This is a genomic window from Rhizobium sp. 11_C7_N12_5, from assembly GCF_051811145.1.
GTDB classification, from domain to species: Bacteria; Pseudomonadota; Alphaproteobacteria; order Rhizobiales; family Rhizobiaceae; genus Rhizobium; species Rhizobium lusitanum.
Window position 1 is genome coordinate 2945054 of record NZ_JBPWPY010000001.1, and the last position, 55478, is coordinate 3000531.

The following is a 55478-nucleotide window of genomic DNA, read 5'->3' on the forward strand; positions in this document are numbered from 1 at the left end:
CGTCAGCATGGTGCGCGCGACGGCGGCAAGCTGGGAGAGCCAGATTTCCCGCGAGATCACCATCCAGATCAAGCCGGACGACAATCTCGACATGGAGAAGGCGCTGGTCAGCGCCCGCGACATCGCGCTGAGCTTCGTCGGCACCAAGTTCGGCCAGATCGTCGACGAGGCGGCAACTGCGCGTCTTCTCGAGCCATGGCTCGGCGCCGGCCTGGACATCAAGGAATTGCCTGTCCCCCGCCTCGTCATCATCACCATCGACGAGACGCACCCGCCGGATTTCGAGGCGATGCGCGCCCTGCTCAAGGCGCAGATCTCGCAAGCGACGCTGGACGACCACCGCACCTGGGTCGACCGGCTGGTGTCGATGGCGCACACAACAGTCCTCATCGGCACCGGCGTGCTGCTGCTGGTCTTCACGGCCATGGTGCTGACCGTAGTCTTCGCCACCCGCGGCGCGCTCTCGGGCAATCGCCACATCGTCGAGGTATTGCACTTCGTCGGTGCCGAGAGCACCTTCGTCGCAACCGAATTTCAAAAGCACTTCCTGAAGATCAGCCTGAAGGGGTCGGCAGCCGGCAGCGGCCTTGCCGCCCTGTTCTTCGCAAGCGCCGGCATCCTGCAGAGCCGCACGATCGCCACGCCGCAGACCGACCAGGCAACCGCCCTTTTCGGCACTTTTTCCGTGGGCGCACTCGGCTATGTCGGCATTCTCGCAACCATGATCGTCATCGCCCTGCTCACGACTCTCACGGCGCGCTTCACCGTCATGCGCACGATCTACGAGATCGATCTGATCCGTTCCGATCCCGGCAGGGCCGACGGTGTGCAGAATTGACGCCGCGGTGAGTATTTTTTGCTGTCCGTCAGCCCGTTCCTTGCCGCAATTGTCGTATAGTACCGAATCATGAGCATGGATCTGTCGACTCGCAAGACCGTGAGTTCGCAGTCGATGCGGGAGGAATCCCGCAGCGATAGACCTGTGCGTCGTAGCTTGTTCCGGCGCCTCTTGCGCTGGGGCGGCTTCGCCTTCATCTTCCTCGCCGCCATCATTTTCGGCGGCTTCCTGCATTTTGCCGATTCGATCACCACGCTGAAGCCACCGCTCGAGCCCAAGGCAGACGCCATCGTCGTGTTGACGGGCGGCTATCAGCGGATCGACCAGGCCGTCGAATTGCTGCGCTCCGGCGCGGGCCACCGGCTGCTGATATCTGGCGCACATCCCACCACGACGCCGTCGCAGATCCGCAGGCTGACGCAGAGCTCGGTCGGTCTCTTCAATTGCTGCGTCGACATCGGCTATGACGCCATCGATACGATCGGCAATGCACGCGAAGCGGCAAAGTGGATCCACGCCAAGGGCTATAAGAGCGTCCTGGTGGTGACGAACAACTACCACATGCCCCGCAGCCTCGCGGAACTGAAATATGTCGATCCCGCGACGGATTTCATTCCCTATCCGGTTGTCAATTCCGATTTGAAGACCAAGAACTGGTTCACCGACCCGAATGCGCTGCGCACGATGATCTCCGAATATGCCAAGGTTCTCCTCACCGGCGCCCGCAATCTCACTGGCCTGGGGCGTCCGGTCGGTCTGCGCTCGCAGGAACAGAGCGACGATCCGGACTGAGATCTCCGGCCGCACACGCACCGACTTTTTATTGACGCCGTAATCGTGTAGGCAAGCCTTAGGATGCCGGCGCAAGCCGGTGCATTGGGAAAGTCTTGATGATTATCTTGCGTTCGGTCCTGTTCAACACAGCCTTCTATACCAATCTGATCATTCGCATGATCGTGCTGTCGCCGATCTATTTTCTGATGCCGCGCAAGGCTGCATATGCAATCCCCAAGGCATGGGCGAAATCCAGCACCTGGCTGATGGAAAAGATCGTCGGCACCACCTTCGAGATCGAGGGCCTCGAGAATATCCCCAAGGGCAGCTACATCTTCGCGCCCAAGCATCAGTCCTTCTGGGACACCTTCGCGCTGCTGCCCTATCTCGACGATCCGGTCTATATCCTGAAGCGCGAGCTGATGTGGATTCCGTTGTTCGGCTGGTATGCGGGGAAGCAGCGCATGATCCCGGTGGACCGAGGCGCCCGCGGCAAGGTGATGTTCGACGTATTGAAGCGCACGCGGGAAGAGCTCGCCACCGGCCGCCAGCTCATCATCTACCCCGAGGGCACCCGCCGCCCGCCGGGCGCCGAACCGGTCTATAAATACGGCATCGCCCGCATGTATCGCGATCTCGGAATCCCAGTCGTCGCCGTCGCCATGCATCCCGGCCTGTTCTGGCCGCGCCGCACCTTCCGCAAATATCCAGGCCACCTCAAGGTGCGCATCCTGCCGCCGATCCAGCCCGGCATGGATCCCGACGCCTTCTTTGCGCGGCTGATGGAGGAGACGGAAAAGGCGAGCGACGAACTGCTGGTCGAAACGATCGCCAACAATCCGCATCTCCCCGTCCCGCCGACCGCAGCACAGCGTCTGGCGGAAATCGGCAAGGCAAAAGTGACCACTGCGGCGGTTTGAACCGAAGGCGGCCGCATCACGTTGAAGAACGGCCTGTCAGGACGCTTCCCGCATACGCTCGATTTCACCGGCGACATGCTCGAGCCACTGATCGCGAATCCCCATCTCGCGCAAATGCGTCAGCGTGTTGAAGACATAGGCATCGTTCGGGCCGGACTGGCCGCTGGCGGATTCGACGATATGAGCGGCCTCTATGGCGTCCAGCGCGCCGGCATATTGCCTGTGATCGCGATCGACGACATAGGCGACGGAGATCACGCGCCGGCCATCGGCGAGCCGGATCGGCGCTATCCTTTCCAGATAGACATTGGTGACCAGTTCACGCTCACGCAGATAGGCCAATACCTCGTCCCACGCAGCCGTCGAGACGCGAAACGCCATGCCGCGGCAGGAGCCGCCACGATCGAGACCGAGGACCAGGCCGGGACTGGCCTCTGTGCCGCGATGGACCCAGGAACGAACGCAAAGCGAGCGGCGGTAGCCGAAAATAATGGCCTCCGCCTTTTCCTCATAGTCGAAGCCCGGATTCCACATGAGCGATCCGTAGCCAAACACCCAAAATTCGTCCATATCCAACGCCAAATCAGTGTGAAACTTCAGTCCAACCATTGGAGAACAACATGGCAGCGTCAAGCCAGAGCGTAGCGACCGGTCGAGGTAAACGTCTATCGCTCATCCTGATAGGACTGTTGGTGGTCTTGGCCGGGCTCTATACCGGCGGGTGGTATTACGCGACCAATATTGTCAAAACCAATGTGCTGAAGGCGCTCGGTCAGCAGAACAGCGCCGGCATTGCCGGCAAATGCACAAACATGGCCTTCAGCGGCTTCCCCTTCTCCATGGGATTGACCTGCGACACGGTGACCGTCGACAATCAGACCCGAGGTGTCTCTGCCAATTTCCAAACCCTCAATGCCTCGGCGCCGGTCTATCAACCGAACCATGTCAGCTGGAACCTGAAATCACCGGCCGAGTTGCGCACCGCCGAAGGGCTGGCGGTATCGGCCGAATGGACGGATCTGCAATCGAACCTCGTTGCCAAGGGGCGTGGCGTCGCGCGGAGCCAGACAGTAATCGAAGGTCTGAAGGCAGCCATCGTCTCCTCCGCCACCGGCCAGAGCGCCGATGTGACCGCCGCCCGCACCGAGATGCACGCCAGCCAGAACGGCAGCGACCTGGATTTCGCGATCGGCATCGAGAATGCCAATGCCGTCATCAAGGATTTCCCGCAGACGCTACCGACCGCCTCGACAAGCGCCAATGTGACGCTGACCGGCAAGGCCGGCCTGCTCGACGGCACCGACCGGGAAGGCCTTCGCGGTGCCGCAGGCGTGCTGCATCAGGCCGTCATCGATATCGGCGACGGCCGCGTCATGACGTTGTCAGGCCCTTTCAATTTCGACGATCAGGGACTTCTATCCGGCCAGTTCAAGCTGGAGATCAATCAGATCGGGCCATGGGGCGATAGCCTGACGGCAACGCTGCCGGCGGCCAAGAATATCATCAAGACCGCCACCAAGCTGCTGAAGGCGCTTGCAAACGGCGCCGACAAGGTTTCCGTGGACCTGACGGCCGATCGCGGCCACCTCGCGCTCAGCGGCTTCATCCCGCTCGGGAAGATCCCGCCGATCTGAGGATCAACACCTTCGCCCCAGAGGGGAGAAGGAAAAGCCGCTACTTCTTCGCATCCAGAGCATGACGTCCGAAATCCGGTGCATCGACGTCCTGGCCCGCCTCGACGATCGAGCGGCGGATGGCGCGGGTGCGGGTGAAAAGTTCGAAGATCTTGTCGCCCTCGCCCCAGCGGATCGCCCGCTGCAGGGAGGCGAGATCTTCCGAGAAGCGCGACAGCATCTCCAGGATCGCATCGCGATTGTGCAGGCAGACATCGCGCCACATGGTGGGATCAGACGCGGCAAGGCGGGTAAAGTCGCGGAAGCCGGAAGCGGAATATTTGATGACTTCCGATTCGGTCACCGTCTCCAGATCGTCGGCGGTGCCGACGATGTTGTAGGCGATGAGATGCGGCAGGTGCGAGACGATCGCCAGCACCTTGTCGTGATGCTCAGGATCCATTTCGTCGACGCGCGAACCGAGCGTCTCCCAGAAATGCCGGAGTTTCCGGATGGCTGCCTCGTCGGTGCCCGGGATCGGCGTGAAGATGCACCAGCGCCCTTCGAACAGCCCGGCAAAGCCCGCATCCGGCCCGGACTTCTCTGTCCCCGCCAACGGATGGCCGGGAATGAAATGCACGTTGGCGGGCATGTGCGGCTGCATCTGCGCGATGACGGAAGCCTTGGTCGAACCGACGTCGGTGACGATGGCGCCCGGCTTCAGATGCGCCGAGATTTCCTTGGCGACGCTTTCCGAGGCTCCCACAGGCACGGAGACGATGACGAGATCGGCGTCCTTGACCACCTCGGCCGAGGACGGCGTGTAGCGATCGCCGAGTTTCAGCTCCTCGGCGCGCTTCAGCGTCTCGGCGCTGCGCGTCGAGATCACAATTTCCTTGGCAAGGCCCAGCCGCTTGATGTCATGGGCGATGGAAGAGCCGATCAGGCCGATGCCGATCAGCGCGATACGGTCGAACTGAACGCCGCTCATGCCTTGCGCCCCATGAATTCGGTCAGCGTGTCAATGAGGCCGAGATTGGCCTCTTCGGTGCCGATGCTCATGCGCAGCGAATTCGGGAAGCCATAGGCGCGCACGGCCCGGACGATATAGCCGCGGCTGGTGAGGAAATCATCGGCCTCGGCGGCGCGCTTGCCCTCGCCGTCGGGGAAATGAACGAGAATGAAATTCGCGACCGACGGCGTCACCTTGAGGCCGATGGCCTCGAGCGCAGTCGTCATCTTCTCGATCCAGAGCGTGTTGTACGCGACTGCCTTCTCGGTGAAGGCCTGATCGCGAATGGCCGCAGCGCCCGCGGCGATGGCACCGCTGTTCATGTTGAACGGGCTGCGCACACGGTTGACCGCATCGACGATATCGACCGGCGCGTACATCCAGCCGATGCGAAGCGCCGCCAGACCATAGATCTTCGAGAAGGTTCGGGTCATCACGACATTCTGGTTGGCCGAGACGAGCTCGAGACCGGCCTCGTAATCGTTGCGGCGAACATATTCGGCGTAGGCAGCATCCAGCACGAGGATCACATGCTTCGGCAGACGCGCATGCAGGCGGCGAATTTCGCTGACCGCAACATAGGTACCGGTGGGATTGCCAGGATTGGCGATGAAGACCATCTTTGTCTTCTCGGTGACGGCGGCGAGAATGGCGTCGACATCGACGGTGCAATCCTTTTCCCTGACCGTAACCGGCGTCGCGCCGGCAGCCATGATCTGGATCTTGTAGACCAGGAAACCATGCTCGGTGATGATGCCTTCGTCGCCGGTACCGAGATAGGTATGGCAGAGCAGGCTGAGCAGCTCGTCGGAACCGTTGCCGCAGAGAATATTGGCGACGTTCAGCCCATGCACATCGGCGATTGCCTGACGCAATTCCTTGGCCTGCCCGTCCGGATAGCGCTCCAGCTGCTCGGCCGCGCCGCGGAAGGCCTCGATGGCCTTCGGGCTGGCGCCGAGCGGCGTCTCGTTCGAGGAAAGCTTGAACACGCGCGCAACGCCCGGTGCATGCTCCTTGCCCGGCACATAGGCGGCGATATCGAGAATGCCGGAACGCGGGACAGGCTTGCTCATTTCCATGCTCATGGGTTCGACCTTGGGAAGGGCCGGAAACGTCCGGCTTTAGACACCCCGTCGCATTAATGCGGATTGACAAATTTGTCGAGTGTTTGCGCCGCCGGCGGTCCTGTCAGGCGCCGTCGCGCGTCGTCGGTATGCCGCGCGGCGCAAGAACAGGCACGAAGACGCGGCGCGAGGCGCGGACGGCGACGGGCAGGCCCTGATAAAGCCGCTTCTGCGCCTCGACGATGATGACGCCGGAGAAAGCAGGCCACAGCGTGCGCCCTACCCTTTCGAAGGCGCGGCGCAGCCGCAGCACCGTGCGCAGCTTGGAGGGCGGGAAGAACAGCGCTTCGGCCGTCGCTCCCGGCGTGAAGTTGGTTTCCCGCAGCAGCGAGGTGAGCTGGCCGCGCGAATAGGGCCGGCCGGAACCGAACGGCGTGTGCTCCATGCGCGCCCAGACGCCCCGGCGGTTCGGCACGGCGATCACAAGCCGTCCACCGGGCGCCAATACCCGCCACAGTTCCTTCAGCGTCTCGCGCGGGCTCTCGGCGAATTCAAGCGAATGCACCATCAGCACGCGATCGATCGAACTGTCAGGCAGCGGCAGCTCTTCATCGAAGATCAATGCCGTCGACGATGCGGAGCCCATCGGCCAGTTCACCGCGCCCTGCCCCGCCGGCATGAAGGCGAAGGTGCGCTCGGTATCGGTGCGGAAGCGATCAAGATAAGGAACGGCATAGCCCAGGCCGACGAGGCGCTCCTCCGGCATGCGCGCCCAGATGGAGGAAAGCGCCATGGCAATCGACTGCTCCGCCAAGCGTCCGAGCTCGGAATGGTAGAACTGACGGAGATCGACAATATCGGCGTGCATCGAAACAAATGTTATCAGCCGAGCGTTGGACTTCAAGGCCGAACAGCTTACATTCTGTCTCAACGGAAAAGACGAGGACGATTTCGATCATGAAACCATTGGAATTAGAGGTATTTATCTGCCGGTCCGACAATTTTGGCGTGTTGGTCCATGACCCTGAAACCGGATTGACGGCATCGATCGACGCCCCGGAGGCGGATCCCATTCTGAAGGCGGCAGATCGTCGCGGCTGGACGATCAGCCACATCCTGACAACCCATCATCATACCGATCACGTCGAGGGCAATCTGGCGCTGAAGGAGCAATTCGGCTGCGAGATCATCGGCCCGATCAACGAGGCCGTCGCCATTCCCGGCCTCGACCGGGCCGTGGGCGATGGCGATACGTTCGAATTCGCCGGTCACACGGTCAACGTCATCGAGACACCGGGCCACACGGCCGGGCATGTCTGCTATCACTTCGTGGACGACAAGCTGCTCTTTGCCGCCGACACGCTGTTTGCGCTCGGCTGCGGTCGGCTGTTCGAGCGCATAGCGGCCGACATGTGGGCCTCGCTTCAAAAGCTTGCCGTATTGCCGGATGAGACCGCAATCTATTTCGGCCACGAATATACGCTTTCCAACGCCCGCTTCGCGCTTACCATCGATCCCGACAACGAGCGGCTGAAGGCGCGCGCTGCCGATATTGAAGCGCTGAGAGCTGCGGGCAAGTTCACCATTCCGACGACTTTAGCGCTGGAGAAGGAAACCAACCCCTTCCTGCGCGCCGCCGATCCCTCGATCCGCCGTCACCTGCTGATGGAAAGCCGCAGCAACGAAGAGGTTTTCGCGGAGATCCGCAAGCGCAAGGACAATTTTTGATGCAGGTGAAAGAGATCATCGAAACGCTTTCCATGCAGCGGCATCCGGAGGGCGGCTGGTACGTGCAGACCTTCCGTGACGAACAGGGCGGCGCGCGCGGCCACTCCACCGCAATCTACTATCTGCTGGAGGCGGGCGACCGCTCGCATTGGCACCGGGTCCGCGATGCCGCCGAGGTCTGGCACTATTATGCCGGTGCGCCGCTCGCTTTGCATCGATCCGCCGATGGCGAGGCGAGCGAAACGCTGGTGCTCGGCACCGATCTGGCAAGAGGCGAGCGTCCGCAGGCGATCATTCCCGCCAACTGGTGGCAATCTGCCGAAAGCCTGGGCGAATTCACGCTCGTAGGTTGCACGGTTGCTCCTGGTTTCGAATTTTCGAGCTTCGAGATGGCTGCGCCCGACTGGAAGCCCGCCTCCGCCTGAAAACCCTTTACCATTCGTTGACATCGCGCAGGCCCAAAGCGCCGGTGCGATGCCGACCGTCTTGAAAAAGCGTCACGCTGCGTCAGCTTTACACGGGGAGAGAGAATATTGTTTCATCTGGAGGAGGCTTTTTCGTGCGTTTGTTGTTCCCTTTATTCATCGTGGCGGGTTGCGTCATGAGCGTTCCCGCCCTTGCCCTTGACGCGCCCGCCTCACCGCCGGCCGATCGCCCGCTGAAAAACTTCGTCACCTCGGTCGAAAGGGATGGATCAATCACCTTCCGCCTCTATGCGCCGGCGGCAAAAGCGGTCTCCGTCGTCCTTGGATCGTACGATCCGATGGCCATGCAACGGGGTGACGATGGCACCTGGAGCGTGAAGACCGAGGTACTGAAACCCGATCTCTATGAGTATTATTTCAATATCGACGGCTTCCGCAGCATCGACACGGGCACCAATGCACCCAAACCGCAGCGGCAGGTCAATACCAGCCTCATTCTGGTGCCCGGCAGCATTCTCGATACCCGCAATGTGCCGCATGGCGACCTGCGGCTGGTGACCCTGCATTCCAAGGCACTCAAGTCGGAGCGGCAGATGTATGTCTATACGCCGCCCGGCTACACCGATTCATCGAAACCGCTGCCGGTGCTCTATCTCTATCACGGCTTCGGCGACACGGTGGGATCCTGGGTGGCGCAAGGCCGCGCACCGCAAATCCTCGATAACCTTCTTGCCGAAAAGAAAATCGAGCCGATGATCGTGGTCATTCCTGACACGGAAACCGACGTGCCCGAAGCGATTGCCGAGAATTTCCCCGGAGCCGACCGTCGTAAGGATTTCTATCCTGCCAACGCTGAAGCGGCCGATCGGGAGCTTGTCGAAGATCTCATCCCCTACATGAAAAATCACTACCGGGTGCGCAACGATGCGGACGGCCGCGCCGTGGTGGGTCTGTCGCAGGGCGGATACCAGGCGCTCGTCTCCGGCCTGTCGCATCTCGGCACTTTCGGCTGGGTCGCGACCTTCAGCGGCGTCAGCACGACGACCGTGCCGAACAAGGCCGTCGATGCCGCGCTGAACGAACCGGCCAAGATCAACAAGGCGCTGCGCAATTTCACAGTAACGGTTGGAAGCAAGGATCAGGTCGTCGGCAAGGATGTCGCCGGCCTCAAGGCGACGCTCGAGGAAAAGAAGATCGCCCACGAATACCATGAGTATCCGGATCTCCAGCATGAGATGGACGTCTGGCGTCCGTCGCTCGCCGCGTTCCTGGAGAAGGTCTTCAAGAAATAGCCGACACCGGTTGCGGCGAAAATTACTCCGCCGCTTCCGCCTGCGCCGAACCGGCATTGTCTCGGCGCAGGATCATGCGGTGCGCCGCGAGCACAGCCCCGCCGGTCACGAGCAGGCAGGCAAATGCGATGCCCCAGCTCGGTTCCGCGAAGCCGAAAAGGGTGAGGATCAGCGTCGACAGCAATGGCGCGGCATAGCTTGCCGCGCCGAGAATCTGGATGTCACCGTTCTTGATGCCGAAATCCCAGGCATAGAATGCCGCACCGACCGGAAAGAGGCCGAGGCCGAGCACGGCGATCCATTGCGTCGGGCTCTCGGGCCAGAGCGTCTCTTCTAGGCCGAGGTGGCAGAGGAACGAGAGAATTGATGTCACGAGGCAGAATATGGTGACGACATCGGTCGACACCGCCTCGAAACGGCGCGTGATCAGGGAATAGCCGGACCATGTGAAGGCACAGAGCAAAGCCGCGCCGTAACCGATTGCATAGGCGCCTTCGAAATGAAAGCCGTTGCGGCCGACGATCAGAACCGTACCCGCCAACCCCATCAGCGCGCCGAGGATGTGATACCAGCGCAGCCGCTCACCTGGCAGCAGCGCCGAACCGACGACGATCAACAGCGGCCAGAGATAGGCAATGAGGCCCGCTTCCACCGCCGGTGCATGACGCAGCGCAGTGAAATAGAGGAAGTGATAGCCGAACAGCCCTACGATGCCTGTTATCCAGACTTTGGCCGGCTGACGCAGCAGCTGCAGGCGCTCGGGCCTCAGCGCCAAGACGACGATGCCGGGAATGCTGCCGATGGCGAAGCAGATGGCAAGCAGCTGAAACGGCTGCATCTTGCCGGATGCCACCGTCAGCAGCGCCAGAAACGACCACATCACGATGGCCGAGAAACCTGTCAATGTCGCACGAAATTTCAACTCTGCCCCCAGCCTGGTGCCACCGACGTCCCCAGGGCCCGCTAGAGCAATACCAGGAAAAGTGCGCAGCGGTTTTCCGTCCGGAATTGCGTAGAAATAACGGCTGAGGCGGTCAAGCGATTCTGTGAAGCGTTTGACGACCTCAGCTACCGTATTTCACGGCCGTTATCGTCACCGTCCCGTATTGCGTCGGGATGCGGACGTAGACCGGAGCATATACATTCATGGTATCGGCCTTGGCAAACCAGATCTCCATATTGTCGCTCTTGGCAAGATAGAGATAGTCTTTGCGGGTGCTCTTGTAGCCGCTCTTCGGCGTGAAGCGGACACCGCAGGCGATGGTCTTGCCCTTGAATCCGTCGGTAGAGAACGGGTGCGATCCCTTCGGCGACAATTTCAGATCCATGCGCATCTCACCATCGAAGACGGCCAGGGTCTGGTTGCAAAGATTGAGGCTGGGCGTGATCGGAAAGATCATGCCGGAAATGGGATCGAGCACCGACTTCAGATCGCTCACACTCAGCGGGATCCAGCTGTCCGACCGCTTCGGCTCCGGCACGATCGTATTCGATGTCACATTGCCGTTGGTGTAGGCGACATCATAGGTGCGTTCTTTTTTTCCGTTTTTGTAGAAGAGCGAGTAATGCGTGGCCTGCAATTTGTTATCGCTGACGACGCCGGCTACATCAGTCTTCGCATCGATCGAGGTAACGAGATCCGCGAGGCCCGCGGACGTGATATCGCCGCGGATCGTGAATTGGTTGCCTGTAACTTCGGTCTTGAAATCCGCCCTGGCAATCGGCAGGCCGGCGAGTGAAACGCGATACTGTGTTTCATGCCGTAGCATATCGGCCGACGCCAGGGATGGCATCGACGCGACGACGGCCGAAATAATAAGGCACTTCCGAATTTGAACCATGATCAGGGCCTTCAACGAGGATCAAGCAGGATATATAGATACTTTACCTGCTTGGTGCGACCGCAAGAGAACAGCAGCTTTTTGACGGAATTGCGGGAAAACACAAGGTTTGGCTTGACGCGGCCGGTCGCTCTGATTATAGAAACGCAACTTTCCAATTATGGCCTGTTGGATTGCTCGTCGGGTGTTGCCCGGAACGACTATCCGATGGCCAAGAAAAACAAAAGTAGGTGTTTCATGTCCCGCATGTGCGAATTGACCGGCAAGGCCGTCCTCGTGGGCAACAATGTCAGCCACGCCAACAACAAGACCAAGCGTCGGTTCCTGCCGAACCTTTGCCAGGTCACACTGATTTCTGACGTTCTTGGCCAGCGTTACCGTCTGCGCGTTTCCGCTGCAGGGCTTCGTTCGGTCGAGCACCGTGGCGGCCTTGACGCTTTCCTTCTGAAGGCAAACGAAAATGAACTCAGCATGCGCGCCCGCCTGCTGCGTCGTCAGATCATCAAGAAGACCGCTGAAGCCGCAGTCGCTGCCTAAGCTCTAGCGCTTCGAGATTTCATACGGGCTAAAAGGCTTGCACGGATCACATCCGGACAAGCCTTTTTCCATGTCCGGTTTTCTTCAACTGGTGGCATCTCCCAGGATAAAAAAATGCTGACGGCACGTCATACCCTTATCTGCGTTCTGCTGATGACGCTGGTCGTCGTCGCCTCTAATATCCTTGTGCAGTATCCGCTGCAGGCTCAGCTTGCCGGCATCAACCTTGCGGATATCCTCACCTGGGGCGCCTTCACCTATCCCGTCGCCTTTCTCATCACCGATCTGACCAACCGCCAGTTCGGCCCGAAGGCCGCACGCAAGGTAGTGTTCGCCGGTTTCGTCGTCGGCGTCGCCCTGTCGTTCTTCACCGCACAGCCCCGCATCGCGATCGCCTCAGGCTCGGCCTATCTCGCCGGCCAGCTTCTCGACATCTCGGTCTTCAATCGCCTGCGCCGCATGGCCTGGTGGCGCGCGCCCCTGTTCGGCTCGCTGATCGGCTCGATGCTGGACACGCTGATATTCTTCTCCTTTGCCTTCGCGCCCTTCTTCGTCTTCTTCGGACCGAACGATCCCTTCGCGATCGAATGGGCGCCGATCCTCGGCGCGTTCTCCACCTCGGCGCCGCGCTGGATTTCCTGGGCGATCGGCGATTTCTCGGTCAAGGTAACCGTTGGCCTCGTCATGCTGCTGCCCTATGGCGCGCTGATGAACATGCTGAAGCCGATGCCGCAAGCCCCGACCGCGTGAACGGGCGATAATTCACGTCCGAACCGCTTCTAGTTCTGACTGACGACGCTTTCGTCGCTCAGGCGGAATTCCAGCATCAGGCTGCGCTGCAGGATCGAGTGATTGTCGTCCGAAACCAGAATAAGGTGCAGGGTGCCATCGGCCGCGCGGAACACGTCGATCCCTTCCATATTGTCGATCTGTTCTCTGGAATTGGCCTCGAAAATCACCTTGCCGTCCACGACCGCATCCGGCCTGATATCCGCGCCGGCAATACGGCGGATGCGCATACCGAGACCATGGGCCAGTCCGAAGCGCCGCTCCAGCAGCAGCAAATCCCCGTCGGGCAGAAACACGCCGTCGCTGACATCGAAGCTATCGTAATGCCGCACGGTGAAGCGGCCCTGCAGCGGTCCGTCAAGGATGGCCGCAAGCATGTTGCCCTGATCATCCAGGCTATCCTCCGCAACGATGACGGCTGCTCCGGCAAGCGGGCTCGACTGTGGCGCGATCATCAGGGCTTCGAGGCTGCGATTGGCGCGCAGCTGGCGCCTCGGAATGAGGATGGGGATGGTGTCGTCCGGCGGCGAGGTCTCGAAACCCGGGTCGGGATAGGTATCGACGCGATGATGCTGCTCGTAGCTCACGAGGACATGGTCGCCGCGCAAGGCCAGCCCCTCGGCATCCATCGCCCCCTTGCCAGCGTCGGTGTCCCCATAGCGGTCGATCATCGGCATGATGCGCGCCTCGGTGATACCCTTCAGCCGACCCTTGTCGTCGCGCTCGATGGCGCCGGTCAGCCAGTGGCCGGTATCCAGTACCGAGATGAAATGACGTTGATCGGGACGAAAGCGGATGGCTGAGATCGCACCGAGGAGCGCATTGTCCGAACTGAGTTCAAGACCGCCGACGAATTCCAGCGCCCCGAACTGCGTTTCCTGCGAACCCGGCCTCAAGGTGGAGATGACAGTGGCGCGAATATCGGCCGGAGCGCTCTCGTCGCCGGAGCTGCAGCCGACGAGCAGCGCCAGCACGGCTATCAGGCCGACGCATCTCATTGCGACCGGCCGGCCCTTGGAATCGGTATTGTCGAAAGGAAACGGCATCGGCCGCGAGGCCGATGCGACAGAAAGCCTGAGCGGGCTCAGCTTGCGCGGCGCATGCGCGACCGCGGCATGCTTGTCTTATCCTCGAACAGCGATGCGAGCTGCTCGGTCATGGCACCAGCCAGTTCGTCGGCATCGACGATGGTGACGGCGCGGCGATAGTAGCGCGTCACGTCGTGACCGATACCGATCGCCAGCAACTCCACAGGCGAGCGCGTCTCGATCTGGTCGATGACCGCGCGCAGATGCCGCTCCAGATAATTGCCCGGATTGACCGACAGCGTCGAATCGTCGACCGGCGCGCCGTCCGAGATCATCATCAGGATACGACGTTGCTCGCGGCGGCCGAGAAGGCGGTTATGCGCCCAGATCAGCGCCTCGCCGTCAATATTCTCCTTGAGCAGGCCTTCGCGCATCATCAGGCCGAGATTGGCGCGTGACCGCCGATAGGGTTCGTCCGCCGACTTATAGATGATGTGGCGCAGGTCGTTCAGTCGGCCCGGCGTCTGCGGCTTGCCGCCGGCCAGCCATTTCTCACGCGCCTGTCCGCCCTTCCAGGCCTTGGTGGTGAAGCCGAGGATCTCGACCTTGACGCCGCAGCGCTCCAGCGTGCGCGCCAGAATGTCGGCGCAGGAGGCGGCAACCGTGATCGGCCGTCCGCGCATGGAGCCGGAATTGTCGATCAGCAGCGTCACGACAGTATCGCGGAATTGCGTGTCGCGCTCCATCTTGAAGGACAGCGCCTGCATCGGGTCGATGATCAGGCGCGTCAGGCGTGCCGGATCAAGATACCCTTCTTCCAGGTCGAAGTCCCAGGAGCGGTTCTGCTGCGCCATCAGACGGCGCTGCAAACGGTTGGCAAGCCGCCCGACCGCGCCCTGCAGATGAGCAAGCTGCTTGTCGAGGAAGGCGCGCAGGCGCTCGAGCTCGGCCACGTCGCAGAGCTCCTGCGCCGTCGTGGTCTCATCGAACTCTTCCGTGTAGACGTGATAGTCGACTTTCTCGTTGAAGTCGGCGAAGGGCGTGTTCGGACGACGGGTCTCGCCCGGCGTTTCCGAATCCTCCTCGCCTTCCTCGCTCATATCGTCGTCGGAGATCTCACCGCCGTCCTCGGTGGCGCCGTCGTCCATCTGCTCGTCGGAGGCTTCGCTGTCCTCGGCCGGGGCCGCGTCCGAGCCTTCGTCTTCCTTGACGTCGTCGTTATCCTGGTCTTCGCCGTTCGGCTTGTCCTCTTCGCTCTGCTGCTCGTCGCTGTCCGGCTCCGACTGTTCGTCGCCATATTCCTCGGCCATTTCCATGGCCGTCAGAATATTGCGGACGACGCGGGCAAAGCTTTGCTGGTCGTTGATGGTCGAAAGCAGATTGTCGAGCTCGCCGCCGGTCTTGTCCTCGATGAAGGATCGCCAGAGGTCGAGCACCTTGCCGGCGCTCTCCGGCGGCTTCTGGCCGGTCAGCTTCTCGCGCACGATCATCGCCATGGCTTCGCCGATCGGCGCATCCTCACGCCGCTCGATACCCGAGAAATTCGCCTTGGCGTATTTCTCCGAATTCATCGAGCCGATGTTGGCCGCGACACCGCTCATTCGCAGCGAACCGATCGATTCGACGCGCGCCTGCTCCACGGCATCGAAGATAGCGCGCGCATCGGCGCCCTGCGGCGCCATGACGGCGTGGACGCGCGCGTCGTGACAAGCCAGCCGCAGCGCCATCGAATCGCCGAGGCCACGCGTCACCGCCAGCTCATGCATCGTCGGCCGCTTCGAGAGCTCCGGCAGGCGGATGCGCTCGCCGGTCATCCCCGGGCGTTCGTTGGCGAATGCCACCTCGACTTCGGCATCGCCCGCGATCGAGCGTACGCAGCCGGTGATCGCACGGCGCAACGGCTCCATGTCCACCGGAGCACCCGGCTTCGCTTTGGAATTGTCTCCGCGACCTGACATGATGTGTGGGTTCTTCCCTAGGCTTCGAGCACGATGTTGGCAGCACTTTCCTTCAGCTCGATGCCGAAGGCGCGCTGATAATGCTCGGCGACCAACGGCCGCTCCAGCTCATCGCACTTGTTGAGGAAGGTGACACGGAAGGCAAAGGCGACATCGCCGAAGATCTCCGCATTCTCAGCCCAGGTGATAACGGTACGCGGGCTCATGACGGTCGACAGATCGCCGTTCATGAAGGCCGCACGCGTGAGGTCGGCGACGCGCACCATCTTGGAGACCGTGTCGCGGCCCTTGTCGGTGCGGAAGGACTTCACCTTCGCGAGCACGATGGCGACTTCGTTGTTGTGCGGCAGATAGTTCAGCGTCGTTACGATCGACCAGCGGTCCATCTGCGCCTGGTTGATCTGCTGCGTGCCGTGATAGAGGCCGGTCGTATCGCCGAGACCGATGGTGTTGGCGGTCGCGAACAGGCGGAAGGCCGGGTGAGGACGAATGACGCGGCTCTGGTCGAGCAGCGTCAGGCGGCCCGACGATTCCAGCACGCGCTGAATGACGAACATCACGTCCGGGCGGCCGGCATCATATTCGTCGAAGACGAGAGCGACGTTGTGCTGATAGGCCCAGGGCAGGATGCCGTCCTTGAATTCGGTGATCTGCAGCCCGTCCTTGACGACGATCGCGTCCTTGCCGACGAGATCGATACGGCTGACATGGCTGTCGAGGTTGATACGCACGCAAGGCCAGTTGAGACGCGCGGCAACCTGCTCGATGTGCGAGGATTTGCCGGTGCCGTGGTAGCCCGAGATCATCACGCGGCGGTTATGGGCGAAACCGGCGAGGATGGCGAGCGTGGTCTCACGGTCGAAGAGGTAGTCGGTATCCAGATCGGGCACATAGGCGCCGCCCTTGCTGTAGGCGGGAACGCGAATGTCGGAATCAATACCGAAAACGTCACGGACCGAAACGGTGGTGTCGGGAATCTCGGAAATATCAAGGTCAATCTTGCTCATCATGTCTCCAGGGCGGGTGGCTCTCACCCAGCCATATCAATCTCAGCCGCTTTATCCGAAACGCCGCAGCTTTATTGCTCGCATCCGTTCGGTCGGAACAGCGGCGATACTTCTCCGGGACTAAAGCAAAATCTCGGCACGATGAAATGATCGTTTGCGAGCATCCTTGAACAGAGTCCCGGACAAGAAACGCCGCGTCCGGAAAGTTGGCCGAGGTGCAGCCAGCCAAATGCGCACCCTGCCGCGGTTGCCCACGGCTTCAGCCGATTTGGACCATACCTGATTGAAGGCGGAGAGCAAGGACAGGAATTAACAAAAACCGTTCTGTTTCAATAATTGATAGGCCTGTATGACCGCGCGGAAACGCTCCTCGGAGCCACGGTCGCCGCCATTGGCATCCGGGTGGTGCATTTTCACCAGCTCCTTGTACCGGCGCTTGATGTCCGGCGCAGAGGCATTGGCGCCGAGCCCCATCGTATCGAATGCTTTCGCCTCCAGCGTTTTCAGCTTGCGCTGCTCCGGAAAACGCGGACCGCTGCCGCGGCCATCGCCATCTTTGACGAAGCCAAAGGGATCACGAACCCGGGTATAGGCGCCAGAGCGGACTTCCGACTGCAGGGGACTGTGCTTCGCCGCCTTGTTGACGCCGACGGTCCAGGTCGGACGATGGCCGGTAACGGCTTCCTTCTGATAGCGCGCGATCTCCCCGTCCGAGAGGCCGGAGAAATAATTGTAGCCCTTATTGTATTCCTTGACATGCTCGAAGCAGAACAAAAAGAACTGCCCTTCCGCATTGCGCCCGACGGGTGCGCGATGCGTGCCGTGCTTGTCACAGCCGTCCCATTGGCACGTCGGCGGGCCCTGCTCGGGTTCCTGCGGGCGTTTGCGGCGGGTTCGAATGCGATCGAAGTATTTTGAATCAAGTCCCATAGTGCCCTAATTATGGGGCCTGGATTAGCCCACAACAAGAATTGACAAATGGGAATGTTGCAGGCTTTGTGGGAACCTTTTTCGCGAAGAAGGACGAAGCGGGAACATGGAAACGACACTGCAATCCCGCATTGAGAAGAAACTCAATGAAGCCTTCGCGCCAGAGCGCCTTGTCGTCATCAACGAAAGCCACCTGCACGCGGGCCACCAGCCCGACATGACCGGAACCGGCGAGACGCATATAAGAGTTCGCATCGTCTCCGCCAAGTTCGCGGGCATGCCGCGCCTCGCACGCCACAGGGCGATCAACGATCTTCTGAAGCCGGAATTGGATGCCGGATTGCACGCGCTTGCCGTGGAGCCGGCTGCACCCGGAGAGGCGGTGCGCTGGTAATCCCGCAGGAGATGGCTCTTATTCGGGCTTGTTCTCTTCCATCTCCGCGGGGCGAATGCGCAGCTTGGTGATGCGGTTTTTTTCCCGCTTCATGACGATGAAGCGTTTTCCGTAGAAGGTGAAGGCTTGCCGCTCTTCGGGAATGGTCATCGATTCATGGATGACCAGGCCGGCAATCGTCGTTGCTTCCTCGTCAGGCAGGTTCCAGTCAAGCGCGCGGTTGAGGTCGCGGATAGGCACGACGCCATCGACCACAATCGAGCCGTCGGCCTCCTGCCGCACACCCTGGATGTCGATATCGTGCTCGTCGGCGATATCGCCGACGATCTCCTCCAGAATATCCTCCAGCGTCACGATGCCCTGCACCTCGCCATATTCGTCGACGACGACAGCGAAATGCTGCTTGCGGCGCAGGAAGGCGTTGAGCTGATCCTCCAGATTGGTGCTGTCGGGCACGAACCAGGGCTTCTGTGCGATCTTGACGACATCGAGGTTCTCCGGCTCGACATTCCGCTCGGCCAGCGCCCTCAGCAGATCCTTGGCGTGAATGACGCCGATGATGTTGTCGATCGTGCCGCGCCAGAGCGGCATGCGCGTGTACGGGCTGTCGAGGATGGCGCGCACCACGACTTCGGACGGGTCGTCGGCATTGATGGCGCGCATCGCCGTGCGGTGCACCATGATATCGGAGAGTTCGAGTTCGCCGAGGTCGAGCACCCCGCCCAGGCGGTCGCGGTCGGCCTTGACCACCGACCCTTCCCGGTGCAGCAGATCCACCGCGCCGCGCAGCTCGTCATGCGCCGACAGCATCGAAACTTCCTTCGAGAGGTTGATGCCGAAAATGGCAAGGATCCATCGAACGATGGCATTGACGAAGCTCGATACCGGACCGACGACGGCGACGAAGAGCCGCACCGTGCCGGCGACATTGAGCGCAAAGCGATCCGGCGTCGAAATGGCCCAGCTTTTCGGCAGCACTTCGGCGAATATGACGAGGATGACAGTCATGGCGACCGTCGCGAGCGCCACGCCCGAGTTGCCGAACAGGCCGAGGAAGACGCTGGTCGCCAGCGACGACGACAGGATGTTGGCAAGATTGTTGCCGATGAGCAGCGCGCCGATGAGCCGGTCCCGGCGCTCGATCAGCCGACGCACGATCCCGGCGTCCTCGTCGCCGTTTGCCTCCAGCGTATGAATGCGGCTGCGCGAGACGGCGGTAAGCGCCGTTTCCGAACCGGAGAAGAAGGCCGACAGCAGCACAAGCACGAGGATCGAGATGATCTCGGGCCAATATTCGAACAGTACAGCCAGCGTGCCCTCGACCGTCATCAGGGATGCTTTTCCTTCAGGAAACTCAGGACTTCGGAGGACGGCACGTCGTCGGCGACAAAGGACTGGCCGATGCCATGGGTCAAAATGAACGTCAGCTTGCCGCTCTTGACCTTCTTGTCCTGTGCGATCGCATCCATCAGCGTTTCCGCCGGCGGCAGCTCGCCCGGGATATCGCCCATCCGGGTCGGCAGGCCCACGGCCTTCAGATGCGCTTCGACGCGTTTCGCATCGTCGGCGCTCGCTAGGTTGAGACGCGTGGAAAATTCGTGCGCCAGCACCATGCCGATCGCAACGCCTTCGCCATGCACCAGCCGACGGCTGTCGTAAGCGGTAGCTGCTTCCAGCGCGTGACCGAACGTATGACCGAGATTGAGTAGGGCGCGCGGCCCATTTTCGCGCTCGTCGGCAACAACGACATCGGATTTCGCCTGGCAACTCCTGGCGATCGCCTCGATGCGCGCCGCGCCGCCGGCAAAGACATCTTTCCAGCTGGCCTCGAGCCAGGCGAAGAAGTCGGGCTTGTCTATCAGGCCATATTTGGCGACTTCGGCATAGCCGGCGCGGAATTCACGCTCGCTCAGCGTATTCAGCACGTCGATATCGGCAAGCACGAGATCCGGCTGATGGAAGACGCCGATGAGGTTCTTGCCGTGATGGGTATTGATGCCGGTCTTGCCGCCGACGGAAGAATCCACCTGCGACAAAAGCGAGGTCGGAACCTGAACGAAGCGAACGCCGCGACGCACGATGCCGGCTGCAAAACCGGCGAGATCGCCGATGACTCCACCGCCAAGCGCAATCACGGCATCGTTGCGCTCGACACGCGCGGTCAGCACCGCGTCGCAGACCGTCATGAGATGTTCGAAGCTCTTGGTCTTCTCGCCGGCCGGCAACACGAGGCTGGATGCCTGGATGCCCTCAGCCTGCAGGCCCGCGACCAAGGCGTCGAGATAGAGCGGCGCGACGTTTTCGTCCGTGATGATGGCAGCCTTGCGGCCCTTCAGCCGTGCGGCGATCTCGCGCCCTGCTCGGGCGATCAGGCCGGGGCCGATCAGGATGTCATAGGCGCGCTCGCCGAGAGGCACGCGCACGAGGCGTTCTGCGGAAGCCGCCGTGATCGCATTCATGGTGTTTTGCTTTCTGCTTTCTTTCCCTCGGCAATGGCGGCAAGGACTTCCTTGACCATGGTCTCCTTGCCCACATCAAGGGACAGAACCGTGAGATCGGCTTCCGCATAGATCGGATAGCGCGCATTCATCAGGTCCTCGAGGGTCTGTTTTGGATTCTCGGTTTTGAGCAGGGGACGCGTGTCCCGCTTGTTGATCCGTTCCCAGAGCACGTCGAGATCGGCCTTCAGCCAGACGGAAAGACTGCCGCGTTTGACATGAAACCGCGTGCTCTCGTTGATGAAGGCGCCGCCGCCGGTCGAGACGACACGCGGCCCGCCCTTAAGAAGACGCTTGATCACGCGCGTTTCCAGCGCCCGGAACTCCTGTTCGCCATAGGCCGCAAAGAGCTCCGTGATCGTCATGCGCGATACGCGCTCGATCTCTGCATCGGTATCGACGAAGGGGATGCCGAGTTGCTGCGCGACCAGCCGGCCGATCGAGGACTTCCCCGCCCCCATCAATCCCACGAGGACAAGATTGCGCTGACCTAGCGCGGCGCGCGCCCTGTCTTTGAGGCTCTCTGCAAGGGTCAGGACTTGTTCACTCATCGGCCCATTCACAATTTCTTTGGAAACGGTATCGTCAAATGCGCCTGTAGCGTCAAGACGCCGCGGCGTAAACATGTCTGCAATATCCTTCAGCTAACGCTTGGTGGGTATAATTGTTACGTCGCCGGACCTATGACTGGGACGAGGAGAGTTTCCGAATGCCAACCCTGTTTCGCTTCCTTGTCATCTGCGCGGTCATCGGCGGATCGATATATGGGGCAATGTGGGCGCTCGTGCTCTTCGTCGATCCGCAGCCGCGCGAGGTGACGATCCGTATTCCGCCGGAGCGCATCAATCCACCGGCCACCGGTTCGTTGAAGCCATGAATGCGAGGGCTGGGGTGAGAGATCTGAGCCGAGCGCATCTGGAAGCCTTCCTGGAGATGATGAGCGCCGAACGCGGCGCCGCAGTCAACACGCTGCAATCCTATGAACGCGATCTCGAGGATCTCCACGGCTTCCTGTCCGAGCGCAGCGTCCGCCTGACCGAGGCGGGGCCGAACGATCTCGGCGCCTATCTCTCCGGCCTCTCGATCCAGGGCTTCAAGCCTTCGTCACAGGCGCGGCGGCTTTCCGCCATGCGCCAATTCTACAAATTCCTCTATGCGGAAGGCCTGCGCACGGACGACCCCACAGGCATCCTCGACGCGCCGAAAAAGGGCCGTCCCCTTCCGAAAACCATGGGCGTCGACCAGGTGACGCGTCTTCTGACCCAGGCAGAAGTGGAAGCGGCAGCCGAAGGCCCCGACCAGCTGCAGCGCCTGCGCATGCTTGTGCTGCTGGAACTGCTTTACGCCACCGGCATGCGCGTGAGCGAGCTCGTTACATTGCCGGCCAAGGTGCTGGACCACCAAGGGCGCTTCCTCATCATTCGCGGCAAGGGAAACAAGGAACGGCTGGTGCCGCTGTCGCAGTCGGCCATATCAGCGCTGAAGGCCTATGGAAGGCTGCAGGCCGACCTGGCGGCGAATGCCAAGCAGCCTGCGCCTGAAAGCCCGTGGCTCTTTCCCGCGGCGTCCAGGCAGGGCTACTTGCCGCGCCAGGTCTTTGCGCGCGATCTGAAGGATCTCGCCATTCGCGCCGGGCTGACGCCCTCGATGATCTCGCCGCACGTCATGCGCCATGCCTTTGCAAGCCACCTCCTCGCCAACGGCGCGGACCTGCGCGTGGTGCAGGAACTTCTCGGCCATTCGGACATTTCGACCACGCAAATCTATACGCATGTGTTGGAAGAACGCCTTCATCAGCTCGTGCAAACGCATCACCCCCTTGCCAAACAGGCCAAAAAACAGGAATAGGACCGGCACAAGGGTTAAACCTGCCGTCGCTCGTCACGCGCAAAAGGATCGGAAACGCACCTCATGCACAATTATCTGGACTTCGAAAAGCCCATCTCGGATCTCGAAGGCAAGATTCACGAGCTCAAGAAACTGGCGAGCGAAGACGAGAGCATCGACACGTCAGACGAAGTGGGCCGGCTTGAAATCCGAGTCCGCGAGGCGATGGCCGACATTTATTCCAAGCTCAATGCCTGGCAGAAGACGCAGGTCGCCCGTCATCCGCAGCGTCCGCATTTTGTCGACTATGCCGAGGCACTCTTCACGGAATTCACGCCGCTGGCCGGCGACCGCAAATTCTCCGAGGATGCCGCCATCCAGGCGGGCTTCGCCCGCTTTCGCGGCCAGCCGATCGCCATCATCGGCCAGGAAAAGGGCAACGACACCAAGAGCCGCCTGAAGCACAATTTCGGCAGTGCCCGTCCCGAAGGCTACCGCAAGGCGATCCGCATCCTTGAAATGGCCGACCGTTTCCAGCTGCCGGTCATCACCCTGGTCGATACCGCAGGCGCCTATCCCGGCGTCGGAGCGGAAGAGCGCGGCCAGGCCGAGGCGATCGCCCGCTCCACCGAAATGTGTCTTGGCGTCAAAGTGCCGATCATCTCCGTCGTCATCGGCGAAGGCGGCTCAGGCGGCGCCATCGCGATCGCCACCGGCAACCGCGTCTATATGCTCGAGCATTCGATCTACAGCGTGATTTCGCCCGAAGGTGCGGCCTCGATCCTCTGGCGCGATTCCACCCGCGCCAAGGAAGCCGCCACCAACATGAAAATCACCGCCGAAGACCTGAAAAGCCTCGGCGTGATCGACGGCATCATTCCCGAGCCGCTCGGCGGCGCGCATCGCGATCCGCAGACGGTGATCGCCGCTGCGGGAGACGTGATTTCCAACGCGCTTGGCGAACTTTCCAGCCGTTCGGGCGAGCAGCTGCGCAGCGACCGCCGCCAGAAATTCCTCAACATCGGTCGCAATCTCTAAAGCGCATTCTGAAAACGTGATCGCGAAAAACGGGAATGAGGCCAAATCTTGGCCACATTCCTGTTATCGAAGCTTTTATGGCAAAGAAAAGCTTGCGGCGCTTCGCGGGCGCGTCATAGGCTGGTAAGGAATTTTCAAGTATAAGCCATCTATGATTCCGTTTCATGCTTCGAAGGGGAGCGGCGAAACAGATCGAGCTGCCGCTCTTCGCATTTATGGGCCAAGTCAGAATGCGCATTCGTCACCTTGCTTACATCTTCCTAATGACGCTGGCACTCGCCGGCTGCAACGACGCGTTGGATACCGCGTCGATCGACCTGTCGAAGGTGACGAACAAGGTCGAACAGCCGCTACCCAGCCATATCCTTGCCGACATGGCGAAAAAGGGCATGGACCGCAATTCGCCGATCATGATCCGCATCTTCAAGGAAGAAGGCGCGATGGAGATCCTGAAGGCGAACCAGAACAATCGTTTCGAAGTGATCGCCGCTTACAATATCTGCGCCTGGTCCGGCCGCCTGGGCCCGAAGGTCAAGGAAGGCGACCGGCAAGCGCCGGAAGGCTTCTACATGCTGACGCCGGCCAATCTCAATCCGAATTCGAAATACTATCTCGCCATCAATACCGGTTTTCCGAACCGTTATGACGCAGCCAATGGCCGCACCGGCGCCAATCTGATGATCCATGGCGCCTGCTCGTCGTCGGGCTGCTATTCGATGACCGATCAGCAGGTGCTGGAAATCTATGCCTTCGCGCGCGACGCCTTCAAGGGCGGCCAGAAGGCCATTCAGCTCGAGGCTTTCCCCTTCCGCATGACGGCGGAAAACATGTGGAAGCACCGGCTCAGCCCCAATATCGAATTCTGGAAGATGCTGAAGGTCGGCTACGACAACTTCGAAGTCACCAAGCGGCCGCCGGAAGTGGAAGTCTGCGAGAAGAAATACGTCTTCAACCAGCAGGCCAGCGGCCCGTTCAATGCCGGCGGCAAATGCCCCGTGATGACGACGCCGCCTGCCTTGCAGATGGCGCTTGCCACCTACGACAAGCAATATCAGGCCGATTATGCTGCGGCCACGAAGAAATATAGCGACATGGCCTGGTATGACCCGACCGAAGCCGAGCGCAAGGCCGTCGTCGCCAAGCAGCGCAAGGGCCACGATCTTGCCTATGCTCCCACAGGCACCGCGCTTGCCGCCGGCAAGATGATGAAGGTCGCCGATCTCGAGTCGATGATGTCCAATCAATCGGCGCAGCAGATCGCACGCGGCGGCACCGTCGCCAGCCCGACGACGACGGCAAGCATCCGCCTGGCGACATCAGCTCCCGATGCGGCGGCACAACAGACCGGCGGTCCGCTGGTTGCGGCCAACATTCCGGCGAATGTCCCGATCCCGATGGCCAATCCGATGAGCCCGGTCGTCTATCCGTTGGCCTACGCGCAAAATCCGGCTGTCGAAACCGCACAGACCGAGCCGGCAAAGAAGCCGCCGTTCTGGAAGTTCTGGGCGAAGAGTGAATAGTTTCGACGCCGAGATCTACGATCTGCGCGGACTGAAGTGCCCCTATCCGGCGATCAAGACGGAAAAGCGCCTGCGCGGCATGCCGAGCGGCGCCACATTGACGGTCGAAACGACCGATCCCCTCGCCGTCATAGACATTCCGCATCTCTGCAACGAAAAGGGCCATGCCCTGCTGGCGAGCGAGAAGACGGAAAGCGGCCATCGCTTCGTCATCCGCAAGGGGTGATCCGTTGTCGCCGCTGGACCATCCTCGCGGTGCGAGGATGGCTTCGCTCTCGCCTCACCATGAGGATGAGGGTCGTTCGTCCGTGTTTTGGTGACGACGAATTTCGCAACAACGCGAGTGGATCAGCCTCGCCCTGAGGTGGCCCGCAGGGCCCTCGAAGGGCGAGGCAGGTTGCTTGGCACCTAGAGCGGCTGCGCGTTTCACGGAATCGGAATCGCTTAACCGCTCTATGTTATTGTTTTTACGCAATTCCGGATGGAAAACCGCTGCACGCTTTTCCTGGAATTGCTCTAGAACCTCATCCCCGGCACCGCCAGCGGATTGTCCTGAAGTGCGGCCCGATCAGGCATATCGACCTGCGGCTTGCTGAGAAACGCATCGAACAGGCCCTTCACGAAATCCTGCGGCAGATCCTTGGTGATGATCACCATGCGCGTCCGCCGGTCCTGAGGATCGGGCCAGGCAGGCAGGCGCACCGGCGGATGGAAGATATTCTGCACGCCATGCAGCACGACCGGACGCTCCGGCCGGTCGGACACGGCAACGATCGCCTTCATGCGCAGCAGCTTTTCGCCATGCGCCGAACGCAAAAGATCGATGAACATGTCCAGCGCCATCGGATCGATAGGTTGGGTCTCAACGATCGAGAACGACCGGATCGATCCGTCATGGCGGTTCACGTCATGGGCGTGCTGATGCCGATGGCCATGATGGTGGTGGCCGTGCTCACCGTGATGATGGTGGTGATGATCGTGGTCGTCGTGGTGATGGTGGTTATCGTCGGCCTCCAGCTCGTCATGCAGCCAGCGGCCGACATCGGCGATCTTCGACGCCGGGTCGTAGAGACCGTTGATGAGAATGGCGGCGCGTCCGGCCTCGTCGCTGTCGGCGTTCAGGATCTGCGCGCGCGGATTGAGCGCCCTCAGCCGGCCTTCCAGCAGGTTTTCGGGTGTTGCGCCGGCAATCCCGGTCTTCGAGACGATCAGGCGGTCGGCGACCGCCACCTGCTTGCGCGCCTCTTCATGGTTGTCGAGCGTCTGCAGCCCGTTGACAGCATCGACGACGGTAATGACACCATCGAGATCGAAATTGGCCGCGATGATCGGATTGCCCATGATCGACTGCATGACAGGAGCGGGATCGGCAAGACCTGTTGTTTCGATGACGACACGCTTCAGCGGCCGGATACGGCCGGTCTGCATGGCGTCCATGAGGTTCGCGAGCGTATCCACCAGCTCACCGCGCACCGTGCAGCACAGGCAGCCGTCGGACAGCTCGATGATGGAATCGCCGGAGCTCTCGACGAGCAGATGGTCGATGCCGACATCGCCGAACTCGTTGATGATGACCGCCGCATCGCGCATGTCCTCATCCTTGAGGATGCGGTTGAGCAGGGTCGATTTACCCGCCCCGAGAAAGCCGGTCAGGATCGCGACCGGCACTCTTTGCTGCGAAACGCTCATGGTTCCAATCCGATATCAGAAATTGGGACGCGGCATCGGGATCGGCACATTGTCCGCCGCCCGGCCGGAGATGGCAATCTTGTCGCCCTTGATGGCTTTGTCGCCCTTGGCGGTGGCATCGTCCTTGTCGCCCTTGCTGGCGGTCATGACGTCCTGGCCGCCGATCAGACCTGCATAGATGAAATTCGGCTCGTGATCCATTTCATGGATATAGGGCGACTGTACCTTGGTGCGGCCGAACGGATCGCGCGTTTCGCTGCGCGCCTGCGCGCCCTTGGCGCTGCAGATATCGGCGGTAACATCGGCGACCTCGGCCGACTGAGGCGTGTCGGGCCGCAGGCTTGCCAGCGTCTCCTTGCCGGAAAGCTGATTCTGGAAACCCTTCTCCAGAAAATTGGCGGAATCGTCGGCGCGCGCCGCCAGGCTGTCGGTGCCGAGCACGACTGAGATCAGCGTGCGGCCGTTGCGGGTCGCCGATGCGATCTGGTTGAAACCGGCAGCACAGATGAAGCCGGTCTTCATGCCGTCGGCGCCATCGAAGCGGCCGATGAGCATGTTGATGTTCGGCACCTGCTTCACGCCGTTGGTAAAGCCTTCCAGCGCGAAATAACCGGCATATTGCGGAAACTCGCGGCGCAGCGCGACGCTGAGAACGGCAAGGTCACGCGCCGTCGTATATTGCCCCTTGCCCGGAAGGCCGTTCGGATTGATGAAATGCGTGTCACGCATGCCAAGGCGGGCTGCCTCCGCGTTCATCCGCGCCACGAAGGCCTGCTGCGAGCCGCCCACGGTCTCGCTGACCGCCATGGCAAGATCGTTTGCCGATTTGACGAGCATCATCTTCAAGGCATTGTCGAGCGTCATCTTCTGCCCGGGCTTGAAATACATCTTCGCCGGCGGCTGCGCGGCGGCGAGCTTCGACATGACGACGGGCGTATCGAGATTGATCTGGCCGGACTGGATGGCGCGGAAGGTGACGTAACTGGTCATCAGCTTGGTCAGTGACGCGGGATACCAGCGGCGGAACGCCTCCTGCTGGTCAAGCACGCGCCCGGTGCTGACATCGACGAGAATATGCGGGTTGGCTCCGGCCGTTTGCGCGGTCGACAGGAAAAGCATGGATGCGGCTGCGGCCACGGGAACGAGCCGCAGGGCGGCATACAAACGATTCTGCTTCGTCGGCACGATCTATCCTTCAGAGGTCCGGAATTTTCTCGAAAGCTTCGTCTATTTAACCTATATGGCTAGGAGAAGGCAAAGGCGATTGACGACTTTATTTCCCCGTAGGCGAGACGCTTTGGCATCACGACCTTTTGATCGTGCGTGATATTGGAAGATGCGCTGCACCGGCCATGGCTATGCGACGAACCGATGAGTTGAACCAGAACAGATATTGAGCAGCAGGAACATCAGCATGCCGATCTTGAACAGAGCCGCAGAACTTCAGGGCGAAGTGACCGAATGGCGCCGCTATATCCACACGCGGCCGGAGCTTCTCTATGCGGTTGAAAATACCGCCGCTTTCGTGGCTGAAAAACTACGCTCCTTCGGCGTCGACGAAGTGGTGACCGGCATCGGCCGCACCGGCGTCGTCGGCCTGATCCGCGGCAAGGGCGAAGGACGCACGGTTGGCCTGCGCGCCGATATGGACGCGCTGCCGCTCACCGAGATCACCGGCAAGCCCTGGGCTTCCGAAACACCGGGCAAGATGCATGCCTGCGGCCATGACGGCCACACCGCCATGCTTTTGGGTGCCGCGAAATATCTCGCCGAGACCCGCAACTTCAACGGCAATATCGCCGTCATCTTCCAGCCGGCCGAAGAAGGCGGCGCCGGCGGCGACGCCATGGTCAAGGATGGTATGATGGAGCGTTTCCAGATCGCCGAAGTCTACGGCATGCACAACCTGCCGGGCCTGCCCGTCGGCCACTTCGCCATTCGCAAGGGACCGATCATGGCGGCAACCGACGAATTCACCGTTTCCATCAAGGGCGTCGGCGGCCATGCCGCCATGCCGCACAAGACGATCGATCCGATCGCCATCGGCGCGCAGATCGTCTCCAACCTGCAGCTCATCGCCTCGCGCAGCGCCAATCCGCTGAAGTCGGTCGTCGTCTCCGTCACCACCTTCAATGCCGGCAATGCGCACAACGTCATCCCGAGCGAGGCGAGCTTTGGCGGCACGGTGCGCACGCTCGATCACGAGATGCGCGATCTCGCCGAACAGCGCTTCAAGCAGGTCGTCTCCGGCATCGCCGCCAGCCACGGCGCGGAGGTGGCGATCGAGTTCCACCGCAATTATCCCGTCACCTTCAACCATGCCGAAGAGACCGACCACGCCATCGCCATCGCCGAGGAAATCGCCGGCGCGGGCAATGTCGTCCCCGACATCGACCCAATGATGGCCGGCGAGGATTTCTCCTACATGCTGCTCGCCCGCCCCGGCGCCTTCATCTTCGTCGGCAACGGCGATTCGGCCGGCCTCCACAACCCGGCCTACGACTTCAACGACGAAGCCATCGCCCACGGCATTTCCTACTGGGTGCGGCTCGCCGAACAGCGCCTCAACGCCTGAGACACATCAACCATTTCCCGTGCGCCTACCCGGGCGCGCGGCACAGCAAAAGCGAATTGTCCCGAGGACGTAAAAGGGCTTGGCTTCGGGCCTTTGCTTTTGTATGGATCATCTCAAGTGGTCTCGTAGCTCAGCAGGATAGAGCACCAGATTCCTAATCTGGGGGTCACGCGTTCGAATCGCGTCGAGATCACCACTATTTTTCTTCATTTGATCCCTCCCGTTTTGCAGGGCGTTTTGCAAAGTCTGTTTCCAAGACGTTCTCGAACTTTGCGATAGCGTTATCGGCCATGGTGCTTGTCCGGGCCAAATACTTGTCCAGAATGTCTTGCGCTCGCCGCAGCGAATGCCCCGTCACAGAGACGATTTCCCCGAGATTGCATTCTGCTTGAAACAGCATGGTCACCGTAGTGCCGCGCAGATCGTGGAAATGCAGGCCAATGTTTTCGATGCCTTCGATCGATACATTGTTCAGTCCGGCCTCTTTCGTCGTGGTTTCCCACTGGTCAGCCAGATAGCGCTTCTGGAAGGCTCGTCCGGTCTTTGTAGTCAGGATGAGTGGAGAACGTTTCTGTAGGCCGTCCAGCGTCGCTTTGAGAGCCTTCGTGCACTTGATCTTGATGAGACGGCCCTGCTTCTGCCCGCGGCGGGCTTTGCTCTGCCGCAGCGAGATATGGGTGCCGTCGTAGGCGCTCCATGGAAGCGTACGAATGTCGCCTTGCCGTTGGCCGGTATGCAACGCCAGAACCATCGCAAGCTGCATCTCTGATGAGGCAACCGCCATGAAAGCCTCGACATGTTCCGGCAACCAGATGATTTCGGAGCGGTCGCCTTGGTAGGCGCGCTCGAAGCCATCGAGAACGTTGACCTTGAGGTCGCCGTCTTTTGCGGCCCACGACAAGACGCGCGCCAGCACCGTCACCCGATTATCAGCCTCGCGGGGCTTGTCGGCGGAGAATTGATCATGCCACTTAAGCACGTCGCGCCGAAACTCTTTGTCTTCGAGTGCAACAAGTGGGCATGTCCCAAAGCTTTGTTCCCAAAACTTGAAGATGCGGCGGTACTCAGAGTGGGTGGAAGCCGCCAGTTTCCGCCACTGCTTCGTCTCTTCAAACTCCCGCATCAAACCTGCGAGTGTCCCCCTATCACGCTTGCGATATTTTTCGATCGCCGTTGCGATACAGGCGAGAAACTCGGGCGAGCCGGGTTCGCCATGAAGGCGTTGGCCGGTCGCACGATGATAGTAATACATTTTGATTTCGCCGTTCGCCAAAACGCGACGAACCGGATTGATGCCCTCAAGACTTATGCGCATTTGCTGATTTCCATGCCTTGTAGGCTGAGATCGTTTCCCCGGTACCGAGATCGGCAGCGATGATGCGGGCCGAGGTCGCGGGAACAATTGTGATCTTAAGCCCTTCGATTTCGATACGGCCGACAGCCATGCCGGTAGCTTTTGCCGCTTCAATAGCGCGAGTGATCTGTGCTTTTGTCGGGACCTTGGCCATCTGCTATCCTTTGAGCGGGTGGCAGTCCCCGCCTGGACGGGAGAAAGAGCGCAACAGGTTCAATGCATAATCCGAAGCCACGCCGCGCAAATGCTCATTGCTCAGAAACAGATTGGCCTTGCGTTGGATATCTCCCAACGAAGCGCACGGGTGCGAAGCCAGCACCAAAAGCGCCTTTTCTTCCGCGTCCGCTTCAGTCGTATCGGTAGGAACAGCGCCACCCTCTTCGGTATCGATCCATGCGGCGTGCGCGACCTTCCACGCGGCAATGCAATCTTCCAAACCGGACGCGTTATAGACTTTAGCGGCGGCGCGCATTTCGTAAGAGAGTTGCAGGAGCTCCTCGGAAAGCTCGGTTGCGATACGGTCGGCGCGGATTGCACGCTCCACCATGTCGGTCGTCATGAAATCTATATGTCTGCGTTCGCGGGCATCGATCTGGTAATAGTCGTCTGCCCAAACCGCCTTGATATGATCGCTTGCCTTGCGTCCCGGAAAAAGGACGTCAACGATATGGCTTGTCGCAATTTCGGCAGCGCAAAGCGTATCCTGCGTATCCCCGGTCAGGCAGTCTAGGCGGGTGGCAAGTTTGGAAAGTCGGTCGAGAGTAGTTGCATGATCGATGTTTTCTGTAGTACGCTTCAATTGCATAAGCGACCTTTCCTAGGTTAAGAAAAGTCGGCGCGGTTTCTCAGGCCAGTACGCCGACTTTTTCATTTTTGAGATGGTGATTGGGTAGCGCGCGCGTCCAAAGCAAAGCGCGAAGTTCTGCCGCCCTTGGTCCGTTTCGTTTGCCGCGTAAGGCATCAGTTGCCCATACCCGACACACTCCATTTTCGATACACCACTTGCTCAGGGATGTTCCCTGATAGATAAAGCCCGAACGCACTTGCGCGAGAAGGCTTGCGCCTGGTGTCAATTGGGCTTTTTCTGTTGTCACTGACTTCATGTTGAAGTCTATGACTACATAACCTATGAATGTCAAGCGTGATGGAAGAACCTATTCGGGTTTACATAGAGCGTCTAAAAGCTGCGCTGGGCGTCACTACGGATGAAGAGGCCGCCTCTAAGCTTGGCATCTCGAAACAAGCAATCGCGAATTGGCGTAGGCGGGGTAATGTGCCGCTGGAAGTCGAAATTCGTTTGGTAAATTCGTTTGGACCTGATTTTGCTCGAAGTGAAATAGCCAAGGACGTTTCAGTACTTAGAGAAAATGAAGTGGTCTACGCCGCGACCCTTCACGTGTATTTTAAGATCGCTGAACGACCTAGGGGAAAGCCAACCTTCGAAGAGCTAAGATCTTTGGGATATGTCTTTAAGGAGATTGAGGAAAGTATCAGAAGGAAAGTTCGAGAAATTAGTTTTGAGAATGAAAATAGTTCAACTCTTCTTGAGATTATGATCGCATTGATTGACGCGGGGAAGATTCCGGCGGTAAGCGATTTACTAACCCATTTTGGAGCCGAACGCCCGTAGGCCCCTCCATACGAAGGCAGCCAGATACACTCCGCAGCCTGACCATTTCCCCAAACCCACCATCCAATCGGCCAAAATCTAGGTTTGCCAACTTGGCGACTTGAATAATTATAGCGTATGCGCTATATAGCATACATGAGATGGACAGTCGAAACGCACGACGCTGCTGATGCAGAAATTGAGACTCTGCCTCCCGGCCTTCAGGCGCGGTTGATCCGTCTCATGGAAGCGGTCGAGAATGTCGGCCTTGAACAATTGCGCGAACCGCATGTGAAGCATCTCGAAGGCAAGCTTTGGGAATTGCGCGCCAAAGCCGCCGAAGGCATCGCCCGTGGCATCTACGTAACCGTCACGGGTCGTCGTGTGATCGTACTGCATGTTTTCGTCAAGAAATCACAGAAGACGCCACCGGGAGCGCTGGCGATTGCCAGAGAGCGAATGAGCGAGGTGAAGCCATGACCAAGATTGCCGAACTGAAAAAGAAGCTGATGAACAATCCCGAATTCCGGCAGGAATACGAAAAGGCGGATGCAGAGTTTCAGCTTGTCGAAGCATTGATCGGCGCCCGGACGAAGGCGAACCTTTCGCAGGCGGAGCTTGCCCGCCGCATCGGCACAACGCAATCGGCCATCGCACGGCTGGAAGGTGGCGGCGTCTCGCCTTCGCTGAATACCTTGCGGCGCTATGCCGAGGCCACCGGCTCGAAGCTGGAAATCAATCTGGTTCAGCCGTGATCCGAAAATTTACACAGACGTCCCGTCGAAAACATCCGGTCAGCTATTAGGGCCAGTGGCTAAATGGGACTTTGCTGCTGTTCCGGCAAAGGGCAGCAACTGCTACGCCTATCAAATATCGCCATTCGTGAGCGAATTTGTGCGTGAGCGGCCAAGACTGATTGGTGGATGCTTTACAGCTGTGATTTAGTCGAAGCCCTTTTCCGTGACTCTCTCGGCTTCTTCGACTGCGCACTGCGTTTGAACTTTTTCATGATATCCGACAAGCATCGCGGACAAATCGACACGATTAGCTCAGATACTATATAATGATGCGGTATCCAGATATTCATGCCTTCGCTAATAATCCATTCATAAGAAAGCGATCTAATTTCCTGGCCGTTTAGCGTATCCTCGCGGGTCAAAATTTCAGGGAGCGGGAGATCGTCAGGATTGTAAATGCGAACATCTCCCGGCTGACGCGCATAAGCCGCTTCATCTTCTGGCTGACCATACGCAATGTTATACGCCCTGATCCAATTAATTGGAGTCGCTGAGTGGCACCAATTAATCACCTTCTCTAGCTTTTCAGGCTCGATTTTTCGCGCATAATCACCATGTTTTTCGCATTGCGCTGTTTCGACAAATTGCTCCAAATGATAACGATAAGAATATTTTCCGGCGACAAGCGGTAGTCTATAGTATTTCTCCCAATCCGCAGGATATATCTCCGTGCGTCTCAACAGATTTAGCAGTGTTCCATAAAAGCTATACAATACATCGCCCTGACGATCGGGCATTCCATACATTTTTATGTCTTGGATCGCCTCCAAATGACTATTGAATGCGCTCCCCATCTCACTCGAACCATGCAGGAAATATCCGCGACTTAGAACGAAGACGGCATTTGCCCACTCGATATTGGGATGGCTTTTTGAGAAGCTTTCAATTTCATGAAGTATCTCATTCCATTTTAGATCACTGTCGTAGGCGAACAAAATGCCGAAACCGCGACTCTCTTTTGGCGGCCCAAAGACGATCCGGCCGTGACCCTCTATTTTGCGGTCCAGCCGTTTGAACGACGCCAGATTGGCAAGGCCGTCCCTAATTTCCTCACGTGTTAAGCGAGATTTGACCTGGATGACCCCGTAAACACTCTCAACTGGGAGGACCTCAAATACATTCTCCCTGTTCATAAGAGATATAGAATCTTCAGCATCATACAAAGCTATATCAATCTCTTTACTGAGGTGCCCCGTGGGCGATGCTACCCGAATACTACGATCAGAAACCGCATATCGTCTGGGCAAAAAGCCGCTTGTGGTGAGAAATTTTCTTAAAATCTGTTCGCGGACATTCCCGATGTCGCGAGGATGCTTGGCATCGCTGGCTCTAGAGAAATCCACAATCATCTGAGCCTGATGATATCGGAACTCCCGTTCTAATCCGTGAAATGCGCGGTCTTTTGACCGTAGAGCAATTGCGCGCTCCACCTGTTCTTCCAAATTTTTCCGAAGCCTCACTTCCTTGGCTTCGAAATCGTCCCCGTCTTTCGCAGTCCGCCTAGCCATGCTCAGATCCTCTTGCAGCTCTGCCTTATAGCTGAAGTACCCACTTAGTCACAGGCAAGGTCCGCTTTCAGATGTAAACCCAGAAGCTTTGACGACCGATTTTTGGGCACAAAGCGGCCATCAATCTGGGTACGTGCCGGGATCGCCTTTGGACGCCCACAGCCGCAAGGCCAATCCTAGTCCCGCATAACTGACCGGCTTTACGGCCGTCGCTGTCCGAAAAGAAGCCAAAAGGCTTTGAGGAGTGGCTGAAGGGTGGCTTTGTCGACCTGATCGACTACCAGCGCACCCATTGAAGCCCTATCGCGCCAGGCAGGCTTGGAACTGGAGTCGTTACTGATCATGAGTTGGTAGCCAAGCACGCCGATGACGGTAACTAGGACAACCCACGGACCTTGGAGGCCGTGTTGCCGAAGACGTGCAACTGCGGAACCGGCTGCATCGAGGAGGCCCTCCTCGAAGCGCTTGGGCCATACCAACTGGTGTTCGTGACCACGTATCTCAAGTGCTCCCCCTATCGTCCAAGCGACATCGACGCGCCCGTCTCGGTGGGTAAGTGCGTAGGAACAAACCCGGCCTTCCTCGTTAACAGCTGTATGCATCAACACGCCTTCCAGCGTGTCAAGCCAATCGACTCCACGGCTTACGTCGACAGGCATCTGAACGTTCTCACGCGTTATGGCGAGATCTCTTGCCTCTCGGAATAAAGCTAGTGGAATAATCGATACTACCGCCGCTGGTTCTGCGTTTAGAGCGAAGGGCATATCTCGGCCGCCTGCGGCTTCAACCGCGTCGGCGTGAAGTTGGCGAATTTTCTCGGGCAACTGCTCCGACTGCGTAAAGGCGACGCGTAGTTCTTGAGCGTCCATCTCGTACTTCCCCCGGCTGTTGCGGCCGAAGAAGAGGCCGCTCTTCTTGTAACGGACCCTGTGGGGTGCTGCCAAGCTGGCTGGCACGCGGATGATAATTGCGCCGATGGGCTCATCGAGCGGAATCCACTCCATTTTCACGCCAATCAGCTTGGGATCGATTGAATCCCGGAGCGTGTTTTCGAGCCGCTGCAAGGTCTCGTCTTGGCTTGCCACAGTTAGTCCGACAAGGGCGGTGGCGACGCCGCCTTTCTCCTCTATACCAAAGATGAGATCGCCCCCCTGAGCGTTAGCGAGCGAGGTCACATCGGCGAGGAATTCCTTGATGGCATCCGACGTCTCACCCGGAAGATCGCGCTTGAATTCCAAATCACGACGCTCGCTCACACTGTTGGCAATCAACGCCTCAAGATCACCGCGACCGACTTCATCGAACGCTCGGCTAATCATGATGATGGATCTCCGTGACGAACCGGACTATCGCTAATACCGAGCATACGCCGTTTATTCCTTGCGGAATTTGTCCGGACCGGGGGGATTGCCGCGAACCCTCTGGATATGAACTGCGGCATCGCGGTCAATTTCCTTCGCCCGATCGATTCCTTGACGCTGGGTATCCGTAACGGCGCTCGGTCTCTCCGCGTTTGGCCGAAGGACGTTGTAGCGACCATCCTGCCGGCGCGTTACGAAAAATTCATTCGGCTTATCTTTGTCGGCCATAGGAACTCCGTGATTTTTGGAAGATTTTTATTTGGGAATGCAGTCCTTGCCTTTCAAGAGGCGCTCCCACTTGGCAATGTTGTTAGACGACGGAGTACTATCAATGCAGGCGGCGGGGTTAAGCCGCTTCGTTGTTTTTAAAGTTTCATTGCCAGTTCTTAATTCGGGAAGTACGGCCGCCATGCTTGGCTAAATTTACTCTGCCGATATAATTTTGGACTAATGAACGGCAGCTTCCAGCGGTCAGTCTTCGCGGAGCCGCCCAGACGGCCGGCCGCCCTCGGCCCTATGCGGTCAACCTGTGACCGCAATTCCGCGATCTTGCCAAAACACCTATCAGTCTATTGTCTGTTACTCTTGTGTCCGGTCATTGGCGGGAAACTGTCGTGGTCGAAACTCCATTTCTGATCCATGGTCTTCGCATGAACGAAAATCCCCACATCCTAATTCAGAAGCTCCGGCTTCAGCATGGATGGTCGCAGGAGCAGTTAGCAACCCTAAGCGGCCTGAGTGTTCGCACCATTCAAAGGCTGGAACGCGGTACTGCGGCCAGCCCCGAGACGCTGAAAGCGGTTGCGGCGGTCTTCGAGATCGATTTCAACCAACTAAGGGAACCGACCATGGAACCGATTAATAAACTTGCCGTGTCCAACGAGGAGGAGCTTGCTTTCCGCAAAGTGCGGAAGATCAGAGGCTTCTACGTGCATGTCGTGCAATACCTACTCGTCGTGAGTATCTTGTCAGCCTACAACTTGATTTATATGCCGCGCTATTTCTGGGCTGGGTGGACCATATTCGGATGGGGCACAGGCATTCTCATTCATGGCCTAAAGGTCTTCGACAGAATCCCCTTTTTGAACGGCGATTGGGAGAAAAAGCAGGTCGAAAGATATCTTGGGAGAAAACTGTGACATGGTGTTGAAGTCCGCGTCGAGGCGCAAAGCCGTCCTAAAAAATCCGGGCCTCTATCTCCCCTTTCGGCTGAGAGCAGCCTAGTCTAAAAGCAAACTTGTAATCTCGCTGCGGGATTTTCGGTGCCATTCCATCCAATATGGAGATTGCTCCTTCGATTTGGTCAGGATGCTAGCCTTTCGGACGCGGAGGAAGGGTAAGCCGCCAATCTGGCGACTTACGGTGGCGGGCGGTCTCACCTCATCTTCAGGCGAATAAGAAGCTGCGGACGAATGCAGATCGGCAGCACGTTCGACTCGGTGTGAATTTCGCGACCCTTGTCGTGGGGAAGATCGTCCGTGGAAACGAAGACCTTCGTATCCGGGTCGGGACGGCGGTTCGCGCCGCTGATCGTGTCCGGGGGCGCGATATAGCGCTTGAAGAACGGCGTTCCGAGCGGAACGACAATCGCTTCATCGTCAGCGACGGCCTTGCGGGAAACCAGCGTGCCGTTCGACTGGCGCACCTTGTATTCTTCATCGATGCGCTCAAGCGTGAGGCCGGCATAGGTGAAGGTATCTTGGATGTCATCGCGGCCCGGATTGGCGGTATCGCCCTTGTAGCCACGAAGCTCTTCGAGCACGTTCGGATGGCCCACATACTTGTCGAAGAATTCGCCACCAGCAAGGACGCGAAGGCCGGTTGCCGGCGTGCCGCGCAATTCACGACGGATATAGGCCTTCACCTGCCGATTGAGCGGTGAGATTTCCGTGGTGGCGGTCTCCAGATCGAATTCGACGCTGTGCTCGATCAGATCGAACTTTTCGTAGACGTTGAGCAACTGCTTGCCTTCGCCGTCCAGCACGATCCCGTTCAGCGCGCCCCAATCGAGGTAGCTATGCGTCAGGTCGTGTTTGCCGCGCATGTTGATGAGGCGGTCGTTGTAGACATCCTCAAGGCTCGCCATGATCACGTCACCGTCGCCCCAGGTGGTGAGGTTCTGGATATCTGCCGGCGTGATCGCATCATCGAGCGGGAAGTGCGGAATATCGAAGGACACGCCGCTCTTGTCGCCGCGCATGTTGAGGTTCGTTTCGCCGCCGCGCTCGCGGGCCGGGATGACGGTCAATTCCTGCTCGGAAACGCCGAGACGAACATAGGTCGTGTGGATCGGCGTATCGGAGAAGATACCGAGCTGCGCCGGACGTCCGGTCACATAGGGCGGAATGTTGATGCTCTCGGTCAGCCGGTCGTCGGCAAATTCGGGAGCGTTCAGATAGTCGAGTGGAGTAGGCAACGGTTTACACTCCCATGCGTGCGATGATGCCGAGGGCGGCAAGTTGATCGAGGGCGGTTAGCTTCTGCGCGGTGGTGATCGCGCCGGGCCAGACGAGGTTTTGCAGAACGACTTGCGCGCGGCGCTTGAGGTTGACCACCTCCTGATCGCCAGCGGTCGCGTTCGTATTTTGGAGGATGATGGCGGCGGCAATCTGCGTGCCGTCCGTCGCATCGGGAGCGAGCGGCTTGAACTTGCCGCCGTTCGTGAGCTTTCCGAGGACGGTTCCGGCCAAAACCTTGCCGGAACCGGAAGCGAGGGTGTCTGTGTCGCGGGAGAAGCGATTTTTACCCTCGTCTTTGACGATATCGCTTTCCGTCTTGTAGTTGAACGTCTGCATGGCGGTTCCTTATTCGATCCCGTAACGGCGCTTCATGTTGGCGGAGAGATTGGCGCGCTTGCCCGCGCCAGCACGTTCGCTTGCCGAAGGGGCCATGCCGCCACGGTTCAAGCCCTGAGCATTCGCCGTCCAGAGGCGCGGCGGCTGGTATTCCTGTTCGCTCTGGGTAGCCGCGCCATCGGTGCCGCGCGGCGCGGCGTTCATGAGCGCGATAGCTTCCTCAACGGACATGCTGGTTTCGAAGGCCAGGTACTCGGCAAGAGCCTCGCGGCCTTCGGCCTCATCGGATTTCATGATGGCCTTCATGCGGGTCTTGACCGCGTTGGCTGCATCATCCTGCGGCATAGTTTTCTCCTTGGATTTCGGCGTTTTCAGCGCCTTGGACGGGTTGCTGGAACCCCAGTTTTGAGAGGCCGCAAGCGCCACCAGCTTTTCAGGCGCGTTGCGGAATTGGCGGTAATCGAAGGCGGCGACAATCGAACCGGACTTGGCGCTGCTGGCATCCGCGAAACCGGCGCTTGCCGCCTCTTCCGGGGAAAACCACGTTTCGGCCTTCATGATTTCGCGGCAGGCAGCGACGCTCTTGCCCGACTTCGCCGCATAGACACGGGCGTAGGCGGTCGCGAGCGCTTCAAGGGCTTCAATTGTCTTGGAATGGTCGTCGCTGTTGCCGACCGTGACGGCTGCGGGATCGTGGATCATCATCACGGAACCCGCTGCCATGGTGACTTTCTTGCCGGCCATGGCGATCAACGAGGCGGCGGAAGCGGCAATGCCCTCAACGACCACATCGAGCCGACCGGGATAGGATTTCAGGAGCGCGTAAATCGCAGCGCCTTCGGTGGCGATGCCGCCCGGAGAGTTGACGTAGACGGTGATCGCGGCTTTGTCATCGAAGCCGGCCAGCGCGTAAAACACGTCCGTCGAGCTAAAACCGTCTTCACCCGACTGAAACTCGCTGGATTGCACGGAACCGGTCAGGCGAATGGTATTCTTATCAACGATAGCGCTCATTTCAAAAACTCCCCGGAGGAAAGGACGGCGCGCGGATCGGCGTCGATACGGCGAAGCACGTCGATCCCGCATTGTTCGGCATGGCGAATGATCGCCTCTTCGGCGCACTCAAGCTCAAGCAGCTCGCGTTCGGCCTTCTCCAATTCGCGGGCGCGGTCGGCGGTGGAGATGCCCTTGGCCGAGCTGTAGCTTTCGGAGATCGCGCCGCCGATCAGGTCGCGGAGCGGCCCAAAGATCGCAGCGGCGATGATTTCCAAGGGAACGCTGCTTGCCGGCTGGCGATAGCCGGGGGCAGTGAAGCGAGCAGCAAGGTTTTCGACGGCGCTGCCAGCGGTCGCCGCCTCAATCCAGTCATTCAAACGCTGCAAGGCTTCGTCGGACGAAACCGGAGCCTGCTGGATTTTGGTGATGGAATAGCGCTTGAGGACGATGCGCTTGCGGATATCCTCAAGCGTCGTCATCAGGGTTTGGCCGCCCGCAACCGACTTTTCCACGATGCGGCGGAGATCGATATCGCTCATTGCGCACCTCCGTTCTGCACGCGCTGCGCGGCCCATGCTTCGCAGGTCTTGCGTAGGCGATGCGCGGCGGTGGCGCGCTCCTGAAGCAGTTCGATCGAGGCTTCCTGTTCCTCGATATGCTGGTCGATTTCGGCCTGTTTGGTGCGAAGCTGGTCGATGCGGCGGCGGATGCTGCCGCGCTCGCTGGCCAAGCCGTCGCGGCGCTGCTCGGCGAGAAGCTGGCGACGAACCTCTTTCGAGGCGGACAATTCCACGTCCAGCGTGGCGCGGGCCTGTTCCAGCGCGGCGTTTTCGCGGGCGCTGATCGTGCCGAGCACAGTCAGGCGGCTAAGGTCGATGGTCATTCGGTATATCCCCGTTGATGATTTGGAAAATCCCGCCCGCGACCTGAAATTCAAACAGCCTCTTGAATTTCACGTTCGAGGATCTGGCGAAGGCGGGCTTCTTGCGGCATGCGCATCCCGGCGTTGAGGACGCGCCAAAAGGTGGTCGCCGGCTCTGAGGAAGGCGCGGAGGTGGCGCTTTTCTCGCGTTTCCAGCGCCCGGCCTCGTAGCGTTCGAAGGCTTGCCGCATGCGGCGGCTGGCAACGCTCGGAGCCAAGGCACTCCACTCCGGGTGAATGTTGCGCAGGTGCCGCAACATGTCGTCGCGCTGGGCGTTCTTCACGGCATTGGCGGCACTGATACCGCCGTGCCGGCGCGTTCCGAACGCCTGATCAAGCGAGATTTCGCCAGCCGTTTCGAGGAAGGGTGAAAGCCCTTGCAGCATGAAGAGCGAGAGGTGGTAAGGAAGCGGGCGACCTGCCGCCACATACTGCGCGACCTGTCCCAACCAACGCAGCGTCACGGTCGGGTCGTTGGCTAATTTGTTCACGGTCGCCACCCGTGCAAACCCGTGCATAAATCACGTGTGCACACGTGTATCCGTGTACCGGTTGCGAAGGGTGCAACTGGCGAAATCCCGCAGTCCCCCAGGCCCGTCCAGCAGGCTCTCCGCTCACACGGTCCCTGAATGGGGGGCTGACGCCGATCCTCACTGCCGTAGGCCTGCCGCCGCGTGCTTCTCCCGACCACGCTAAGCATCCCGCGTCACCACCCCATCGTGCAGCATCTGTTCGACCAAGTAGCGCTCGCCATCGCCACGCCGCCGCATCTCCGCAGCCGTGGCGGCATCGCTGTGCGTCTCCGTCACCCAGTCAACAAATCGGCTGTACGCGCCGGAACCACGTCTAAGCATGGCAGAATTCCAGCGCCGTCCGGCGGCTGCCTTCGCTATCCGCATGTTCTTGCCATCCACAACCTTTGGTGATTGCGCGACAGGCTCGCCCCTCGGTTCCTTCCCAAGCCCTTTCGTGCTCTCAACTGGCTCGGAAGTTGGCGATGTTTCACCCCCGTCGGCGTGTGGGAAACCCATGTCTCCACAAGCACCGTCCGTATTTAGGTTTATTCCAATAGGTTTATTCCAATAGGTTAGGGGATCATTTTTGATACCTTGAAGGTATCGTTTTTGATCTGTTGAAGGTGTCATTTCTGATACCTTCGCCTCGTCGTTTTCGGGGGGCGAACCGGTCACCATTCGCTTGTCCCAATCGACAATCATGGACCGCATCCGCCCCCAATTTGGACGGTAGCTAGCGCGGTTCGAAAAGCCGCCATGGCTGCTTTTCTGGAACAGCTTGTGCACGTCGCACAACTCTTTGGTTGCGCGCTTTATGGTTATCTCGCTGAGGCCAAGGATGGTTGCAAGCCGTACCACGGAAGGGTCGCACTGACCGGTTTTGCGATTGAAATGCTCAAGCAAAGCGAAGCCGACATTCAGCGCTCCGCCTGAAATGCCGGTGCAAAGTCCAAGGGCGCGGCGAGCCACGGCGATGTCGAGAGCGGAAGGGAGATCAGCTTTCTTCGTCATCACCCAACCGCTCGCGATTGGCACGGAAGTCATCACCCTGCGCGATCAACGCGGCGATATCCGGCTCATAGATGACCTTGATTAGCCCTCTGGCCTCCAAGCGGCGCAGGGAAGCGTAAACACGCTCCTCGGTAATGCCGAAGCCTTCAGCGAGCTTGCAAGCGCTGCCAGAGGCAGAGCCGCGCCGCTCAGAGAGGATCAGGAGCGCCGTCGCAACGTTCTTATCGAGGACACTCAGATTCCTCGAAACACCGATACCGAGATACGCCGTTTCCAGATCGTCAGCGGCAAATGGATGATTGTCTTGTGGATGATTGTCTTGCTGTGCGCCCGTCATTTTACGTGCCCGTAATCGAGGGCATGAGCAAGCTTCGAGGCTTCCACAGCCTCATTAATCGTCAGAGCAAATCGGCGGCGGAGCGCAACAATGGCGTTGACTGAGACGGAGTTTCGATTGAGGTGAAGCCAGCAAGCAGCCTCTCGAATACGAGGGCTTGGGCCAGGGGAATTTTCGTTTTGGTGGTTTGCAACCCCCCTGCTAACGTATTGATTTGATTGAAGCGAATTTTCATCTATTTTGCAGAAATTGTCAGCCGAAACATGGATACGGGACTGCTTCCTAATCTGGGGGTCACGCGTTCGAATCGCGTCGAGATCACCATTTCACTTATCTTCTCTCTGACGCGACCTCAGCAGCCTTTGCGTCAATACCGCAGTCAGGTTATCTTTCATCCATGACGCGAGTGATGGTGATCGGCAATGCAGGCGGCGGAAAGTCGACGATGTGCGAGGCGTTGAGCTCAGCACATGCTTTGCCTCACCTCGCAATCGACAAGATTCAGTGGAAGCCGAACTGGGTCGAGGCATCGCAGTCCGAATTTGCAGCGTCCCATGACGCCTGGCTTTCGCAAGACCGATGGCTGATCGACGGCTACGGATCGTGGGAGTCCGTTCAACGTCGCATGAATATGGCCGATACGATTGTCTTCGTCGATCACCCGATATGGGTTCACTACTGGTGGGCCGCCAAGCGCCAGGTGAAGTCGCTCTTCCTTGGCCGCGCGGACGGACCTGACGGATGCCCCATGTTTCCGGTTACCATTCGTCTCTTCAAAATGATGTGGTGGCTGCATCGGGAAATGCGCCCAAAACTGCTTGCTGCGATCGAAATTCACCGCGGACGGGCGCGGATCATCCATATTCGCTCACCAAAAGAGCTTGCCGAGTTTGCCGCCAATCCAAGATAGGCAACCAGATAGCTGTCTCCACATGTCGCTCTTGCAACTTCGCCCCTGAATTCTGATTGTTATCTGTCGTCTGGATATGGCTGGCATCGAAGTGTCGGAAGGGGAGTAGGAATGGCAGAACACCAGGCCCCAACTGCTCCGACCAACACCGTGGTCCTGATTGAGCCGAGCTTGCTCAACCTGCAAGGCTTTGAAGAGGCACTTGCGCGGGGATGGTCACCTGATCCCAGACGCCAGCAAGACAAAGTCTACGCTGAAGCCGAACTCGAGATGCTCAGGCATGACAGGGCAGGTTTCCTGAGCCGCCTTATATCCAGTGAGGTCATCGCCACATCGGTATCGAACCGAGCGCCTCAATATCTCGCCATTCAGCCATTCTGGATCTGGGACGGGGATTTCTGCGGTTACATCACACTTCGCCATCTGCCCGGAACAACTCGATTTCCGCTGCATGTGCCGGGTCATGTGGGTTACTCTATTGTTCCGTGGAAGCAGGGCAGAGGATATGCCACTCAAGCGCTGCTGCTCCTGTTGCCAATCGCGGCGAAAGCCGGCCTCGCGAGAATAAGCGTCATCTGCAACGAGAATAATCTCGCCTCAAGGCGGGTCATCGAGAAAGCGGGAGGCATGCTCCTGCGCACAGGCACCGATCCATCGGATTCCCCGGACATAACCAAGCTGTTCTTTGACCTACCGACTACGCATAATTAAAAGCATCAGATGCGTCGCGAACCCGCGTCGGGGGGACAACGGCACAAGCAGCACCTCACCCCACCGCGATCCTGTTCCTCACCAGCCTGACGCCGGGGATAGACTCCGCCACCGTAGTAGCCCGCTTCACCTCCTGCTGGGTGGCGACGGTGCCGTCCAGGCGGATCTCCTGGCCGGCGGCAGTCACCGTGACATCGGACGCATCGATCCCGCCGGCGACGGCGAGTGCATTGGCAACTGTGGACTCCAGTGCCGAGCGTCTGGACTGCTCACTTTCCAGATCGAGCTCCATGCCGTGAAATGTCGCCGCTTTGAAAACCATCCATTACCCTCCGCATTCGAGTGGACGGAAAACGCAGCACTTCGCATTTGGTTCAATAATTGGCTGAAAATATCATCAAATCAGTGGTTTCGCCTTAAACGCGCATTGGCGGCCGGAGGGGGTTGCATGGCATCACACTTGCCGCTTCCCGCGATCCCCTGTAGAGCCTTAGGGAATTTCGGCAATATGCGGATACCTGAATGACCACCGGCAGCAAGGCGCGGCGCCGCCTGACGATATTGGGTTCGACCGGCTCCATCGGCCAAAATACGCTTGATGTCATTGCGCAGTTGGGCGGACGCGAAGCTTTCGACATCGCCGCGATCACCGGCCACGACAATATCGACCTTCTGGCCGAGCAGGCCAAAGCCTGTGGCGCTGCTTTCGCGGTCACCGCGAATGAGGATCGCTATCAGGCGCTGAAGGACGCGCTTTTTGGCACCGGCATCGCTGTTGGTGCCGGCAGAAATGCGCTGATCGAAGCCGCCTCCATGCCATCGGACTGGGTGATGGCGGCAATCGTCGGCACCGCCGGCCTTGCGCCGACGCTGGCTGCCGCCCGGCGCGGCGCCGATATCGCTCTTGCCAATAAGGAATGTCTTGTCTCGGCCGGCGAACTTTTCGTGCGCGCCGTGGCCGAAGGCGGCGGCCGGCTGATCCCGGTCGACAGCGAGCACAGCGCCATTTTCCAGGCGCTGGAGGACGATCAGCAGCACGCGGTGGAGCGCATCATCATCACCGCGTCCGGCGGCCCCTTCCGCACCTGGTCGCGCGAACAGATGGCCAATGTTACGCCGACGATCGCCCGCGCCCATCCCAATTGGTCCATGGGCTTCAAGATCTCCATCGGCAGCGCCTCGATGTTCAACAAGGCGCTGGAGATGATCGAGGCCAAGCACCTGTTCAACGTGCGCCCCGACCAGATCGAAGTTGTCGTTCACCCGCAATCCGTCATCCATTCCATGGTCGGCTACAGCGACGGTTCGGTGCTGGCGCAGCTCGGCTGTCCCGATATGCGCACGGCGATCGGCTATGCGCTCACCTACCCCGCCCGCACCAAGCTCAGCGTCGATCGGCTCGATTTCGCCAAGTTGGCGCGGCTGGATTTTGAGGCACCGGACGAGGTTCGCTTCCCGGCATTGCGTCTTGCCCGCACCGCGCTGGAGCGCGGCGGCCTGCAGGGCGCGGTCATGAATGCAGCCGAGGAAATCGCCTTCCATGCCTTCGTGGACGGCCGCATCGGCTTCCTGGAAATGGCCGATATCGCCGAAGCCGTGATGGACGAGATGATCGCGACCGGCAGCGCCGAAACCATGGATGCCGTTTTTGCCGCCGATGAGGAAGCGCGCGGCCGGGCGGCCCTGCTTGTCGCGCAAAAAGAAAAGGCCGCGTAAGCCGCGGCCTTCCTGAGGTCAAACGTAAGCAGCCGCTTCAGGCAACTGCGCGGGCCAACGCACAGCGCGACCACAGCGCATGCAGCGCGCCGACCAGATGCTCGATATCGCCATCCGAATGCAGCGGCGTCGGCGTGATGCGCAGGCGCTCGGTCTTCTTCGGCACTGTGGGATAGTTGATCGGCTGGACATAGACGCCGCTGTCGAGCAGCAGGTCGGAAATCCACTTGCACTTGGACGCATCGCCGACCAGGACCGGCACGACATGGCTCGGGTTCGGCATGTGCGGAATGCCCGCTGCATCGAGCTGGGCGCGCAGCCTGCGCACACGATCTTGATGGCGCATGCGTTCGAACTGGCTGACCTTCAGGTGCTGGATGGAGGCGACGGCGCCAGCGGCAAGCCCCGGCGGCAGCGAGGTGGTGAAGATGAAGCCCGAGGCAAACGAGCGGATGAAATCGCACAGCGCCGTTGATGCGGCGATATAGCCGCCCATGACGCCGAATGCCTTGCCGAGCGTACCCTCGATGACGGTCAGACGATCCATCAGCCCTTCGCGCTCGGCAATGCCGCCGCCGCGCGGGCCGTACATGCCGACGGCATGCACTTCGTCGAGATAGGTCATGGCGCCATACTTGTCGGCGAGATCACAGATCTCCCTAATCGGGGCGATATCGCCATCCATGGAATAGACGGATTCGAAAGCGATCAGCTTCGGCGCCTTCGGATCGGCAGCCTTCAGCTTCGCCTCGAGATCGTGCAGGTCGTTATGCTTCCAGATGACCTTGTCGCACTTCGCATAGCGAATGCCTTCGATCATCGATGCATGGTTGAGCGCATCGGAGAAGATGACGAGGCCGGGAATGCGCGCGCCGAGCGTGCCGAGCGTCGCCCAGTTGGAAATATAGCCCGACGTGAAGATCAGCGCGGATTCCTTGCCGTGCAGATCGGCGAGTTCCTGCTCGAGCAGAACATGGTAGTGGTTGGTGCCAGAAATATTCCGGGTGCCTCCCGCACCCGCGCCACAGTGATCAATCGCCTCTTTCATCGCCTCGATCACTTTCGGATGCTGGCCCATGCCGAGATAGTCGTTGGAACACCAGACGGTCACTTCCTGCGGGCCATTGGGCGTATAGCGTGTCGCGCGCGGAAAATTGCCCCGGCGGCGTTCCAGATCGGCGAACACACGATAGCGGCCTTCATCGTGCAGGCCGTCCAGCTCACCCTTAAAAAATGCTTCGAAATCCATAATCTGCTCCAGAACCATGCAACCGTTTTTCATAAATGCCGGTCTGCACGTCAACCCCTCCGTATCGCTTTCGCGCGCCACTGCGGCAATTGGCCCATAATTTTGAACAATTCCAGACAAGAATAAATGATCATGTCAAATTGACAATCCAAACCATGACCGAAACGAAGGAGCCGGAGCGGCGGTTCAAGCCGCCGCTCCGGCATGTTTCATAGCGGACCTATGCGGCAGCCACGGCGCGCTTGGCCATGACCTTGACCAGATTGGCGCGGTATTCCGCCGTCGCATGCAGGTCGGACAGCAGAGCCGCGGGATCGACGGTCACGCTCGTGATGGCATCCGGCAACCAGTTCGCCACAAGTTCCCGTTCCATGTCGGCTTGACGGAATACACCGTCCGCGCCGGCACCCGTGACCGCGACGCGCACGCCTGCCTCGCTCCTGGCGACGAAGACACCGGTCATGGCGTAGCGCGAGGCCGGATTGGGGAATTTGGCGTAACCCGCCTTTTCCGGCGCCTCGAAGGTGACGGCGGTGATCAATTCGCCACCTTTCAACGCCGTCTCGAACAATCCTTCGAAGAAGTCTTCAGCCGCGATCTGCCGTCGGTCGGTGACGATGGTGGCGTTGAGCGCCAGCATGGCGGATGGATAATCCGCCGCCGGATCGTTGTTGGCGACGGATCCGCCGATCGTGCCCATATGGCGGACATGCGGATCACCGATCATGCCGGCGAGCTCGCAAAGTGCCGGACAGACAGAGCGGATCGCAGCCGAAGAAGCAACCTCGGCATGGGTGGTCGCCGCCCCGATGGTGACCCTGCGACCGTCGACACGAATGCCCTTCAGCGAGGGGATATGCCTGAGATCGACGAGATCGCTCGGCGAGGCCAGACGCTGCTTCATGGTGGCGATCAGCGTCATCCCACCAGAGACATATTTGCCCTCGTCGGCGTCAGACAGAAGCTTGACGGCCTCGTCGACCGAGGAGGCGCGGTGATAGTTCGTTGCGTACATGATCTTCTCCTCCTCTCTTCAGGCCACGGCCTGCGCCGCTTCCCACACCTTGAGCGGCGTGGCCGGCATGGTAAGCTTGTTGTTACCTATTGCGTCGGTGATGGCGTTCATCAGCGCCGGCGGCGAACCGATGGCGCCCGCCTCGCCGCACCCTTTGATGCCCAGTGGATTGTTCGGGCATGGCGTGTTCTGGTGCGAGATCTTGAAGGACGGCAGGTCGTCTGCACGCGGCATGGTATAATCCATGAAACTTGCCGTCAGGAGCTGGCCGCTCTCGTCGTAATGCACGGCCTCCAGCAGCGCCTGGCCGACGCCCTGCGCGATGCCGCCATGCACCTGCCCTTCAACGATCATCGGATTGATTATGTTGCCGAAATCGTCAGCCGCGACGAACTGGATGATCTCGGTCTTGCCGGTTTCCGGATCGACCTCGACCTCGCAGATGTAGCAGCCGGCCGGGAAGGTGAAATTCGCCGGATCGTAGAAGGCGGTTTCCTTCAGGCCCGGCTCCATTCCGGCCGGCAGATTGTGCGCGGTATAGGAGGCGAGCGCCACCTGAAACCACGGAAGCGCCTTGTCGGTGCCGGCGACCTTCACTTCGCCATTCTCGATGACGATATCGCTTTCGTCGGCCTCCATCAGATGCGCGGCGATCTTCTTCGCCTTCGCCTCCACCTTGTCGAGGGCCTTGACCACGGCGGACATGCCGACCGCGCCGGAGCGGGAGCCATAGGTGCCCATGCCCATCTGCACCTTGTCGGTATCGCCATGGACGATGGAGACACTGTCGATCGGCACGCCGAACCGGTCGGCGACGAGCTGCGCAAAGGTGGTCTCATGCCCCTGGCCGTGGCTGTGCGAACCGGTAAGCACTTCCACGGTGCCGACTGCATTCACCCGGACCTCGGCCGATTCCCACAGGCCGACACCGGCGCCGAGCGATCCCACCGCCTGCGATGGCGCAAGACCGCATGCCTCGATGTAGCAGCTCATGCCGATGCCGCGCTTCATGCCGCGCCGGGCAGCCGCCGCCTTCCGGACGGGGAAATCGTCCCAGTCTGCCTGTTGCATCGCGGCATTGAGCGAAGCTTCGTAGTCGCCGGCATCATAATTCATGATGACAGGCGTCTGATGGGGGAACGAACGGATGAAATTGATCCGCCGCAGTTCCGCCGGCGAAATCCCAAGTTCGCGGGCAGCCGTTTCGACCGTGCGCTCCAGCACATAGGTCGCTTCCGGACGCCCGGCGCCGCGATAGGCGTCGACCGGCACGGTGTTGGTATAGACGGCACGGACGTTGGCATGGATCGCGGGGATGGCATATTGGCCCGACAGCAGCGTCGCATACAGATAGGTCGGTACGCATGAGGAGAAGAGCGACATGTAAGCGCCGAGATTGGCGATCGTGTCGACCTTCAACGCCGTGATGCGGTGCTGCGCATCGAAGGCCATCTTCACCTTGGAGACATGGTCGCGGCCATGCGCATCGGTGAGGAACGCTTCGGTGCGATCGGCCGTCCATTTGACCGGCACGCCGGTCTTCTTCGACGCCCAGAGGCAGACGATCTCTTCGGGATAGATGTAGATCTTCGAGCCGAAGCCGCCGCCGACATCGGGCGCTATGACGCGCAGCTTGTTTTCCGGCGCGACATTGTAGAAGGCGCTCATGACAAGCCGCGCTACATGCGGGTTCTGGCTCGTCGTATAGCAGGTATAGTGATCTTCGGACGAATCGTAGATGCCGAGCGTAGCGCGCGGTTCCATGGCATTCGGCGAAAGCCGGTTGTTGTAGATCTCGATATCGGTGACATGCGCGGCCTCGGCAATCGCCTTGTCGGTCGCCGCGGCGTCGCCAAGCTCCCAATCGAAGATCAGATTGCCTGCGGCTTCCGGGTGTATCTGCGGCGCACCGGCTTTCAGCGCGTCCACGGCTTGGACGACTACCGGCAGCTCCTCATAGTCAACCACCACGGCCTCGGCGGCGTCGCGTGCTTCGCCAAGACTGTCGGCAACAACGATTGCAACGGCATCGCCGACATAGCGAACCGTATCGACCGCCAGCGGCCGCCACGCGCCCATCTTCATCGGCGAACCGTCCTTGGAGTGTATCATCCAGCCGCAGATGAGGTTGCCGATCCCATCGGCCAGCAACTGCTTACCTTCGAGCACACCGATCACGCCCGGCATCGCCAGGGCCGCGGCCGTGTCGATGCCCTTGATCTTCGCATGCGCATATGGGCTGCGGACGAAATAGGCATATTTCATGCCCGGCGTCACCATATCGTCGGTGTAGCGCCCCTTGCCCATCAGAAATCGCTTGTCTTCCTTGCGCGCAACCCGCGCACCAATGCCTTCAACGCCCATCACATCCTCCATTGGGGTTCCGGGGCCGGCAAACGCCAAGATAGCAGTCCAGGCGCTTCGCCAGACAATCTCGGTGAAATTCTATTCGGCCGCCCGATTGGCGGCGTGCATTTCGGCATTGGCTGACAGCACCGCCTGGACGATATTGTGATAGCCGGTGCATCGACAGATATTGCCTTCAAGCTCGCTGCGCACCGTCTTCTCGTCCAGCGCTCCGCCATGACGGTTGATCATGTCGACGGCCGTCATCACCATGCCCGGGGTACAGAAGCCGCATTGCAGGCCATGATGCTCCTTGAAGGCGGCCTGAACCGGATGCAGCTCGCCATTGGCGGCCAGACCCTCGATGGTTGTGATCTTGGAACCCGAAGCCTGCACGGCCAGGATCGAACAGCTCTTGATCGACTTGCCGTCCATATGAATGACGCAGGCACCGCACTGGGTCGTGTCGCAACCGACATGGGTTCCCGTCAGGCCAAGCTTTTCCCTGATGAAATGGACAAGCAGCGTACGATCCTCGCACTCGCCGCTGACCGCACGGCCGTTCACCGTCAAAGTCACTTTTGCCATATTTTCCTCCTAGCCTCTCCTCCAGAGGCAAAGAGCATCATTTGACTTTTTTGCAGTCCAATCAACCTCTACTTTAGAAACGCGGCAGATTTTCTACGCCGCACCGAGTGTTTTATTGTCCGAATAAGAAGCCGCCTTCGTTCAGCAACAAAAAAACTGTTCGCGCCCAATGGACAATCATATTTTGCACGATATTTTCCATAGTTGCAGGACTGACAAAGACAGCCCATCGTGGTGGAGCTGAAGAATTGGGACGACGTTGCCGTGTTCGGCTTAACTAACGTTGGAGAGAGTAAATGAAAAAAGTTCTTATGCTCGCATTGATCGGCTTGTCCATCGCAAGCTGCACCCCGACTGAACAGGGCGCTGGCATCGGTGCCGCATCCGGCGCCATCATCGGCGGCGCGGTTACCGGCAATGTCCGCGGCGCTGCCGTCGGCGCGGCCATCGGCGGTGTTTCCGGTGCCGTCATCGGCAGCGTCCAGGAGCAGCCCGGCCAGTGCTACTATCGCGACAGGTACGGTCGTCGCTACATCGACGATTGCCCGCGCGGCGGCTATCGTGGTGGCTACGGCGGCTACTGATCGATCCTCGATCGAGATACCGAAGTCCCGGACCACAAGTCCGGGACTTTCTGATTCCAGCCAGGCGAAATGTCTTGGCTTCGACATGGCGGCGGCAACTCTTGCGCGTCGCCGCAAAGCTCGCCCAAACATGCAGGAACCCCACCGAAAATCCGGGCGTTCGCCCCTCGACGGTCATCTTTTCCAGGTTTTTGACTCCAAAACGGTACACCTGAGGGGCTTTTGCCTCTATGGTGACCGCGCGTTAACCCGGGGGAAACGTAAACCTGAGTAAGTTCTCATGTAACCGTAAAGCGGCGTATGCATAAAAGAACTGGACCGAGGAAGAGTATTGCGTATCGGCAAGCAGGAACCGTTGCAGCGGTTGCGGCAGCGCTTGCGCTCGGGCCCGTTTACGTTGAAAACGCCTTTGCTTTCAAGATTTTCGGCATAAGGCTATGGGGCAAGGACGACACCGCGGATCAGGTTTCCGACCCCGTCCGCTACACGGTCGATCTGAAGGCGGACAATCTCGACAAGGATCTGAAGGAAGCCTTGAGCAGTAGCTCGATGCTGATTTCCGACAAGGACAAGCCCGTCTCCGGCGACCTCGGCGTTGTCGTCAAGGCACGCGACGACCGGGACCGGCTCGTCGCCACGCTCTATGAAAAAGCCCGCTATGGCGCCGTGGTCACCATTACCATCAACGGCACCAGCCTCGACGCATTGCCGCCGACGCCGACCTTCGATCGCTCAAAGCCCGTTGCCGTCACCATCAGCGTCGATCCCGGCCCGCTCTTCAAGCTCGGCAACATCAGCTTGCTCGGCGATGCCGCCGGTCTGGACGCATCGCGTTATGGGCTGGTGCGCGGTGGAGACGCAAGCTCGCTGACCATCCTGAAAGCCGCAGACAAGATCGTCGCCGACTTCAAGAATGAAGGTCATCCGCTTGCCAGGTTGAACAAGCGCGACGTCGTCGCCGATCATGCGACCAATACGGTCGATGTGTCGATGAGGATCGATAGCGGCCCCGTCGCCCCTTTCGGCAATGTTGCCGTCACCGGCCAGAAGTCCGTCGATCCGGATTTCATCAAGCGCTACGCCCGCATCAATGAAGGCAAGCCCTATTCGCCGGACGAGCTGAAGAAGGCCTCGGACCGCCTGAGAAAACTCGGCGTCTTTTCCAGCGTCACCATCCGCGAGGCCGACAAGCTGGCGCCGGACGGCAGCATTCCCACGACCATCGAGGTATCCGAAGGCAAGCAGCGCTATTTCGGTGTCGGCGCGCAATATTCCACCATCGATGGCTTCGGCCTGCAGGGCTATTGGGGACATCGCAATCTGACGGGACGCGCGGATTCGCTGCGTATCGAAGGATCCGTCTCCCGCCTCGGCGAAACGACCGATATCGGCCAGCTCGACTATACCGCCGGCATCACCTACGTCAGGCCCGCGACCTTCTATCCCTCGGCAACCTTCACCACCGGGCTGAAGATGCAGAGCCTGCATCCGGATGCCTATGATGCGAACACCGTCACGGCGAGCGCCGGTCTTGCCTACGAATTGAACGATCGGGACACCGTCTCCGCCGGCGGCGAGGTAAGCTACGAGTCGGACACGACCGACGCCTTCGGAAAGCACAACTATCTGACGGTGGCGATCCCGCTCGAATACGTTCGCGACACGCGCGACAATAAGCTCGACCCGACGGAAGGCTACCGTGCCTCGGTCCTGGCAAAGCCGAGCTATGAAACAATGGGCGGCACGGTGTTCAGCTCCTTCGAGGGATCCATCACCGGCTATCAGGGTGTCGGCGCCAACAACAATGTCGTCTTTGCCGGCAAGCTTGCCGTCGGCTCGCTGCTGGGTGCGAACAGTATCGAGGATATTCCTGCCACCCGGCGCTTCTATGCAGGCGGCGGCGGCTCGGTGCGCGGCTACGGCTATCAGGAAATCTCGCCCTACAACTCCAACGGCGATGCGCTCGGCGGACGCTCCTATGCGACAGCCTCGTTTGAAGCCCGCGTGAAGATCACCGACACGATCGGCGTCGTGCCTTTCGTCGACATGGGCAGCGTCACCGACAGCACCTTTCCGGACTTTTCCGATCTGCGCATTGGCGCGGGCGTCGGCCTGCGCTACGCTACGCCTTTCGGTCCGATCAGGCTCGATGTCGCCGTTCCGTTGAACAAATATAACAACGGCACAGCCTATGGCATCTATGCCGGTATCGGCCAGGCCTTCTGACCGAACGTACAGTTGTCGCGGACGCTTCAGCACACGGTTACAACACTGAGGTTACTATCGCTTTCATGAGCATATTGATTCGAATTCTCGGGAAATTGGCACGCTGGATCGCCTACGCGGTCGTGGCGATCCTCTTGCTCGTGATCGCGGCTGTGCTCGTTGTCGGCCTGGTGCCTTCCGCAACCGGCTATGCCGTCGACCAGGTGGCAAAGCTCGCCTCGACGCCCGACCGTACCATCACCATAACAACGCCTTCGGGGCTGCTCAGCGGCAATCTGAAAGTCGGCTCGATCACGGTCGCAGACACGAAGGGCGTTTTCGCCAAGGTCCAGAATCTCGCCGTCGACTGGTCGCCGGTATCGCTGCTGACAGGCACATTCCATGCCAATCGCGTTGCGGCAGACGTGGTCGACTTCCAGCGCTTGCCCGTCTCGACGACCGCACCCGCACAGGAACCTCAAGCTGCGAGCAATAGCAGCAGCGGCTTTTCCCTGCCGATCGCCATCGATATCGGCGCCATCGCTCTGCCCGACCTCCGCATCGGACAGGCGGTTACTGGGCAGGATTTCGTTCTGGCTGCCGATGGCAAAGTCAAGGCCAATAGCAGCAGCATCGGCCTGACACTCAATGCCAGCAGGCATGATGTGCCCGATGCCAAGCTCTCCGCCGACATCGCTTTTGCGCCAACCGAAAACCAGTTGAAGCTGAAGACGCAAATCTCCGAACCGCGCGACGGCATGCTGGCGGGTCTCCTGCACCTTCCCGGCAGTCCGGCCATCAATATCGACCTCTCGGGCGAAGGCCCGCTTTCCAACTGGGCCGGCAAGCTGCAGGCCGCACTGGACGGCAAGCCGACGGTCGCCATCAACGGTCATCACAGCCTTTCCGCCGACGGCCTGCACCATATCGACGTCAAGGGCGGCGGCGACGTGGATTCGCTGCTGCCGCCAACCATGCGGCCTCTCTTTACCGGCCAGACGACCATCGACCTCTCGGCAACCTTCGACGGCAAGGGCAAGATCGACATTCAGACCGGCAATCTTGCCACCGGCAGTGTCGTCATCGCCGCCTCCGGTACGCTCGATCCCGCCGGCAACAACAGCCTCAATGCCAATTTGATCGGCACCTCAGGCCCCGTGGATTTCCGCTGGCCGATGGAGGACGGCGAGGTCCGCGCCCTGATTTCACGCGTCGATATCGCGCTGACGGGGGCAGCGCAATCGGTGAAAATCGATGCTAAGGCCGCGCTTGAGAGCGCCAGTGCGCCGCAGGGCCAGATCGGCCAGGTGAACTTCAGCGCCAGAAGCGATGCCTTCAATCTGGCGACCATGTCCGGGCCGCTGCAACTGCGTCTCGTCGTTGGCCAGACGGCCTTCCTCAGCCCGGATCTCAATCGGCTGATCCGTGCGCCGATCTCCTTGACCGCACCGCTGCAGATTTCGCCTGACACGATCGGCTTCAACAACACGACGCTGGAAAGCGCCAGCATCGGCGGCACCGTCAACGGCAAATATACGCTGTCGACAAAGGCGCTGACGGGCAATTTCAAGCTGTTCGCCCTGCCCGGCGTGCTGCCGGACAGCGTATCGAACAAGTTCGAAGGGACGATTTCGATGGAGGGCCAGGTTGGT

At 59.7% G+C, this 55478-nt stretch carries 59 protein-coding genes, 1 tRNA gene and 1 pseudogene (2 of these 61 running past the window's edge); 27 read left to right on the top strand and 34 right to left on the bottom strand.

Annotated elements, in window-relative coordinates:
• The 3 genes from AB8B29_RS14485 to AB8B29_RS14495 form a co-directional block, all read left to right on the top strand.
• On the top strand, positions 1-838 hold the 3' portion of the coding sequence (locus tag AB8B29_RS14485; protein ID WP_439006583.1) for a cell division protein FtsX. The gene continues 209 nt to the left of window position 1, outside the view; 838 of the gene's 1047 nt are visible here — the last part of the coding sequence; its start codon lies off the left edge, out of view; the stop codon is at positions 836-838.
• 114 nt (positions 839-952) lie between these two features.
• Positions 953-1630, top strand: a complete 678-nt coding sequence (locus AB8B29_RS14490; RefSeq protein WP_037196917.1) for a YdcF family protein — start codon at positions 953-955, stop codon at positions 1628-1630.
• A gap of 98 nt (positions 1631-1728) precedes the next feature.
• On the top strand, positions 1729-2532 hold the full coding sequence (locus AB8B29_RS14495; RefSeq protein ID WP_037196702.1) for a lysophospholipid acyltransferase family protein: 804 nt from the start codon (positions 1729-1731) through the stop codon (positions 2530-2532).
• Between the two features lie 36 nt (positions 2533-2568).
• Here AB8B29_RS14495 and AB8B29_RS14500 read toward each other — a convergent pair whose 3' ends face one another.
• Positions 2569-3102: a gamma-glutamylcyclotransferase gene (locus tag AB8B29_RS14500; RefSeq protein WP_092573227.1), complete on the bottom strand. Its 534-nt coding sequence runs from the start codon at positions 3100-3102 to the stop codon at positions 2569-2571.
• A 50-nt stretch (positions 3103-3152) separates the two neighbouring features.
• On the opposite strand from AB8B29_RS14500, the gene AB8B29_RS14505 reads away from it, so the two are divergent.
• Positions 3153-4166: a DUF2125 domain-containing protein gene (locus AB8B29_RS14505; RefSeq protein ID WP_113118689.1), complete on the top strand. Its 1014-nt coding sequence runs from the start codon at positions 3153-3155 to the stop codon at positions 4164-4166.
• 40 nt (positions 4167-4206) lie between these two features.
• Here the strand turns inward: AB8B29_RS14505 and AB8B29_RS14510 are convergent, their stop codons facing one another.
• The 3 genes from AB8B29_RS14510 to AB8B29_RS14520 form a co-directional block, all read right to left on the bottom strand.
• Positions 4207-5136, bottom strand: coding sequence for a prephenate/arogenate dehydrogenase family protein (locus AB8B29_RS14510; RefSeq protein ID WP_113118690.1), 930 nt, complete (start codon positions 5134-5136; stop codon positions 4207-4209).
• A complete protein-coding gene (gene hisC / locus AB8B29_RS14515) occupies positions 5133-6242 on the bottom strand; it encodes a histidinol-phosphate transaminase (RefSeq protein WP_113118691.1) in 1110 nt (369 codons plus the stop codon). Before hisC ends, AB8B29_RS14510 begins: the two co-directional genes overlap by 4 nt.
• Positions 6243-6345: 103 nt before the next feature.
• Positions 6346-7125, bottom strand: a complete 780-nt coding sequence (locus AB8B29_RS14520) for a class I SAM-dependent methyltransferase (protein ID WP_037196708.1) — start codon at positions 7123-7125, stop codon at positions 6346-6348.
• 53 nt (positions 7126-7178) lie between these two features.
• Here AB8B29_RS14520 and gloB point away from each other — a divergent pair, with 53 nt between their 5' ends.
• The 3 genes from gloB (at position 7179) to AB8B29_RS14535 (ending at position 9666) form a co-directional block, all read left to right on the top strand.
• Positions 7179-7949, top strand: a complete 771-nt coding sequence (gloB, locus tag AB8B29_RS14525; RefSeq protein WP_037196709.1) for a hydroxyacylglutathione hydrolase — start codon at positions 7179-7181, stop codon at positions 7947-7949.
• Positions 7949-8374, top strand: coding sequence for a cupin domain-containing protein (locus AB8B29_RS14530; protein ID WP_047637896.1), 426 nt, complete (start codon positions 7949-7951; stop codon positions 8372-8374). The genes gloB and AB8B29_RS14530 overlap by 1 nt, the downstream gene beginning before the upstream one ends.
• Positions 8375-8550: 176 nt before the next feature.
• Positions 8551-9666: an esterase gene (locus tag AB8B29_RS14535; protein ID WP_439006584.1), complete on the top strand. Its 1116-nt coding sequence runs from the start codon at positions 8551-8553 to the stop codon at positions 9664-9666.
• Between the two features lie 22 nt (positions 9667-9688).
• Here AB8B29_RS14535 and yddG read toward each other — a convergent pair whose 3' ends face one another.
• Both yddG and AB8B29_RS14545 read right to left on the bottom strand, forming a co-directional pair.
• A complete protein-coding gene (gene yddG, locus AB8B29_RS14540) occupies positions 9689-10588 on the bottom strand; it encodes an aromatic amino acid exporter YddG (RefSeq protein ID WP_047637893.1) in 900 nt (299 codons plus the stop codon).
• 142 nt (positions 10589-10730) lie between these two features.
• A complete protein-coding gene (locus AB8B29_RS14545) occupies positions 10731-11507 on the bottom strand; it encodes a DUF3108 domain-containing protein (protein ID WP_037196715.1) in 777 nt (258 codons plus the stop codon).
• Positions 11508-11744: 237 nt separating this feature from the next.
• Here AB8B29_RS14545 and rpmB point away from each other — a divergent pair, with 237 nt between their 5' ends.
• On the top strand, positions 11745-12044 hold the full coding sequence (rpmB, locus tag AB8B29_RS14550; RefSeq protein WP_037196918.1) for a 50S ribosomal protein L28: 300 nt from the start codon (positions 11745-11747) through the stop codon (positions 12042-12044).
• A gap of 114 nt (positions 12045-12158) precedes the next feature.
• Positions 12159-12794, top strand: a complete 636-nt coding sequence (locus AB8B29_RS14555; protein WP_113118693.1) for a queuosine precursor transporter — start codon at positions 12159-12161, stop codon at positions 12792-12794.
• Between the two features lie 29 nt (positions 12795-12823).
• Here AB8B29_RS14555 and AB8B29_RS14560 read toward each other — a convergent pair whose 3' ends face one another.
• From AB8B29_RS14560 to AB8B29_RS14575, 4 genes are all read right to left on the bottom strand, one after another.
• Complete coding sequence (locus tag AB8B29_RS14560; protein ID WP_052224136.1) at positions 12824-13831, bottom strand: esterase-like activity of phytase family protein; 1008 nt, start codon at positions 13829-13831, stop codon at positions 12824-12826.
• An 86-nt stretch (positions 13832-13917) separates the two neighbouring features.
• The gene (gene cobT, locus AB8B29_RS14565; RefSeq protein WP_037196721.1) at positions 13918-15819 is read right to left on the bottom strand and encodes a cobaltochelatase subunit CobT; all 1902 of its coding nucleotides are present in this window, start codon (positions 15817-15819) and stop codon (positions 13918-13920) included.
• Between the two features lie 17 nt (positions 15820-15836).
• Complete coding sequence (gene cobS, locus AB8B29_RS14570) at positions 15837-16826, bottom strand: cobaltochelatase subunit CobS (protein ID WP_034511583.1); 990 nt, start codon at positions 16824-16826, stop codon at positions 15837-15839.
• A 309-nt stretch (positions 16827-17135) separates the two neighbouring features.
• Positions 17136-17756 carry a J domain-containing protein gene (locus AB8B29_RS14575; protein ID WP_037196723.1) on the bottom strand — a complete coding sequence of 207 codons (621 nt, stop codon included), beginning with the start codon at positions 17754-17756 and terminating at the stop codon, positions 17136-17138.
• Positions 17757-17824: 68 nt separating this feature from the next.
• Here AB8B29_RS14575 and AB8B29_RS14580 point away from each other — a divergent pair.
• Positions 17825-18150: pseudogene (locus tag AB8B29_RS14580) on the top strand (BolA family protein).
• 18 nt (positions 18151-18168) lie between these two features.
• On the opposite strand, the gene AB8B29_RS14585 reads toward AB8B29_RS14580, so the two are convergent.
• From AB8B29_RS14585 to AB8B29_RS14595, 3 genes are read right to left on the bottom strand one after another with little or no spacing between them, the layout of a single operon-like run.
• Positions 18169-19479 (bottom strand): HlyC/CorC family transporter, encoded by a 1311-nt coding sequence (locus AB8B29_RS14585; protein WP_037196725.1) that lies wholly within the window; start codon positions 19477-19479, stop codon positions 18169-18171.
• Entirely contained in the window at positions 19479-20609 is a 1131-nt protein-coding gene (gene aroB, locus AB8B29_RS14590; RefSeq protein ID WP_037196726.1) for a 3-dehydroquinate synthase, read from the bottom strand. Before aroB ends, AB8B29_RS14585 begins: the two co-directional genes overlap by 1 nt.
• Positions 20606-21199 carry a shikimate kinase gene (locus AB8B29_RS14595; RefSeq protein WP_037196920.1) on the bottom strand — a complete coding sequence of 198 codons (594 nt, stop codon included), beginning with the start codon at positions 21197-21199 and terminating at the stop codon, positions 20606-20608. Before AB8B29_RS14595 ends, aroB begins: the two co-directional genes overlap by 4 nt.
• A gap of 158 nt (positions 21200-21357) precedes the next feature.
• Between AB8B29_RS14595 and AB8B29_RS14600 the strand changes: the two genes are divergently transcribed.
• From AB8B29_RS14600 to AB8B29_RS14620, 5 genes are all read left to right on the top strand, one after another.
• A complete protein-coding gene (locus AB8B29_RS14600; RefSeq protein WP_047637890.1) occupies positions 21358-21525 on the top strand; it encodes a hypothetical protein in 168 nt (55 codons plus the stop codon).
• 14 nt (positions 21526-21539) lie between these two features.
• The gene (xerD, locus tag AB8B29_RS14605; protein WP_047637965.1) at positions 21540-22496 is read left to right on the top strand and encodes a site-specific tyrosine recombinase XerD; all 957 of its coding nucleotides are present in this window, start codon (positions 21540-21542) and stop codon (positions 22494-22496) included.
• A gap of 63 nt (positions 22497-22559) precedes the next feature.
• Entirely contained in the window at positions 22560-23513 is a 954-nt protein-coding gene (locus AB8B29_RS14610) for an acetyl-CoA carboxylase carboxyltransferase subunit alpha (protein ID WP_037196727.1), read from the top strand.
• Positions 23514-23743: 230 nt separating this feature from the next.
• Positions 23744-25033, top strand: coding sequence for a L,D-transpeptidase family protein (locus AB8B29_RS14615; RefSeq protein ID WP_037196923.1), 1290 nt, complete (start codon positions 23744-23746; stop codon positions 25031-25033).
• A complete protein-coding gene (locus AB8B29_RS14620; RefSeq protein ID WP_047637888.1) occupies positions 25026-25259 on the top strand; it encodes a sulfurtransferase TusA family protein in 234 nt (77 codons plus the stop codon). Before AB8B29_RS14615 ends, AB8B29_RS14620 begins: the two co-directional genes overlap by 8 nt.
• Before the next feature lie 290 nt (positions 25260-25549).
• Here AB8B29_RS14620 and AB8B29_RS14625 read toward each other — a convergent pair whose 3' ends face one another.
• Positions 25550-26722: a CobW family GTP-binding protein gene (locus AB8B29_RS14625; protein ID WP_037196729.1), complete on the bottom strand. Its 1173-nt coding sequence runs from the start codon at positions 26720-26722 to the stop codon at positions 25550-25552.
• Positions 26723-26737: 15 nt separating this feature from the next.
• Positions 26738-27907: a D-alanyl-D-alanine carboxypeptidase family protein gene (locus AB8B29_RS14630; RefSeq protein ID WP_113118694.1), complete on the bottom strand. Its 1170-nt coding sequence runs from the start codon at positions 27905-27907 to the stop codon at positions 26738-26740.
• 229 nt (positions 27908-28136) lie between these two features.
• Here AB8B29_RS14630 and AB8B29_RS14635 point away from each other — a divergent pair, with 229 nt between their 5' ends.
• Positions 28137-29297, top strand: coding sequence for a M20 aminoacylase family protein (locus AB8B29_RS14635; protein WP_113118695.1), 1161 nt, complete (start codon positions 28137-28139; stop codon positions 29295-29297).
• A gap of 119 nt (positions 29298-29416) precedes the next feature.
• Positions 29417-29493 (top strand) — tRNA-Arg (locus AB8B29_RS14640).
• Here AB8B29_RS14640 and AB8B29_RS14645 read toward each other — a convergent pair.
• The 3 genes from AB8B29_RS14645 to AB8B29_RS14655 are packed head-to-tail and all read right to left on the bottom strand — an operon-like array spanning position 29494 to position 31456.
• A complete protein-coding gene (locus tag AB8B29_RS14645; RefSeq protein ID WP_439006585.1) occupies positions 29494-30612 on the bottom strand; it encodes a tyrosine-type recombinase/integrase in 1119 nt (372 codons plus the stop codon). It lies immediately after the preceding tRNA gene.
• On the bottom strand, positions 30596-30805 hold the full coding sequence (locus AB8B29_RS14650) for a hypothetical protein (protein ID WP_439006586.1): 210 nt from the start codon (positions 30803-30805) through the stop codon (positions 30596-30598). Before AB8B29_RS14650 ends, AB8B29_RS14645 begins: the two co-directional genes overlap by 17 nt.
• Before the next feature lie 3 nt (positions 30806-30808).
• Complete coding sequence (locus tag AB8B29_RS14655; protein WP_439006587.1) at positions 30809-31456, bottom strand: hypothetical protein; 648 nt, start codon at positions 31454-31456, stop codon at positions 30809-30811.
• A gap of 339 nt (positions 31457-31795) precedes the next feature.
• On the opposite strand from AB8B29_RS14655, the gene AB8B29_RS14660 reads away from it, so the two are divergent.
• The 3 genes from AB8B29_RS14660 to AB8B29_RS14670 all read left to right on the top strand — a co-directional run bounded on the left by AB8B29_RS14660 (position 31796) and on the right by AB8B29_RS14670 (position 33015).
• The gene (locus tag AB8B29_RS14660; protein WP_439006588.1) at positions 31796-32281 is read left to right on the top strand and encodes a helix-turn-helix domain-containing protein; all 486 of its coding nucleotides are present in this window, start codon (positions 31796-31798) and stop codon (positions 32279-32281) included.
• Positions 32282-32416: 135 nt separating this feature from the next.
• Positions 32417-32740, top strand: a complete 324-nt coding sequence (locus AB8B29_RS14665) for a type II toxin-antitoxin system RelE/ParE family toxin (RefSeq protein ID WP_439006589.1) — start codon at positions 32417-32419, stop codon at positions 32738-32740.
• The gene (locus AB8B29_RS14670) at positions 32737-33015 is read left to right on the top strand and encodes a helix-turn-helix domain-containing protein (protein ID WP_439006590.1); all 279 of its coding nucleotides are present in this window, start codon (positions 32737-32739) and stop codon (positions 33013-33015) included. The genes AB8B29_RS14665 and AB8B29_RS14670 overlap by 4 nt, the downstream gene beginning before the upstream one ends.
• 173 nt (positions 33016-33188) lie before the next feature.
• Here the strand turns inward: AB8B29_RS14670 and AB8B29_RS14675 are convergent, their stop codons facing one another.
• The 3 genes from AB8B29_RS14675 to AB8B29_RS14685 form a co-directional block, all read right to left on the bottom strand.
• Entirely contained in the window at positions 33189-34565 is a 1377-nt protein-coding gene (locus AB8B29_RS14675) for a DUF6602 domain-containing protein (RefSeq protein ID WP_439006591.1), read from the bottom strand.
• 200 nt (positions 34566-34765) lie between these two features.
• Positions 34766-35884 (bottom strand): AlbA family DNA-binding domain-containing protein, encoded by a 1119-nt coding sequence (locus AB8B29_RS14680; protein ID WP_439006592.1) that lies wholly within the window; start codon positions 35882-35884, stop codon positions 34766-34768.
• Positions 35885-35938: 54 nt separating this feature from the next.
• Positions 35939-36154 (bottom strand): DUF2188 domain-containing protein, encoded by a 216-nt coding sequence (locus AB8B29_RS14685; protein ID WP_439006593.1) that lies wholly within the window; start codon positions 36152-36154, stop codon positions 35939-35941.
• Positions 36155-36540: 386 nt separating this feature from the next.
• On the opposite strand from AB8B29_RS14685, the gene AB8B29_RS14690 reads away from it, so the two are divergent.
• Positions 36541-37065, top strand: coding sequence for a 2TM domain-containing protein (locus AB8B29_RS14690; protein ID WP_439006594.1), 525 nt, complete (start codon positions 36541-36543; stop codon positions 37063-37065).
• 236 nt (positions 37066-37301) lie between these two features.
• Here AB8B29_RS14690 and AB8B29_RS14695 read toward each other — a convergent pair whose 3' ends face one another.
• From AB8B29_RS14695 to AB8B29_RS14730, 8 genes are all read right to left on the bottom strand, one after another.
• Positions 37302-38342 (bottom strand): major capsid protein, encoded by a 1041-nt coding sequence (locus AB8B29_RS14695; RefSeq protein ID WP_439006595.1) that lies wholly within the window; start codon positions 38340-38342, stop codon positions 37302-37304.
• Positions 38343-38346: 4 nt separating this feature from the next.
• On the bottom strand, positions 38347-38721 hold the full coding sequence (locus AB8B29_RS14700; protein WP_439006184.1) for a head decoration protein: 375 nt from the start codon (positions 38719-38721) through the stop codon (positions 38347-38349).
• Positions 38722-38730: 9 nt separating this feature from the next.
• Complete coding sequence (locus tag AB8B29_RS14705; protein WP_439006182.1) at positions 38731-39735, bottom strand: head maturation protease, ClpP-related; 1005 nt, start codon at positions 39733-39735, stop codon at positions 38731-38733.
• The gene (locus tag AB8B29_RS14710) at positions 39732-40256 is read right to left on the bottom strand and encodes a hypothetical protein (protein ID WP_439006181.1); all 525 of its coding nucleotides are present in this window, start codon (positions 40254-40256) and stop codon (positions 39732-39734) included. Before AB8B29_RS14710 ends, AB8B29_RS14705 begins: the two co-directional genes overlap by 4 nt.
• The gene (locus tag AB8B29_RS14715) at positions 40253-40600 is read right to left on the bottom strand and encodes a hypothetical protein (protein ID WP_439006180.1); all 348 of its coding nucleotides are present in this window, start codon (positions 40598-40600) and stop codon (positions 40253-40255) included. Before AB8B29_RS14715 ends, AB8B29_RS14710 begins: the two co-directional genes overlap by 4 nt.
• 50 nt (positions 40601-40650) lie before the next feature.
• Positions 40651-41139, bottom strand: coding sequence for a hypothetical protein (locus AB8B29_RS14720; protein WP_439006596.1), 489 nt, complete (start codon positions 41137-41139; stop codon positions 40651-40653).
• Positions 41140-41331: 192 nt separating this feature from the next.
• On the bottom strand, positions 41332-42165 hold the full coding sequence (locus AB8B29_RS14725) for a hypothetical protein (RefSeq protein WP_439006597.1): 834 nt from the start codon (positions 42163-42165) through the stop codon (positions 41332-41334).
• Positions 42149-42502 carry a hypothetical protein gene (locus AB8B29_RS14730; RefSeq protein ID WP_439006598.1) on the bottom strand — a complete coding sequence of 118 codons (354 nt, stop codon included), beginning with the start codon at positions 42500-42502 and terminating at the stop codon, positions 42149-42151. Before AB8B29_RS14730 ends, AB8B29_RS14725 begins: the two co-directional genes overlap by 17 nt.
• Positions 42503-42899: 397 nt before the next feature.
• Between AB8B29_RS14730 and AB8B29_RS14735 the strand changes: the two genes are divergently transcribed.
• Both AB8B29_RS14735 and AB8B29_RS14740 read left to right on the top strand, forming a co-directional pair.
• Entirely contained in the window at positions 42900-43412 is a 513-nt protein-coding gene (locus AB8B29_RS14735) for a flagellar protein FlaR (RefSeq protein ID WP_047637843.1), read from the top strand.
• A 111-nt stretch (positions 43413-43523) separates the two neighbouring features.
• Entirely contained in the window at positions 43524-44123 is a 600-nt protein-coding gene (locus AB8B29_RS14740; protein ID WP_113118696.1) for a GNAT family N-acetyltransferase, read from the top strand.
• Between the two features lie 55 nt (positions 44124-44178).
• Here AB8B29_RS14740 and AB8B29_RS14745 read toward each other — a convergent pair whose 3' ends face one another.
• Complete coding sequence (locus tag AB8B29_RS14745) at positions 44179-44445, bottom strand: BON domain-containing protein (RefSeq protein ID WP_047637841.1); 267 nt, start codon at positions 44443-44445, stop codon at positions 44179-44181.
• Between the two features lie 200 nt (positions 44446-44645).
• Here AB8B29_RS14745 and dxr point away from each other — a divergent pair, with 200 nt between their 5' ends.
• Positions 44646-45839, top strand: coding sequence for a 1-deoxy-D-xylulose-5-phosphate reductoisomerase (gene dxr, locus AB8B29_RS14750; RefSeq protein WP_113118697.1), 1194 nt, complete (start codon positions 44646-44648; stop codon positions 45837-45839).
• Positions 45840-45876: 37 nt separating this feature from the next.
• Here dxr and hemA read toward each other — a convergent pair whose 3' ends face one another.
• The 4 genes from hemA to AB8B29_RS14770 form a co-directional block, all read right to left on the bottom strand.
• Complete coding sequence (gene hemA, locus AB8B29_RS14755; protein ID WP_113118722.1) at positions 45877-47088, bottom strand: 5-aminolevulinate synthase; 1212 nt, start codon at positions 47086-47088, stop codon at positions 45877-45879.
• A 220-nt stretch (positions 47089-47308) separates the two neighbouring features.
• Positions 47309-48103 (bottom strand): FAD binding domain-containing protein, encoded by a 795-nt coding sequence (locus tag AB8B29_RS14760; protein ID WP_439006599.1) that lies wholly within the window; start codon positions 48101-48103, stop codon positions 47309-47311.
• A gap of 18 nt (positions 48104-48121) precedes the next feature.
• Positions 48122-50467, bottom strand: coding sequence for a xanthine dehydrogenase family protein molybdopterin-binding subunit (locus tag AB8B29_RS14765; protein WP_113118698.1), 2346 nt, complete (start codon positions 50465-50467; stop codon positions 48122-48124).
• A gap of 81 nt (positions 50468-50548) precedes the next feature.
• Positions 50549-51037, bottom strand: a complete 489-nt coding sequence (locus AB8B29_RS14770; protein ID WP_037196745.1) for a (2Fe-2S)-binding protein — start codon at positions 51035-51037, stop codon at positions 50549-50551.
• Between the two features lie 296 nt (positions 51038-51333).
• Here AB8B29_RS14770 and AB8B29_RS14775 point away from each other — a divergent pair, with 296 nt between their 5' ends.
• From AB8B29_RS14775 to AB8B29_RS14785, 3 genes are all read left to right on the top strand, one after another.
• On the top strand, positions 51334-51621 hold the full coding sequence (locus tag AB8B29_RS14775) for a glycine zipper domain-containing protein (RefSeq protein WP_037196746.1): 288 nt from the start codon (positions 51334-51336) through the stop codon (positions 51619-51621).
• Positions 51622-51921: 300 nt separating this feature from the next.
• Entirely contained in the window at positions 51922-53847 is a 1926-nt protein-coding gene (locus tag AB8B29_RS14780; RefSeq protein WP_047637838.1) for an autotransporter assembly complex protein TamA, read from the top strand.
• A 65-nt stretch (positions 53848-53912) separates the two neighbouring features.
• Positions 53913-55478 carry the start of a translocation/assembly module TamB domain-containing protein gene (locus AB8B29_RS14785; protein ID WP_113118699.1) on the top strand. Its footprint extends 2625 nt past the window's final position, so 1566 of the gene's 4191 nt are visible here — the first part of the coding sequence; the start codon lies at positions 53913-53915; the stop codon falls past the right edge of the window.

What these genes read in the sequence shown, in the direction of transcription:
- AB8B29_RS14490 (WP_037196917.1), top strand. Translation starts at nt 953, where the DNA reads ATGCGGGAGGAATCCCGCAGCGATAGACCTGTGCGTCGTAGCTTGTTC.
- AB8B29_RS14495 (WP_037196702.1), top strand. Translation starts at nt 1,729, where the DNA reads ATGATTATCTTGCGTTCGGTCCTGTTCAACACAGCCTTCTATACCAAT.
- AB8B29_RS14500 (WP_092573227.1), bottom strand. Translation starts at nt 3,102, where the DNA reads ATGGACGAATTTTGGGTGTTTGGCTACGGATCGCTCATGTGGAATCCG.
- AB8B29_RS14505 (WP_113118689.1), top strand. Translation starts at nt 3,153, where the DNA reads ATGGCAGCGTCAAGCCAGAGCGTAGCGACCGGTCGAGGTAAACGTCTA.
- AB8B29_RS14510 (WP_113118690.1), bottom strand. Translation starts at nt 5,136, where the DNA reads ATGAGCGGCGTTCAGTTCGACCGTATCGCGCTGATCGGCATCGGCCTG.
- hisC (WP_113118691.1), bottom strand. Translation starts at nt 6,242, where the DNA reads ATGAGCATGGAAATGAGCAAGCCTGTCCCGCGTTCCGGCATTCTCGAT.
- gloB (WP_037196709.1), top strand. Translation starts at nt 7,179, where the DNA reads ATGAAACCATTGGAATTAGAGGTATTTATCTGCCGGTCCGACAATTTT.
- AB8B29_RS14530 (WP_047637896.1), top strand. Translation starts at nt 7,949, where the DNA reads ATGCAGGTGAAAGAGATCATCGAAACGCTTTCCATGCAGCGGCATCCG.
- AB8B29_RS14535 (WP_439006584.1), top strand. Translation starts at nt 8,551, where the DNA reads ATGAGCGTTCCCGCCCTTGCCCTTGACGCGCCCGCCTCACCGCCGGCC.
- AB8B29_RS14545 (WP_037196715.1), bottom strand. Translation starts at nt 11,507, where the DNA reads ATGGTTCAAATTCGGAAGTGCCTTATTATTTCGGCCGTCGTCGCGTCG.
- rpmB (WP_037196918.1), top strand. Translation starts at nt 11,745, where the DNA reads ATGTCCCGCATGTGCGAATTGACCGGCAAGGCCGTCCTCGTGGGCAAC.
- AB8B29_RS14555 (WP_113118693.1), top strand. Translation starts at nt 12,159, where the DNA reads ATGCTGACGGCACGTCATACCCTTATCTGCGTTCTGCTGATGACGCTG.
- AB8B29_RS14560 (WP_052224136.1), bottom strand. Translation starts at nt 13,831, where the DNA reads ATGAGATGCGTCGGCCTGATAGCCGTGCTGGCGCTGCTCGTCGGCTGC.
- cobT (WP_037196721.1), bottom strand. Translation starts at nt 15,819, where the DNA reads ATGTCAGGTCGCGGAGACAATTCCAAAGCGAAGCCGGGTGCTCCGGTG.
- cobS (WP_034511583.1), bottom strand. Translation starts at nt 16,826, where the DNA reads ATGAGCAAGATTGACCTTGATATTTCCGAGATTCCCGACACCACCGTT.
- AB8B29_RS14575 (WP_037196723.1), bottom strand. Translation starts at nt 17,756, where the DNA reads ATGGGACTTGATTCAAAATACTTCGATCGCATTCGAACCCGCCGCAAA.
- AB8B29_RS14585 (WP_037196725.1), bottom strand. Translation starts at nt 19,479, where the DNA reads ATGACGGTCGAGGGCACGCTGGCTGTACTGTTCGAATATTGGCCCGAG.
- aroB (WP_037196726.1), bottom strand. Translation starts at nt 20,609, where the DNA reads ATGAATGCGATCACGGCGGCTTCCGCAGAACGCCTCGTGCGCGTGCCT.
- AB8B29_RS14595 (WP_037196920.1), bottom strand. Translation starts at nt 21,199, where the DNA reads ATGAGTGAACAAGTCCTGACCCTTGCAGAGAGCCTCAAAGACAGGGCG.
- AB8B29_RS14600 (WP_047637890.1), top strand. Translation starts at nt 21,358, where the DNA reads ATGCCAACCCTGTTTCGCTTCCTTGTCATCTGCGCGGTCATCGGCGGA.
- AB8B29_RS14610 (WP_037196727.1), top strand. Translation starts at nt 22,560, where the DNA reads ATGCACAATTATCTGGACTTCGAAAAGCCCATCTCGGATCTCGAAGGC.
- AB8B29_RS14615 (WP_037196923.1), top strand. Translation starts at nt 23,744, where the DNA reads ATGCGCATTCGTCACCTTGCTTACATCTTCCTAATGACGCTGGCACTC.
- AB8B29_RS14625 (WP_037196729.1), bottom strand. Translation starts at nt 26,722, where the DNA reads ATGAGCGTTTCGCAGCAAAGAGTGCCGGTCGCGATCCTGACCGGCTTT.
- AB8B29_RS14635 (WP_113118695.1), top strand. Translation starts at nt 28,137, where the DNA reads ATGCCGATCTTGAACAGAGCCGCAGAACTTCAGGGCGAAGTGACCGAA.
- AB8B29_RS14645 (WP_439006585.1), bottom strand. Translation starts at nt 30,612, where the DNA reads ATGCGCATAAGTCTTGAGGGCATCAATCCGGTTCGTCGCGTTTTGGCG.
- AB8B29_RS14650 (WP_439006586.1), bottom strand. Translation starts at nt 30,805, where the DNA reads ATGGCCAAGGTCCCGACAAAAGCACAGATCACTCGCGCTATTGAAGCG.
- AB8B29_RS14655 (WP_439006587.1), bottom strand. Translation starts at nt 31,456, where the DNA reads ATGCAATTGAAGCGTACTACAGAAAACATCGATCATGCAACTACTCTC.
- AB8B29_RS14660 (WP_439006588.1), top strand. Translation starts at nt 31,796, where the DNA reads ATGGAAGAACCTATTCGGGTTTACATAGAGCGTCTAAAAGCTGCGCTG.
- AB8B29_RS14665 (WP_439006589.1), top strand. Translation starts at nt 32,417, where the DNA reads ATGAGATGGACAGTCGAAACGCACGACGCTGCTGATGCAGAAATTGAG.
- AB8B29_RS14670 (WP_439006590.1), top strand. Translation starts at nt 32,737, where the DNA reads ATGACCAAGATTGCCGAACTGAAAAAGAAGCTGATGAACAATCCCGAA.
- AB8B29_RS14675 (WP_439006591.1), bottom strand. Translation starts at nt 34,565, where the DNA reads ATGGCTAGGCGGACTGCGAAAGACGGGGACGATTTCGAAGCCAAGGAA.
- AB8B29_RS14680 (WP_439006592.1), bottom strand. Translation starts at nt 35,884, where the DNA reads ATGATTAGCCGAGCGTTCGATGAAGTCGGTCGCGGTGATCTTGAGGCG.
- AB8B29_RS14685 (WP_439006593.1), bottom strand. Translation starts at nt 36,154, where the DNA reads ATGGCCGACAAAGATAAGCCGAATGAATTTTTCGTAACGCGCCGGCAG.
- AB8B29_RS14700 (WP_439006184.1), bottom strand. Translation starts at nt 38,721, where the DNA reads ATGCAGACGTTCAACTACAAGACGGAAAGCGATATCGTCAAAGACGAG.
- AB8B29_RS14705 (WP_439006182.1), bottom strand. Translation starts at nt 39,735, where the DNA reads ATGAGCGCTATCGTTGATAAGAATACCATTCGCCTGACCGGTTCCGTG.
- AB8B29_RS14710 (WP_439006181.1), bottom strand. Translation starts at nt 40,256, where the DNA reads ATGAGCGATATCGATCTCCGCCGCATCGTGGAAAAGTCGGTTGCGGGC.
- AB8B29_RS14715 (WP_439006180.1), bottom strand. Translation starts at nt 40,600, where the DNA reads ATGACCATCGACCTTAGCCGCCTGACTGTGCTCGGCACGATCAGCGCC.
- AB8B29_RS14725 (WP_439006597.1), bottom strand. Translation starts at nt 42,165, where the DNA reads ATGACGAAGAAAGCTGATCTCCCTTCCGCTCTCGACATCGCCGTGGCT.
- AB8B29_RS14730 (WP_439006598.1), bottom strand. Translation starts at nt 42,502, where the DNA reads ATGACGGGCGCACAGCAAGACAATCATCCACAAGACAATCATCCATTT.
- AB8B29_RS14735 (WP_047637843.1), top strand. Translation starts at nt 42,900, where the DNA reads ATGACGCGAGTGATGGTGATCGGCAATGCAGGCGGCGGAAAGTCGACG.
- AB8B29_RS14740 (WP_113118696.1), top strand. Translation starts at nt 43,524, where the DNA reads ATGGCAGAACACCAGGCCCCAACTGCTCCGACCAACACCGTGGTCCTG.
- AB8B29_RS14745 (WP_047637841.1), bottom strand. Translation starts at nt 44,445, where the DNA reads ATGGTTTTCAAAGCGGCGACATTTCACGGCATGGAGCTCGATCTGGAA.
- dxr (WP_113118697.1), top strand. Translation starts at nt 44,646, where the DNA reads ATGACCACCGGCAGCAAGGCGCGGCGCCGCCTGACGATATTGGGTTCG.
- hemA (WP_113118722.1), bottom strand. Translation starts at nt 47,088, where the DNA reads ATGGATTTCGAAGCATTTTTTAAGGGTGAGCTGGACGGCCTGCACGAT.
- AB8B29_RS14760 (WP_439006599.1), bottom strand. Translation starts at nt 48,103, where the DNA reads ATGTACGCAACGAACTATCACCGCGCCTCCTCGGTCGACGAGGCCGTC.
- AB8B29_RS14765 (WP_113118698.1), bottom strand. Translation starts at nt 50,467, where the DNA reads ATGGGCGTTGAAGGCATTGGTGCGCGGGTTGCGCGCAAGGAAGACAAG.
- AB8B29_RS14770 (WP_037196745.1), bottom strand. Translation starts at nt 51,037, where the DNA reads ATGGCAAAAGTGACTTTGACGGTGAACGGCCGTGCGGTCAGCGGCGAG.
- AB8B29_RS14775 (WP_037196746.1), top strand. Translation starts at nt 51,334, where the DNA reads ATGAAAAAAGTTCTTATGCTCGCATTGATCGGCTTGTCCATCGCAAGC.
- AB8B29_RS14780 (WP_047637838.1), top strand. Translation starts at nt 51,922, where the DNA reads ATGCATAAAAGAACTGGACCGAGGAAGAGTATTGCGTATCGGCAAGCA.